The sequence below is a fragment of the Borrelia nietonii YOR genome (assembly GCF_023035795.1).
GTDB lineage: Bacteria > Spirochaetota > Spirochaetia > Borreliales > Borreliaceae > Borrelia > Borrelia hermsii.
The window spans coordinates 57,672-115,342 of sequence record NZ_CP073153.1 but is presented as its reverse complement, the minus strand read 5'-3'; the positions used below and the strand labels follow the sequence as shown (position 1 = coordinate 115,342).

The following is a 57,671-nucleotide window of genomic DNA, read 5'->3' as shown; positions in this document are numbered from 1 at the left end:
TGAACTTAAAGCCAAATTAAATCCTAAGATAACTCCTTTAGAAAGAGAGGTAGTCTTAGACAATCTGCACTTTAATAGAGGAGATCTGACTTCTTATAGAATTAGGTCAAGTCAGCCTAGGAATTACTACAAGGGTCAAAATTTTATGGTACATTCACCTGCGGCGATTAAAAGAGGCGATTTATTAATAGATTCTTCAGAATATTTAGGATATAGTGGAGAATTTCAAATAGCGCTTAAAGATACACCTAATAATGGACGTGTTAATGTGGTTGGAAGAATAGATGAAGATGAATTATATCTTATAGATCAGATAGAAGCTTGGGAAAAATTTAAAATTGTAGAATCTAAATAAAATCTTAAGTAGAATCTTAAATAAAATCTTAAGTAGACTCTTACTTATTTTATGAGTAAGAGTTATTTAAATATTCTTTAGAAGTATTATTAAATAATATTTAGTTTACATTATTAATTATTATTGATATAATAAGTTTATGATATTTAAAAAAGGTATAAATAATTTTGAAAATATATTATTTAAGAAATATGCAATCGACCCATTAAATCTTTACAGATATTCATTATTTTTTAGGAATTACATAGAAAACTCAGCAGAAGATGCATTAAGATCTGGAATTAAATTAGATTTTTTAAATTCCCCCACACTTGATTTAAATGATTTGCAACCTTTAAGTTTAGAACTCAAAGAAGCGCTTCTTGAAGCCATGATAAGTTATAGGTTTAATGGAGCAGGATATATTTTAATTAAGCCTAAGGTACTAGATGAGGATTTAAGCAAGAGTGTTAATGATGAATTACCAGTTGGATTTAAGTATTTAGATTATAAGCGAATAAGAGATGATTACGGTAGTAATTATTTAGAATATCTTCAAGATGATGGTACGTCTATTATCTTGCATAAGAGTCGAGTTATAATTCATGAAAATTTTGATTATGTACTAGGAGAGCATACTCCAGTCTATACTCAAAGCTTGCTTTTAGATATTTGTCTTTTAGAACAGATATACTCAGAGATTGAAAGGCGCATTGGGCAATATAATTTCTTGTTTTATAAAGATGAACAATTAGTTGAGCTTATGGAGACTTTGCATGATGCTAAGAATCAGATTAGTCTTGATACTAAGGGTAAGGGATTATTTTCTACATTTTTTAATAGTAATTTAAACTTAAATAAAGATTTAGGTACGGTTGAAGCTACTCTTAATCGTATGCTTGAGAGAATAAAGGATGGTTTGAGTAATGAGGGAATAGTTTATAGTGCTGATGAGAACGCAAGTTTACAGGTTATAAAGTACGATCTCTCATTTTTAAAGGATGCATTTGAACTTGTAAAAGCAAAAATTGGTGCTGACACAAAAGAACCACTAACAAGAAGTTTTAATGAACAAGTCAAGGGTTTGGGAAGTGATGGCAAGGGAGATAGGGCTAATTATATTGATTTTTTGCATACAGTGCAAGAATCAGTTGCACTCTCAGTTAATCTTAAGCTTAATAAGCATTACAGACTTAATATGCGTTTTAATGATTTGGCTGTATTGAGTGATGAACAAAAATTATCAAGAGACATAAGATTCCTTGATGTTTATTCTAAATATCTAGAGATTATAAAGACTCATTCTTTAAGTAGTGATGAGATTGAGATATTAAAGAGTAAATTACATTTTGATTTAAGATTTTGATTTAAGGAGGTTTAATTAATGGAAAACGCTGATATTAAAGTTTCAGATGAACTTAAAAGAGATATTTCTCCAAATCAGAGTTTAAGTAATAATAATATTAATACTATTGATAGCAATGTTAATGCTACTAATGTTAATACTAATCTTAATACTAATACTATGAATAATGATGAATTACTAGGTAGAGCTGTTTGGATAACCAGACTTGCTGATGATAATTTAAATTTAAGTTATAGTACGCAAGAGCTTTTAAGCTCGGGGCATTCATTAGTTGAGGTTTTAGATATTCAAGTATGCGAGCTTATTAAAAAATATGTTGATGAAAAGCAGATACTGGCAGTTGCAGGAAGTCTTGATATTGTCAATTTAAATGATAAGACTAAGGATATACTCTTAAGGCTTGCAAGTATTGATACATTTAAGAACAGTAATAATTCATATGGTTTAATGACCTTTAATAAGGGTAAAGCAAGAGAGGCATTAAATTTACGAAATACGAATAATACAATAAAGGATTATAAAGATTTAAGACAAGCAATGCTTAATGAGTGGCTGCAAATTAGGCAAGACTTTTATAATGTTAAATTATGATATTAAATCTTAAGTTATTAAAGTAGTTATTTAAACAATAAATTTAAAAATTTAAGGAGAGTATTTATGCCAGATAAATCTGAATTAGAGGCAAGTTTAGCTAAACTTACTGGAGAGAAAAATAGACTTGATCGTGAACTTGCGGCTTTAAAGGCAAATAAGCAAGCATCAGTCTTAGAGCAGCTTAAAAATTCTAGCACATATCCATCTGTTTTTGATAAGTCCAGTCAGTTTGGAGCATCTGATGTTTATTTTTCCCATAGGGGAGTGTTGCTATATTCTTTAGCAGATAAATTTGAAAATTATCAGGCTGATGATTTCTGCTATAAACGTGGAGTTAAATTGGTTATTGATAATGGAAGCTCACCTCGCGTGGCACGTGGTGGTGGTAATGATCTTTATGGGATTTGCATAGATTATGATGATTTTACAAAAACAGCAACAGTTATATCAATTGCTAGTAGTTTTGAGTGTATTTTACTCTCAAATGCTAATGTTAAAGCTGGTGATAAATTGGTTTTTGGTAGTATGGGAGTACTTGCAAAGATTGGTGCAGATGCTACTTACATGCATGCAATGGCTTTAAGTGATGCTTCTGAGTTTAAAGATAGGCCTGGACTTTGTGGTGCAAAGGTTATGGTTATATCTAAGATTTTACATAAGTTTTTTGGTAGTTAGTAATTTAATTTTAGTAATTTAATTAAATATAAATTTAGAAAATAAATTTAAAAAAATTAGTTAAAAATTTAAGGAGAAACTAGACATTGAGTGAAAGTTTATTTAATAATGAAGAATTTATAAATACTATTAGGGATTCTCTGTCTCTAGATAAACCAGTTCCTGAATATTATCATTTTTTTGATAATGAGCAAATAGAGAGTAGCGATATATCACTTGCAAGTGAAAGGGTTATAAAGTGGAATTCAAGCATAGTAGATCTACCAACACTTAAGGTTAATGATTTTAGTACCGTAGCTACTATCAAGTTTAAAAGACAAGTGGTTCTTGTTAATTATTTACCATTTCAGTATGCCTTTACGTATTATGCTCCTGATGGAAAATTAGATATTCAGGCAATTAATAATATTAATATGAGAGAAGGACTTAGGTATTCATTATCCGAGATACATAAGCTTTTAAGTTCGCATTACTTAAGAGGTGGTTTAAGCTTTTCAAGTAAGCAGACTCAAAGAACTCTTCTTGTTGATGATGCAGACCGCGAGACCATGTATGGACTTCTAAATATTCCAGGGCAGATAGATAAAACTGTCAAGGTCACACAAACTTCAGATTTGATAAAGGTTTGCAATGCTGAGGTGGGCAAGATCAATTTGGAAGATGAGCGGAGAGTTCCTTTTAAGGTATTAACAACACCTAAAGTTAAAGCTAGCTTGCTTGAGAGATTGCGTAATAATCATTATTCATATAAGGACATGTTATTTGACTCTTTAAGGGCAATAAATAATGATGCTGATATTGAGCTTGAGACTACGAATTTACTTGATGATGAGATGTTAATTTATCCAAGAAGTTCTAAGCTTTTGGTATTAAAAGATGGTCATCCTCCGATTTTAAATGCATATACACAGATGTCAAGTAGTAATTTTAGGACTAGTTTTCTAGATTTTTCTATTGGCAGCATTATTGCAAGTCAAGAATCAATACTTAGACTTAAGATAGATTGGGCTTGAGATGGATAATGATTTAGATAAGATTTATGCTAAAGTACTCAGTCTACTGATGCTTAATTCTGATGAGCTTAATTTTAAAGAATTTAATGTATATGTGGAATTACTTGAGGATGTTTTGCTTAGCAAGGGTTTAGGTCTTGGGGATTTAAGTATGAGCAAGGTATTTTTACTTATTTATTATTTTCTTGGGTGTGAACTTAAGAAAAGAGGCAAGCTTTTGCGTTTTGATTTTAATAAAGTTAAGTCTGAGCGATTAAATGAGATATCGGTGGAATATTCAGATTACGTATTACGTGATGAGGCTTTAAGTAAAGATTTTTGCGTTGCTTTTAATAATCTTGTAGAAGAGATTAAGGCTTGCAAGAGGGCATTAATAGGAGTTGTATGATGATTGGTCTTAATTTAGCTATAACTGATAATATTACAAGGTATTCAAGGCCAATGTTTTTATTTAAGAAAAGCTTAATTAGGAATAAAAGCAATGCTTCTTATGAGCGGAAGGTCGATAAAGAGACTTCTATTAAGTTTGATGGTGTATTTTTATTTAAGGGTGAAGATAATATTGAACTTTTCGGTTCAAATATATTTACAAAAGAAATTTATGCCAAGGTTTATACCTTGGATAAGATTGATTTTGATTTGGGGGATCAGGTACAAGTGGATGATGATTTGATGGAGATTGTAAGTATCAGTAAGTATTGTAATGTGTACTTGCAAGAAAGGATCATCTATACCGTTTTAATGCTAAGGAAGCTTTAATATTTTGGCAGTTTAGTATTGCCTTTAAGGAGAATATTTGTGTTGCTTAATTTACATGAATCACAAACTTTTTTAATAAAAATATTCCTTTCTTTTAAGGATTACTTAAAACGTCATTCTTTAAAGTTAGAGATTATAAATTCTTATAATCGTCTGTATTTAAGTGACTTAAAAGCTAATTATTCTTACATTGTGGTCATAAACTTTAAAGGTTTTGATTGCTTAGATCCTAGGGTTTTAAGAAGTGGGAGTTTTTATTCTAATGTTAATGAGTTTGGCTTAAAGTTTACTCTTTGTTTTCTAGGATTTGTAAGGGATGTTGGTGAATTTAGAATTTATGTTAATTTGCATAAAGTTTATGAATATTTCTTGGATTTTTTGCATGAGAATTCTTTTAAATTTGAGTTTCAAAAGTCACTAGAGGGTGAGTATGATTTATCTTTAAATTATTACTTAAAATCCACAGGTGATTTGATAGATGGAGGTTTTGTTAATGTTTCTTGTAATGAAAGAATAGCCGTTTTGGGGTTAACTCAGTCTTACAGAGCAGATATACAGGTGATTGAAATTAAAGATTAAAATGAAAAATTAAATTTAAAAATAGGAGATAACATGCCACAAGATACAATTAATGTTAATTTAATTGAAGATACAGTTAAATTAGATAGCATTGGTTATTATAATCCTTTGCTTATTTATAAGAGCGACGTTTTAAGTGAGGGACATTTTGTTTTAAGTGTTGCGTCTTTTAAAGAGACTTTAGAATCTATTGAAGTTAAGGGAGAGTTTAAGAGTGATGAAGATAAGATTAAACTGGCTACTACTCAGCGTGAGTTTTTATCAAAAAGTTTTAGTGATTTTTTTAGTGAAGATGGGCTTAAGTCTTTTAATTTTTCTATTTATAAAGATAAAAAGTTCATAGTTCAATTTTTAAAGAAAAATATACATCCATTTGTGGTATTTGTAGAGCCAGTAAGAGAAATGTTTAAAGCTGATTATGATGCTGTGAAGGGTTTTTCGAAATTTGTATTATTCTCAACTAAATTTCATAGGCTGCCTGAGTTTTTAGAGGCTATTCCTGTAAGTCAGAGGGATGGGGCCATTTTTATGTATGATAGTGGTAATGATAATTTGCATCTTAAGTTTGCAGCTAAATACTTGCATGAAGCTAGTATTTTTCATGCAACTAATCCTTATGGAATTACATTAAGATCGAAACCAATTTATGATGGGACTTTAATTAATGATTTAAGACGGGATAATATTAATTTTTATTCTCTTCTTAATGAGACGGGCCATGATGGGGTTTTAGCTTTCAAAGAAGGGGTAGACTGTTCAGGCAGTCCAATTGACGAGGCATTTACGTATTATCTTTTAAAAAATGAATCAACGCGTGAACTTATTCGTATTTGGAACAGAAATAATAGACAAAATAGTAAGCTTAGCCAATTAAAATTTGCTGATGGGAGACCTAATGCTTATACTGCAGGTCTTGAATGTTTATTTAAAGAATTTAAAGAAAGGGGACTTATTGTATCTTTTGGTGACATTAAATTTGGACTAAAGGCAGATAATGTTTTGGGGTTAAGTTTATCCATTCGTATTAAATACAATGATAGCTTTAAGAGTGTGGTTTTAAACATAAGTAGTGATGATATTAATGATTATTTAAGAAGGGAGGTTGATTAATGAAGGATTATTATTCATTAGATTTAGTATTTTTTAGTTTTGCAGGTATGCTCATAGATAGGGGGAAGTTACAATATTCAACCTCTCCAAATGTGATGGCAACTGCTAGTACTGAGGAGAGGAATATTCCAATTCCAAGTTTCAGGGATCCTAGGACTATTACGCATATATTCAATCTAGAGATTACCAAAGGTTCATTTGATTATAAGGTTTTAACTAAACTTAGTAATGAGCAGTTTTATTCTTCGACGTCTAAAAAGGATAAACTTAAACCATTAGTATTTAATGATCAGATGGGGCTTAAGATTGTATCTAATAGTGCATTTTTTTCTGAGGTGCCAAGTCGTAGTTATACAAGTAATAGTGATGCTGTCAATTTTGTAATTCATGCAATCAATTGTGAGATTGAAAGGGGTTAGGCTTGTGAGATATAAATTAAAGATTTTAACTAAATTTCAGACTTATGGATATATTTTAAGGGATATTTCTATGTATGATTGGGATTCTATTTTAGGATTTGATGCTAGTCAAGAAACTTTAAGACGAGAACTTAATAGTTTACCTGTGCTTAAGAGAATAAGCTCTTTAATGATATCGCAGTCTTTTTTTGATGAATTTTATGAGATTATTAGCACTAACAGGGAGCATTCATTTTTATATAAATATCAGCTTCCCACTATTTTCTTTGCTGTTCAGTATTCTTTAGTAGAAAAGATAGCAGGATTTAAAGAGCCCAGTTTAGTTTATGTTGAGAGTGCTCAAGATGCTAATGGAACTTTTATTAAATATCCGCATATTGATGATAGGTGGAATTACAAAGACTTGGTATCTGGGTAGTGTTGGGTTTGAATTAATTTAAATTCATAGATTAGATATAGATTAAATTTTTAAGGACAGTTTATGAATCGTAGTGCAATTTTAAATGAATATTTTGATTATTTGAAGTATTTAAGAAGTGAGACTTGCAAATATTATTTCCCCGTTTTAATGGGAGTTTGCACTTTGGATGAGGTTAAGCGATTTAAATACGCTGAACTTTTAGAAATTAATAAGATTGCTAATTTCAAGCTTAAAAAGGAAATGTATGAAAATTTTTTGATTTCAAGTTTATAGGAGATTTTGTATATGAATTTAGGTAAATTTAATTTAGGTAAATTTGCTCGTGCAAAGCAGGATATATTCTTTAAGCCCAACTTAGGTAGTGATGCTGGTGAGTTAGCTGTTAGTGATTTGGGTAGTGATGCTGGTAGTAATTTAAATAGTACTCTAGATGAACTTTTAGATGAACTTAAATTAAAGGTTGCAGGTAGTAGTGAGTTTCTAGAGAAACAGCTAGCTTCTCTTGAAGTTGAGCCTGAGGTAGTTAGTGGTTTGCAGGGTATTTTAAATAATAATGGTATTTTAAATAATAATTTTATGAGTGATAAATTTAGAGTTGAGTTACCAGGTATTGATGTTGATTTGCAAGAAGTTGATGTTCCTAAAGATTTTATGCAAGCTTTAAACTTTAAAGGAAGTGAAGATTTGAAATTAGATGGCAATTCAATTAAACTGATGTTTTCAGATTTAATGTCTTTTAAGCTTCAAAAGCCTGCAAGTATGTCAGGCTTTTCTTTATCTGATGATGGTTCAAATTTAAGTTCACAGTTAAGTTCAAATTTAAATTTAAATACAAGTATTCTAGGTTCAAATATTTTTAAATCTAAGAGTAATTTAGATTCTCTAGTAGCTCCTAATAATTTGGGGTACTTGGGAGGTAATGTTGCTTGTGGAATTAATGATGTAACTTATAGTGATTTTGAGAGCAGAGGAATTGAAAGTACGCTTGCAAGAACAGGTAAATTTGATACTCAAGTAGATATGAATGATTTTATTCGTAAGACTTGTGGTTTTAAATCATTATTACCAGAGAGTACTCCTGAGGCACTCTTTGATGCAGTTAAACTTGCAAGTGATTTAAAGGGAAGCAGCAGGCAGTTTGATTCTAATGATGATGCTGTATCTGTTGTTTATGATTTATTAAAAAAAGACTCTAAGAATTTATCTTCGACTGATTTAACTTATATAAAAGATATAAAAGAAAACCTTTCTGGGGTTTTAGGTACGGGAATTAGTGGGGGCTTAAAGCAGCGTCTTTGGGATGTGCTTTTAAATTCAGGATTAGGTTCAGGTTCAAACTTAAGTGCAGGTGGTTCAGGTCTAGGTTCAAATTTAAATTCAAACTTAAATTCAAACTTAAATTCAGGATTAGGTTCAGGATTAAGTTCAAACTTAAATTCAAACTTAAGTGATGCTCGTTCAGGGTCAATTACAAGCGATTTCAAACCAAACAGTTTTGGACCGATTAATGATGTGGGTGGTGATGATATACATATGCTATTAGAGGAGGTTAGAGAATTTTTAAGTTGGGCTTGTCGCATAGATTTAGATAAGAGTATTGTAGAACCTTTAGGTTTTTATTTTACTAATATGGAGAGTGCTATTAATGCTTTAGCAGACGCTATAAACATGCAAGGTGTTTCTTTGCAAAATAATATGAGTGATTATAAGATGGGCAGTGAAATTTCACGAATGCCTTAAAGAGTTTTAAAGGATATTTAATATGTTTGAAGATGTAACATTACTTATTCGGGAGGTTGTAAATAACGTTTTAAGTCTCTCAAGTTCATCTAATTTTGTTGCGATTTTTCCTAGACCTGATTTTAAGGGACTTGTATATTTGCCGCAAGTGTTTTTCATATTTCCAAAATTGGGGGCTATTGAGGAGAATTTAAGTAGTATCAGTACTCAGCGAGCCATTATTAATCTTAATACCAGGCGTAGTGAATTTGTAAGTTATAATGTTACGGCAAATCCTGAGATAATTAACATTTCTAATGCGATTTTATCTGCTATTTATGATAAAATTTTAATTGAGAACCTAAAGACGACGCCTTTTGCAAATAGTGCTTTAGAGTTTGATTCTAATTTTATAAAGATGCAATTTAGGGAAAAATTTAAAGCTGGTATTTATTATACCATTTATGGCCCTTCAATAGGATTTCATGAAACGGCTATTATTAATTCTTTAAAAATCAGGAGTACGTCATTTATTGATGAGCTTGATATTAGTTTGCAAATTAAAATAGTAAAAACTTTTAATTTTTCTACCTATAAAGGTTAGAATATAAATATATAGTAATTTATATTTAGGAGAATGTTTATGGTTAAATTTAGGTATATTGTATTATTATTTTCATTATTTTTATTTTTTAATCTTAATGCGGCACCTTCAAGGCCTTTTGATTTTGCCAATTGGAATTTTGAGCAAGATATTGAGGAAGCTTATGAAGCAAGTTATGAGATTGTGGATGATGTTTTAGTTAATGTTGATGATCCGACTAAGAATGGGAAGTCAAAGAAAATTTTACAAAGAATAGCAGAGCTTGAAGGTTATTATAAGTGTCTTGTAAATATGGTACGGGATGATTTGTTTTTGCAAGTAGAAGATGAATTTTTAAGAGAATATGGTCAGTATTTTGATGATGATGTTTTTACCGAGACTGATAATAGGTTTAAAGAAACAATAGAAATTCCTATGGAAAATGCGTTTGGCAAGTATAGACATAGGGTTTTAGGTTTTAGTAATAAGACTTGGATTAAAAATCCGGATTATACCAAGTTATTCATTAAATTGCAGCTTAGAGAGATTGAATTTGTGGAGGGTTATGTTAGACAAAAACTTGGTGTAAAATTAGGTGTTGCAAATGGCAGTTCAAGTGGTCAAAGGCAGTCAAGTCAAAGCCAGCAAAGTCAAAGACAGTCAAGTCAAAGCAGTAAGGGGAGATATGACTTTCAAAGAGATATTACAAGGAATGGTTATGAGAGATCGGGGGGTCAAAGACAAGTAAGCGAGAGATCAAGTGACATGGTTAGGGGTAGTGGCGAACAGGCAGAGAGACAACCTATGGTTAAGGGTAATGATGAGAGCTTGGGACGTCAAAGACCGGCAAGTCAAAGACCAGCAGCAAGTCAAAAGTTGCGAGTAAGACCAAGTGGGGTTAGGCAAGAAAATAGTAGACCAAGAAGTACGACTAAACCAAGTGGCGTTAAGCAAGGTAATATTAGGCCAAGCAGTACAAGGCCAAGTCGTAGAAGACCAGGCAGTGATATAAGACCAAATTTTGTAAGACCTATTGTTAGGCCACTTGGTGAGAAGCCTGTTAGTTTTAGGGCAGAGCAAGCAGATGATGATAATTAATATTATTTATGCTAATTGGTATTTAGTTTAGGTTTTAGATATGAGTATTAACTTATTAGTTTTGCTCTTTATTTGGAGTAGATATAGGAAGTTATGATATTATTTCAATATGATTTTAGAATAGAGTTTTATGATGCTAGTAATGATATTAGGCATCAGAAACCCAAGCTTATAATAGAGACAAAGCAAGGAGCACCTATTATTAATATTGTAATTAGTAATGAGTATTCCCTTGCAAGCTCGCTGCAATGTAAAAAAGCACGATTACAGTTATTTAATATGCCTTTGAATTTTAATAAGTCTTTAATGCAGGGAGATATTGCTAGAATATACTATAAGAAGTTTGCTCATGAGGATGATTTGGATTATAGGTTTATTATGATTGGATACCTGGGCGCGCCTGTGGATTTTGATTTTGAGAATGGTGATTTCATTTGTCAGTATGAGGTTTATCTGCTATCAAGCGATACTTTTTTTGATAAAAAACTTGATACTAAGAATTACATTGGAAGATCCCTAGAGGAAGCAATAAATTTGGCGTTCCCAGGCCAAGCCATTATTGGCATGAGCAATCAAGATCGGAAGCAGATGATAAGTGAGAGTTTTTATGTCACGACTTTAAAAGAGTTTATACAAAAGATTATTGGGAAATATGTGCATTTAATTTTTGTTGATATTGGTGACTTGGATTTTAAAGTTGATGCTAAATTTGTTTTCATTAATTTCGATAGATCAGTCGGGCAGAGAGTCTATAAGAGACTTGAGGATTTTGCACTTTTATTTATTCCACAAAGAGAGGTAAGATTTGTAGGAAAATCAACCATTAGTTTTTGGAATGTCACACTTTTCTTTACAGATAAGATTAAAGTTGGGGATGGGGTAGAGTTTTCAGATAGGTATGGGGGAGTTATTAGGGCTATTGTGCAAGAGACTGGTGCTAGTTTAAGCAATGTAGGTGACTGTACATTAAAATTAAGACTTTATGATGAATCTAATATTTTATGGATGGGGTAAGTTTATGAAGGAAGCTTATGAAATTGCTAGAAAGTTGGGGAATTTAGGTGATGATTTAGTATTAGAGATGGTTAAGAAATATTTGCATGATAGTGTATTTATTTGCCGAATTGGAATTATTAAGGAATTTGATTTTGAAACTCAAGAAGGAATTGTTTTAATTGAAGAATATGAGGACTTAAATATTAAAAGTCGTAATATTTCATGCTTACGATTTGAACTTCAGGAAGGTGATAGGGTAATCTTGCTTCAAAGTAGCATTAATATTTTTAATGAGAGAGATAATAATTATTTTGATAAACATTATTTTTATATTTTAAATGCAGTAAATCGTAAGTATGCAGGTATTAATGTAGATAAGTTTAATCTCAGTTTGAAAGAATTTGATGTTTTAAGTGAGAATGCTTCTTTTAGTTCTAAGAATGTGACATGTGAGAGTGATCATACCAAGATTTCTGTTAAATCACTAGTTATTGAAGCTGATAGCATTCAGCTTAAGGGTAATTTATACATTAATGGCAAATTATTCGAAAGTCATACACATGGTGTTGGTAGCATAACTTATGTGAATGCCAGTGGAGCTCCTACTATTGCAACGGGAAATACCGCGGGTGTGACTTAAATCTACTATTGTATTTATATTATTATCTCTGATTTAAGACATTTGGTCTGGTATTAGTTTTATAAATTAAGTTATATATTAAGTTATAACTTAAGAGATATTTATTTGGATTTATAAATTGGTCTTTATCATTGTTTTTAATAAATAAAGTTATTATTTATGTTTTTAATTAATGATTAATGAGGTATCTTTATAGCAAGAGGAGGCATAAAATATGGGGGCTATGAAAGCTTACAAACTTTTAATCTTGCTAATGATTTTATTTTGTTGTTGTGAGGATGAAGATTATGTCAGTAATTTGGGGTTAGGTTATGATTATGATGATATTGCCAGTAGTGACCTTGACATTGGTCTTACCTTTGACCATCCTTCATTAGAAAATTTAATTGTGAATTTTAATTTATCAGGAGAAGAGAGAATAGCAGTTAGATTTTTAAGAAGTGCATTAACAGATCCTACAATTGCAGAAGGTGCGGGTATACGTACTTACAGTGATGATGAATTTTATGAGTTTTTAGTTATTCTTGGTGCTTCTAAGACTAAAGAGGCAATTGCTGATATAATTGTGACATTAAGAGTACGAGATGAAATATTAAATGCTATATATGAGTTTGCAGATGGGCATTCTCAAAGAGATACTTTTGAAATAGAACTTGATGCTAAGGAGAGAGAATATTTAAAAACTTTAAAAATTGCTTGTGGTAGTGATAATGGTTACAAGGGAGCATATATGGCACTTAAGTTATCTGATTGTTCAGAAATATTTATACCACTTAAAAGACAAGTATATGATGTTTTGCATAAATATTAGATTGCATTTTGTATTGACGTTTTTGTAAGATAATCCTTAAATTTGTTATTCCTGAATGTAAGATTTTTAAATTAAAATTAAAAGTTAAATAAAAATTAAATTTAATTTAACTTTTAATAAGACTTTAAGTAGTATTAGGTTAAGTTATTATCAATGTTATTCATCCTTAACAGGGGCTTTAAATGTGGGATGCACATTAGTTATGCCTTTGTGTCTTAATAAGGTTGTTTTTGTAAATTCATTAAATACTTTACTACTTAGAAGTATTTGATAAGTTTTTTCTTGATTGTTTGTTTTGTCTTTGATTGTGATTTCTGCTTGCAGGCTTTCCCATTGTTTATTTTTAAAAAGATCAGCAAAAATTGATATTAACTGCACATTTCCAGTTACTCTAGGTTGGCTTATTGTGGGCATGTTGAGTATGCCATAAAGGTGCACGTCTTCACCTCCATAAGATTTAATTTTGTATTTTGCTGCTCTTAAGATTGAATTCCTAACTTCATCATAAAATGTTTGAATTATTGAAATGGCATTGGGATCGTATGTTTTCTTGCTAAGATCTAATTCTAGGTTAGGATGATTTGTTAATTTAAATGAGACTACTTCAATGTTGCTATCAAAGATTTCAATTAATATGAGTGGCGTAATATTTGCATTGTATCCATCATTATATTTAATAGGTGCTATTGCATATGAATATTTAAGCTTGTTCTTTAATTCTGGTATTGGGGTTTTATCTTTGCCCACAATGGTTTTGCTTTTAATTTTAATCCAAGTAATTCCACAAACTTGAACTTTACATTTTTGTGGGAAGTGTGGTGGTTGCAGACAAATATTATTTAAATAATCTTCAAATAATTCAAATAAGCGGTGTTTGCTATGTATTCGTTCTCTCTTGATAGGCTTTGGATTTTGGGTGTGGGTGTGAGTTAAATCGGTCTCATATTCCGTCTCATCAATATCTTCTTCATTCTCTTTAATGGGTGTTTTATTGCCTTGAAATAAGTGACAGGTTATAAATAGTGGCAATAAAATAAGTATCTTGCGCATTATACATCCTTTCAAATAAAATTTTTATAGTTATAGTTATAGTTAATTATAGTTAATGTCTGTCACTCTTCCTTAAGTAATTTAGATTATGAATATATGCCAATTGCTTAAATAGTTAAATTAAATAATAATATTAATTATATTGAATGTCTATAAGTAATACGATTTAAATGATTTTTTGCAATATGAGTACTCTTAATTAACAGGTACTCTAAATTGATTATTTGCAGTGAGTGTTCCTGGATGCCTTGCTATTATTGATTTTAAAAATTCATTAAATAATTCGCTGTCTAGAAGTATTGTGTAAGTGTTTGTTTGATTAATTCTGTCATCGTGAATGGTTATTTCCCCTTCCATGAAGCTCCATTGACCATCCTTGTAAAGATTAGCAAAAGCATTAATTAGATCTTTCCCTCCATTTGGAGCTGATGCTACTAGTTGGCCACAAATAAATACAGAGTGATATCCTAATGCTTTAATTGATTTTTCTAGCTGGTTAGCTACATTGTTTCTTATGCTTTGCATGCTTCCTTCTCTAAAATCCAGATTTAGGTTTTTGTAATCTGTTAATTTAAATGAAAGCACTTTAATATTACTAACCACGCTTTCAAATAATATTAAAGGCATGACGTATTTGGTATATTCTTGATGGCTCTGAATAGGTGCTACGGCGTATGAGTATTTAAGTTTACCTTGTAGTCTTGATGATGGTCTTGTATCTGGCCCAATAATATTTTGTGGGTTAGTTTTTGCCCAGGTAATTTGGCATATAGGCCTTTCCCAATACCAGTGAATCACGCTTAAGCATACATCCAAAATACCCTCAGATATGCTCATTGGAGCTGGTTGATATTGATATTCTTTTGTAATTCCATTTGCGTTGAGCTTAGGTTTATTAATTAATCTATAAATTTGTCTAGGGTTTTTACCCTGACTTTGAAGTTTTAAATTATCATCATGCTGTATGTGACATGTTATGAAGATTGGTAATAAAATAATTATATTTTTCATCTTTTACCCCTTTGATTTTTTAGGATACATTATTAATTTTTTTTGCCGACTTATATAATATAAATTATTTTGAGCTATAAAACAAATTTATTTAAATTATTTTAAATAAATTTTTAATAACAAATTAATTTTTAAAAATGTTTAAGATTAATCAATTTTGTTAAAAATTATTGCAGGTTCATTACTTAAGGTAAAACTTTAAGTAAGTGTGTTTAAACTTGCCTTTAGCCTTAAGTAATGAGTAAGTAATGAATGTAAACTTAACCGTTATTTATCAATTTAATTTTTTAATTGTGTTTTAATCGTTAATTGGAACTCTAAATTTGGTATTTGCAGTTGTGGCGCCTTGATGCTTTGATATAACTGTTTTCATAAATTCGTTAAATAATTTACCACTTAAGAGTATGTTATGAGTTGTCTCTGTGTTTGTTTGGTCTTTAACTTTTATTTCTGCTTGCATAAAGTGCCATTTGCCATTTGCGTAAAGAGCTGAAAAAGCAGATATTAATTCATCCCCACCAGTTGGGCTTAGTGCATTTAGTATTCCATAAGGGTATACGTTTTTATATCCCGCTTCAGATGACTTTTCTACCTTAGGTATGCCTTGTGTAATTCCACCTAAAACGTTCTTATTATTGAAGTCTAGGCTTGTATGATTTGTTAGCTTAAATGAGGTTACTTCAATATTCTCATCCATGCTTTCAAATAATATTAAAGGCATAACGTAATTGCTGTATTTGTCATTGTACTTGATAGGCGATACTGAATATGAGTATCTAAGCTTATTTTTTAATGCATCTAGTGGTTTTTCATCTTGCCCAATAATGTCTTTGGCTTTAATTTTAGTCCAAGTGATATGACATTTTTGTGAACAGCCACAAAACCAAGTGCAGAATAGACACATACATTTTTTAGTAGTGCCTTCAAGTATTTCAAATTTTGAATATTCTTTTATTAATGCTGCATGCTCTGGGTCTTGATCACTTAAAAGCTTTTTTGCTCTCTCTTCATCACTTAAGAGATCCCCCAGTCTATCTTTGTGCATAAGTGCTTGTTGAGCTTTAGTTTTGATATTTGCAATATCATCACTACTTAAGAAGCAACAAGTTATAAATAACGGTAATAGAATAATTGTCTTTCTCAAGTTTTAACCTCCAAGTGTAGAAGTGTATAGCTAAAAATCATATTTGCCATTTATTATTTAGTTTATTGTTTAGTTTATTATTGAGTTTTTATGCTAATTTATTTGTGCTTAAGTACATAGAGATTGCTAAAAATGCTTATTTAATAATCGGTAGTTTTATGTTAACATTTATTTTATTAACTTTTATTTTGGTTTTAGTTTTAATTTTTATTAAGGAGAAGTTAAGTTATGTATAATAAGATGAGTTGTTTAATGGTTAGGATATTTATAGAATAATGTAAAATATTGTGGAATAATTGTGATATTATTCTAAAATCGTATGCAAATTTTACTTTTTGTTTACGATATCTGTAGGCTACCAGAAAGCTCTGGTGGGGATTTACAATAATTTTAGATAGAAATTTTAATTAATTAGGACGGGTATATGCACGATCATGTAAAGGCAGCAGAAGAAATATTGGACAAGGAATATAAGGTTTTAGATAAGGGATTCTTAAGGCTTATTGATTATATGGGCAGCGATGAGCGAATTGTAAATGCTGCTAGGGTTTCTTATAGAGATTCTAAAGCAAAAAGAGATAGTGCCGGTCTTATTGACTATTTGATTCGAAATGAACATACAAGTCCACTTGAGCAAGTAGTTTTGACTTTTCATGTTAAAGCTCCAATATTTGTTGCAAGGCAATGGATGAGACATAGAACATCAAGAATTAATGAAGTCTCAGGGCGTTATAGCCTTATGAGGGAAGAATTTTATGTTCCTTTAAGGGAAGATATTAAAAGGCAAAGCACTCTAAATAAACAGGGTCGTTCAGATGAGGATGTTGAAGCTGATATTGCTTTGTCCTTTTTAAGCGGTCTAGATGAGAGTTATAAGCATTCTTATAAGATTTATGATGATATGATCAAGGGAGATGTCTCAAGAGAGCTTGCAAGAATAACTTTGCCTTTAAGTTTATATACAGAATGGTACTGGCAGATTGATTTAAATAATTTGTTTCGTTTTATTAAACTTAGATCATCAGGGCATGCACAAAAAGAAATAAGAGAATACGCTAAGATCATATTAGACATTGTGGAGTTAGTTGCACCATTAGCAACAGCTAGTTTTAAAAGGCATATTTTAGGGGGCGTTATGCTTTCAAGTGAAGAGGTATGTGAGATTCGCAAGGTATTAGATTTAACTAAAATTAATTTACCTGAAAAACTTTTAAATAGGTTAAAAGAAAAACTTAATTTATAATTTACAATTTTAATTTTATTAGGAAATTTATTGTTAGGAGATAGATATATTTTAGTAGTTTATGCTTCAAAGACAGGAAATATAGAGCGGTTTATTGCAAAAACGGGACTTAAGGATACTTTTCGCATAGTTACAGGCTCTGAGATCGTAAATAGGCCTTATGTCTTACTTACATATACGATTTCCTTTGGCAAGGTTCCATCTGAGGTAGAAAATTTTTTAAAGCATAATTTTAAACTTATGGTTGGAGTTGCTGGCTCTGGGAATAGAAATTGGGGTGATTCATTTTGCAATGCTGTTAATTTAATAAGAAATGAATATAATGTTGAAGAAATACTAAAGTTTGAACTTTCAGGAACATCACATGATGTTGAGAATTTTGTAGAAAGGATTAAAAATGAGGCACTTAGAGTTAAATAATGAGATAATGGTTTTAAAGGATGGATTTTACAGATTAGAAAAAGATCTTGAGGCTTTGAGTGTTTTTTTAGAAGAAGTCAAAGCTAAGTCTTTAAGATTCAGTAATCCAAATGAAAGGATGCATTATTTAATTGATAATAATTTATATGAAGATTTTTATAAAAACTATTCTGAAGCGCAAATACTTGAAATATATAAGGTTGTAAAGCTTGAAAATTTTAAGTTTAAGTCTTATATGAGTGCTTCGAAATTTTATAAAGATTATTCACTTAAGCTTAATGGTGATATTTATCTTGAATCTTATGAGGATAGAATAATTGCAGTTAGTCTTTTTCTTGCTGATGGTTGTTTTGAATTTGCTTTAAAACTTGCTTCAGAGATGATAAAGCAGCGATATCAACCTGCAACCCCTACATTTTTAAATGCTGGTAAAAGGGTAAGAGGTGAGCTTGTATCATGTTTCTTATTGGAAGTTGGTGACTCTCTTAATAGTATTACTTTTAATATTTCTTCTGCCATGCAGCTTTCAAAAATTGGTGGAGGAGTGGCTTTAAATCTTTCCAATATTAGGGCTAGAGGCGAGGAGATACGGGGAATTTGTAATATTGCAAAAGGTATTATTCCCGTTATGAAGCTTTTAGAGGATGGATTTAATTATGCAGATCAGATGGGACAGCGAAAGGGAGCTGGTGCTGTATATTTAAATATTTTTCATTATGATATAGAAGATTTTTTAGATACAAAAAAGATTAATGCTGATGAGAAGAGTCGTGTTCAAACATTATCATTAGGAGTAATAATTCCAGATAAATTTTTTGAGATTGCAAAACAAGGTCAAAGTTATTATGCTTTTGCGCCATATTCACTTTATAAGGCAACTGGCAGGTTTATGAATGAAATTGATTTTGACTTGGAATATGACTTACTTGCAAGTAATCCTAATATTTTAAAAAAAGAGTTTAAAGCTAGAGACATGCTTGTTCGTATTGCTAGGTTGCAGTTTGAATCTGGATATCCTTATATAATGTACCAAACAGCATGTAATTTAAATAATCCACTAAAAGGTATTGGAAAAATTAAGATGTCTAATCTTTGTACAGAGATTTTTCAAATTCAAACACCATCAATTATTGGTGATTATGGAGAGGGGGATTTGATTGGATATGATGTTAGTTGTATCTTAGGCTCGTTAAATATTGTAAATGTAGTTAATAGCGATTTTGAGCATACAGTTGATATTGCCATGCAGGCATTGACATCTGTTTGTGATAAAACTGACATTAAAAATGCCCCAAGCATAAGCAAGGCAAATAATGATTATCATGCTGTTGGTCTTGGTGTTATGAATTTACATGGGTTTTTAATTAAAAATAAGATCCCTTATGAGAGTTCTGAGGCTATAGATTTTGTTCGTACCTTTTTTATGTTATTAAATTTTTATTCCATTAAGAGCAGTATGAATATTGCAAAAACTAGAGGCAAGACTTTTAAGGATTTTAATAAAAGTGAATATTATAATGGCAATTACTTTAATATGTATTTAACTGAAGATTTTTCTCCCAAAACAGAAGTTGTAAAAGGGATATTTAGCGGTATAAAGATTCCTTTAAAGAGTGATTGGGAGAATCTTAAGCGTGATGTTCAAATGCATGGACTTTATCATGCATATAGGTTAGCAGTAGCACCAACACAGAGTATATCTTATATTCAAAATGCAACAACATCCCTTATGCCTATTGTTGAACCTGTTGAGGCTAGAGTTTATGGTAATTCTACAACTTATTATCCAATGCCATATCTTAGCAAGGAAAATGCTTTGTTTTTTAAGTCGGCATATTATATGGATATGAGAAAATTAATTGATTTAATAAGTGAAGCTCAACGGCATGTTGATCAAGGAATTAGTACTCTTCTTTATGTTACAAATGAAACTAGTACTAGGGAGCTTGTAAAACTTTACATTTATGCTAAAAATAAGGGACTTAAGAGTTTGTATTATACGCGTAATAAAAATTTATCAGTAGATGAATGTATTCTTTGTGCAATATAATTATGATTTAGGGGAGTATTAATGAAGCAAAATAGAGAAGCTATCAATTGGAATAGATTAAATAATAGTTATACTAAGATGTTTTGGGATCAAAATATAAGACAATTTTGGGTAGATGAAGAGATTCCAATCTCTGATGATAAATTGATTTGGAATACCTTAGATGGTGAGGAGAGGGATGTTTACGAGAAGATTTTGGGTGGACTTACCTTATTAGATACAGAGCAAGGTTCTGTTGGTATGCCGCGTCTAGCTTTGGCAATAGATAATCTGGATTATAAACCGGTTCTTGGGTTTATGGGCGCTATGGAGCATATGCATGCTAAGAGTTATAGTAGCATATTCTCAAGTTTATCAAACATAGATCGAATAGATCATATATTTGGCTGGGTCAAGACTTATAGAAATTTCCAAGATAAATTGGATTTGATCTTGGGCAAGTATAACAGCATACACGATAGGATGAGTTTGTATAAAGCTTTGTGTACTTCTGTATTTCTTGAGACGTTTTTGTTTTATTCAGGGTTTTTTTATCCCCTTTATCTTGCAGGTCAAGGTAAGATGGTTAATAGTGGTGAGATTATTAATTTAATATTACGTGATGAATCTGTGCATGGAGTATTTGTTGGTCTTTTGGCACAAGAAGAGTTTAATAAAATGACTTTTAAGGAGCAAGCATTTGCTCAAAGAGAGGCAACATTGATTTTAGAGAGACTTTATTATTTAGAGAGTGCATATACTAAAGACTTATATTCATCTATTGGGCTTGAGGGTGCTGTTGATGTTTTTGTTAGGTATAATGCTGATAAGGCCTTGATGAATTTAGGATTTGATTCTGCATTTAATATTCGAGATATTGATGTTAATCCTTTAGTTTTAAATGGGCTTAGAACTAATACTAAAACTCATGATTTTTTCTCTACTAAAGGTAATGGTTACATTAAGCCCATGAAGGTCGAACCTTTGCAGGATGATGATTTTGCGTAAATTTTTATTTTTGATAATTTTATCAAGTTTGTTAATTTTATTGGGCTTAGCACTTTTATTGAGTTTATTAGTTCCCCCAGATTCTACTTCTCATTATTTTTGGTATGTGTTTAATTACTTATACCTATTTTTAGATTTTATATTTAATCTTATTTGGTTTATTGCAAACTCTATTTTTGATTTTATTTGGTTTGTTGTAAGTTCTACATTTAATTACTTATACCTATTTTTAGGTTTTATATTTGATCTTATTTGGTTTATTGCAAACTCTATTTTTGATTTTATTTGGTTTGTTGTAAGCTCTATTTTTGATTTTATTTTGTATTTGTTTAAGGATTATTTTAAATTTATTTAATGTTTTTAATTTTTTTTATCTTTTTTCTATATTTTTTTCACTTTTTTTATCTTTTTTCTATATTTTTTTAGTTTTTCTTAATTTATTTTTGAACAGGTAAATCTTGCTGCAAGGTCTTATTTAGTGCATTGCGCTTGTTTGTTTGTTGGGAGTGGTTGAAATATGTGTAAATTTATGTTATTTGTAGTAATTTTTTTAAATTAAACTGCTTCACATATTGTAATTTTATTATATAATAATAAATATCAAGATATATTGTATGCTGTAACATTGTTAATGTAATTGTATTGTGGTCTTTGAAAGGAAGTGTTTGGGGAAAAGAATGTGTGTGATGTTTTGTGAGTTTATTATTCCACTTATTGTAGTCATGTTGTTTGATATTTATAGTTCGCGCCATAAGCTTCAATTAGGGATTAATGCAAGAAAAAAAAATCATAGTGTATTTAAGGAAACAGCAGGGACTTATAGGGATAAATTTACCAAGGCATTTGGTTTTCAAAAAGACAATCATAAGTTTAATATTAAGTTTAATATTCCTTTCATTAAATTTATGCCAGTCTTTGAATTGCTAGATGTCAGAACTAATGTTTATGCTGCATTGGGGCATGGTGCTCCAGTCATAGGCAGATTAGTAAAAATCCCGGGGGTTTTAACCTTTGATCACACGACTAGGGATACAAAGCTTGCTTATGATTTTTTATACCTTTTAAAGGAAATTACAGAACCAATTGATGAAATCCTTAATGGCCATCTAAGTGATGCAAATTTAAATAGAATGAGCATAAACAAAGATGTAGGCACTATTTCGATAATCATTTTTAATCTAAAAAAAGCTGCGGCTAGAGAAAAAGATTTAGTCGCACAAGTTATGGGGCGGATGTTAGCAATAGATCTGACTGATGGAAGGCAAATTTTTTTGCAAAAGTTAAAGAGTGTTATTTATGGTGGGATTTAATGCAAATGTTTGTTTGGTAAAAAAATGTTTAGGAGGATTTCAAAGTTAATTAATAATGTTTAAGTAGCAAGAGGGTTTGACTCTTTAGTGTTTTATTAAGTTCTTTTAAGCACGTGAGATGTGGTTTGAAGTACTTTGTCCTTTACTTTGTTATTCTCCTTTAGTTTATATATGCCTGAAAGTATGCTATAATTTGCGTCTTTTGGGCACTTTTTTAGGCAATTTTCTAGTTAATTTTAAGATTTTCTAAGATTTTTTTCATAAAAGCATTGCATAAATGCGGTCTTATTGTATAGTATTTAATATCAAAATGTACTTATTATTATTTGATACTCAAGTAGTTTTTGATTTTAAAAGGGAGAATGAATTTTTAAAAGGGAGAATAGATTTATGAAAATGAGATTTATGCTTTGTATGTTACTAAGCTTGATATCTTGTGGACCAGGGAAAATCATGCAAGCTATGGCTGTAACAAAGACCGAAGTGATATTAAGAGATGCGGCTTACAGTAAGTTGTCAGATAAAGTAACTGAATATAGAATGGCATTATCTGATGCAGAGCTTAAGTTTAAAAAAGCTGCTTATCAATTTAATATTCCTTTCTTTAAAGTATCATCAGTCTTTGATAATGAGGATGGTGATGCTCAGGACGGCATTTATGCAAGTCTTGGATATGATTTTAATATTATTAAGAAATTGGAGATGTTATTTAGTAAATTAGATTTACAAGATCCCCCTACTGATAATGAGGATACTGCTGTTGCCATTAAGTTGTTAGATCTTTTAAAGGATGCTACAGATTCAGTTAAAGTAATTTTAAATGAGCATTTAAGTGAATCACGTTTAACTAAAATTATAGCGAGCAAGGGCGAGGGAGTTATTACTAAGATTAATTTTCTTCTAGATGAGGTGATGAGAATAAGATACGATGTGACTTTGAAGATTATAAAAGAGATAGAAAGAGTGCAGGCAAAAATGAATAATGATCCAGATGTATTGGATAAATTAAGTAATATTTTTGCTGAGAGTGGAGAGATTAAACATTCAGTTAACTTTATAAACAACGTAGCAAGCCAAATTGAGTCGTTAACTAGGCCGTTTGCTTAAGTGTTCTTGAGATTAAAATTGTGAGCCAACGTAGTTTGTGCATTATTAGTTATTTGCTTTAAAAACGAATCAAACTGGTTTAACACTTTAATTTCCCTATTGGTAATATTTTATTAAAGTTATTAAAAATTATTGTAATTTATGTCGATTTTAAATTAATTTTAAATTAATATAGATATATAAATCATAATGATATTAGAATATATTATGTGTTACGTATTAGCTAATGATATGTAAATGATATGTAGTTTATAATTCTTTGCTTAAGGAGGAGGCATGAAAAAGTTTAATATAGTGTTTTTGTATTTGGTGTGTTACTGGGTTTTATTTATTGTAACTTGTAAACCATCATCAACAGGTCGCCAAAAAAGGAATATAGGAAGCCCAGGATCAATTTCAATTAATAAGCGCAAGCAAATAGGGCAGGGCAATGGTTTGACATCAGGTATTGTAAAAACACAAGTTTTGCCATGTGCAGAAGGAACGTTGATAGCAGCTCCAGCAGAACTATCAAAGGATGAGCAAATAGAAAGAGATAGGGTTTATGATCAACTTAAACAAAGCGTAATTAGATATAGGGCACAAATTGTAAATGAAATAGGGAAATTTCAGGCTAACATTGATGAGATTAACAAAAAAATTAAAAAAAATGGCGGGAAAACAGTTATTGATGATAAGGGAACTGAACTAGAGGCATTATCAATGCCTCGTTTTGAAGAAGTGTCTGTGAAATTTCTTAGTCCAGCTTTAGTCCAAAATATTTATTCTTCTCTAGGACATGATGTTAAAGTTATTAATCATTTAGGAAGAATAATTAGTTCATTAAACTTAAGTGAAACACCGCAAGCAAAAGACACAAAATCAAAAGGGCCGCAGGCTCAGTTGTTAGATATAAGTTATAATATATTATTTGCTTTAAGTAGTATTACAAATTTAGCTATTCAGGTTACAAATGAGTATTTAGATGGACCGCGCTTAACTGATCTTGCAAGAAGCAAGTCTATACAAAATCTTGTTGAGCTTAATAATCATGTAGATGAATTTATGCAAACCAGGGCTCAATTTATAGAGAAGATTAAAAATGAAATATTAAGAGTAAAAATAAGAGCAGGACATGCAGAAGGCATGTTGGAAGTCTTGCAAAAAATTATGGGGCCTGAAACAGATATTGTCTTGGCATTTGAATTTACGAAGCAAAAGGCAGCTATAATTCAATGTTCAGTTAATAACTTACTTAGTGTGCTTTAATATAAATTTTATTTATTTGAGTTTAATTGTTAGTACTTAAGGTAAATTTTATATTTTTTGCTTACTTGATTTGCGGTTGATTTTTTAACACAAGCAAAATATAGCTGCAGCTTGATATATTTATTTAACTTGCATATTAATTAGTATTAAATTAATCTTAAAAAGATATTAAGCTTTCCATAAGTTAATATTAGTTTAGTTAAAGAATTTAATGACATAATATTTATATTTTAATTTTAATTATTGGCAAATATCAAAGCATTATAATAGTTGATGATAGTGGTGGTATTGTTATGTAATTTTTAATTTTTAACCAAAGGAGTTTATTTTGAAAAAAGTTCATTTTATTTATATTATTTTATTTGGTTTATGCGTGGTAGCTTGTGAGCAGTCATCAGGATTGAAACCCCAAGAAGGTAGCAATAACGATGGATACAGTTCTGATGGTGTTACAAGTTTGTTTGATGATGATCGTTTGGAAATTTTTGCAAGCCGCCCGTCACGTTCAGCGCCAAGGCGCATTGATGTTTTAGGTTCTCAAAGAAGGGGTAACTTAGTATATGATATTGCTGATATAGTATCTATGTTAGATCACCACAAAAGATTTATTGATCCTAAAAAGTATTACTCTAAGTTCACTAGTGGGATGACTAGAGAGCCTGTTACCTATCCTTTAGATAAAATGAGTTTGGTAGTAAATGATCTAGTTACGCACCGTAACATTCTTGCGGCATTACACTATAAAATTGAACCTCCATATATATTGATGAAAGTATTAAGTATGTTAAATTTAGATGATCCTGCTTCCCGCGATTTAAGAGCTGCAAATAAATTTATATCGGTTTTAGATCAAATATCAGATCTTGCTACAAAAGTTGTGCATGAGTATTTACATGAATCACGCTTAAATCCGTTTGTTTACGATGTTGCAACTCTTTCTGTCATTGCTTGGAACCTAGAGACATTTTTAAATGAATGGAAGGTTGCTGGAGAATTAGCTATAAACATGTTGTATGATTTGAGACGCAAGATGGATCGACATAGCTTAAGCCCACAGTTTACAGATAAAGAAAGTGTGTTAAACATATTAGAGAGGAGTGCGGATCGAGAGCAATGGGGATCTATTGCTTCAAATTTTAGGGTTATGGAATACCATGCAAGTCTCATTGCCGATTTAGTGGAAGACAAATACTTTGTGGATTAATGTAAATTAAGGGATTAAGGGATTAAGTAATTTATTTGAAAGATAAAGATAAAGGTTGTTATTTATTCTTTATCTTTATGAGATTGCGACTGTTCTTACAAGGACAATCGTATAAGAGTTAAGTGTATGGGTATGAATTGGGCAATTGAAGTGTTTGTACCTTTTTGATGCAAATACAAAACTATTTTGTTAGGTTTATTTAAGTCAGTCAAAATAGATATTAGATATTTATGTCTATTTTGAGTATTAAGAAATTTAGTTTCTTAAATTAAGCGTATTGCAGTATTTAATGATAAATGTTGGTGTGTACTATCTATCTACATAGTGATGGCTATGTAATTTTTGTTTTGTAGAAAGGAGAATATATGAAAAATTTTGATATGCTGTTATTGTTAGTATTGTTAGTATTATTTATTGTGTTCATAATGTTCTATTGGAATCAAGATATAAAGCATAATTCAAGACTTTTGGAAGATTTAGCACTCTCAGAAGTACAAGTAGTTACAAAAGAAGATCTATCTTCTTTAGAGGGTGAGCAACTTGAAGATGTTCAATCAGTTTCACCAAACAAAGAGAATGGAGCTGATGATACAGACTTATTATTGAACTTGCCAGTTTTGACAAAAACCAAAGAAGAAGCTTATGATGGACTTGAAGGCAGAGTTAGAGAGTCTAAGAATAAATTTTTAGATATGAGTTTTCAATTTGCTAAGGGTAAACATCAGTTTAGTATTCCTTTTTTTGAACGATTTGCAAAATTTGATGGCGATGCAAAAAAGGACATAGTCTACGCATCATTGGGGTATGATATTAAAGTTATTAGAAAATTAGAAACACTGGTAAATAAGATAGATCCAAATGTCCCTTCTTATTTAAGTGGACTAGATAAGAGAATCGCTTCTGATTTATTGGATATTTTATATAATGTTACATATTATGTTAAAGAAATCGTGCTGAATAATCATTTAAATTTTTTCAATCTAGATAAGATTAAGATTAATAATGCGGTATTATCAGAGGATATTGTTGCTATTGATACTTATCTAGAAACATTGATTCAACTAAGAGAGAATTTGATCCCTAAGTTGTGTCTGTATATTTCACAAGCAGCAGCAAAACCTGGTAAAGCGGCTATGGAAGCTGAACTTAAAAAGATTACTGATCAAAATGGGGAGATTAGGCAGGCAGTTGGAAAGATGATGGCCATATCGAAAACAATTGAAGATTTAGTTAATGTGCAAGTACAACCATAGCAAATGAAAATTTTTTGCGTGGGTAAGGTCTTGAAATGAGAGAGGGTTGTGTTTGGGGGTTTTAGTGTTTTTCAAACACGGGTATATTAAATTAACCAAAGAGTTAATTAGATGTTTAATTAATACCATTTAATTAAACCATTATATAAATTATTAGTTATTTTATGTTACTGTATAAATAGCGGGATTAATTTGCAGTATTAATTGTATTAATACTATATGGTGCTTAATATATTGCTTAATACGTATTGCAAGTGTTCTACAGGAGAGATATAAAAAGGGGAATTTAGATGAAAAGGATGTGTGTGATGTTGTGTGCCTTGGAATTAATGATGGGGTGTTCATTGGGGGATGAGGCAAAGATCGGTTCATTTGTAAGTGATGTTGTAAAAAGAGCCCGTGTTAATAGGTCAACATCGGGTTTAACCCATGTAGATAGTGTATTTGATCATGTATCTGGTGGTACATCTGATACAAAGACTCCCGTAGAGCAAATTTATGAAAAATTAAAAAACAGAGTAGAGGAGTACAGAAGAACATTTAGGACTGTGCGGTTTAAATTTAAACAAGACCAGCATCAATTTAGTATTCCTATTTTTGAAAAATTTATAAAATTAAACGAAGCGAAATGGGATATGATTTATGCTGCCTTGGGTTATGATGTTAATATTATTAGAAAGTTAGAAACAATGATGAGTAAAATAACCCTGCAGGAATTAGATGACAAACTGAAATCGGCATCAGGTGTTGTTTTTTGTTTATCAAACCGTTTGTATGCGGTTACATATTACTTCAAATCAGTTTTAGTTGATCATTTAAATGATGTTAGTTTGGAACAATTAAGTCTCATCAAATCAGAAGAAGATCTAACTAAGCTTTATGATACTCTTAAGATATTATCTGATTTAATGAGCAAATTCATTGCCCAATCTAAGATAGTTATAAAGAAAGCAGCTAAGTTTGAGAATGATAATGAGGCTATGTTAAATGAGTTTGTTGAGATGCTTAGTTTTGAAAGACCGGTTGGTAAGTTAATTTTAGGGATCATTCAAATAGGACGTGGAATTCAAGAGTTTGTTGATGGAAAAGATGAAGAGGTAGATGAGAAAGATTTATATTAGTTTATATTAGTATTTTGTTTTTTGTAGCTGTGTGTGCCTTGAGAATAGAAGCTTTTTTACGGTTCAGATATAGGAGAATTTAGATGAAAATGATATGTATTATTTCGTGTGCATTGGGATTAGTTTTGGGATGTTCATTGCAGGATAAGGCAAAGGCTGGCTCATTTGTAGGTGATATCATTGAAAAAGTCCGTGCTAGGAGAATATCAAGATCCTCAACTGATATAGAAGGTACATTTGATAATGCTTCTCAAAATACATCTACTACAAAGACTCCTAAAGAGCAAATTTACGATAAACTAAAAAATGAACTAGAACAGTACAGTAAAGCATTTAGAACTGCTCAATTTAGGTTTAGACGAGGCCGTTATTACTTTCAGATGCCTTTTTTTGAAAAATTTCCGAAATTTAGTAACTGGGAGGAAAAGGACATAGTTTATGATACTTTGGGTTATGATGTTGATCTTATTGCAAAACTGGAAATTATTGTAAGAGCAATAACTCCTGCAACAGCTCCTACTTATTTTTCCACAAGACCAGCAACTATTGTTGCTAAGTTATTAGACATTTTATATAACACTACATATTACATGAGAGAAGTTGTGGTTGATCATTTAAATGATGTTAGTTTAGAGCAATTGGGCAGCATCAAGTCTGCAGAAGAGCTTACTAAAATTTATAATGCTTTCAAGGAATTGTCTGATTTAAGGACTAATGCGATGTCTCAGATTAAGATAGCTATAGAGGAATCAGAACCACTATGGCGTGATAGGGTGGCTATGACAAATAAGCTTAAAAAAATTACTGATGGTGAGAGCCTAGTTCAGGATTTAAAGTTGAAGATTATTATGAAGGGATTAGAAATTAAATATTACGTTCAAGTAAGCAAGGGAGCATAGTAAATTCAGTAATAAATGCAGGTAGTGCATACTTTGCCATTTTTGTTACGGAATACCAATCTTTTGCTTGCTTTAAGAGCAAAGTAATCCTGTAAATACCCTGCAAGTTGCAAGAGACTGGTGGGTTTAATAATACACGTGATCTTACGAGTATGTTTTGTGCATCTTTAGTAGTATTGGTTATTTGTGTATTTATTGTTTCTGTTAAAAAGTTATTAAAAAATTGTGATCAAAATAGAAAAGTTGTGGTTGATGTTAAATTTAGTTTATAATTTAGTATGAAAATACATTTGCTACAATCGGTAATTTCATAGAAAGGTATACAGGTGTTGTGGAGTTAAAAGGGAATATATATGAAGAGAATGTGTGTGGTATTGTGCATAATGAGTATTTTAAGTTTATTTCTAATAATGTGTGTGGCGTGTAGACCAGAATATGAGTCGTCATTATTGGGCCCAAAAGCACAGAAGGCTTACAATGAACTCAAATTCAAGGTCGATAGTTATAGGAGCAAGCTTGTAAATGAGATTGACTCAGCTACTCTAAAGGGCCCTTTATTATTTAAAGATCAATCTTATCCCTTGGTATTATTACAGGCTGAAGAAGACGCTACCAAGCGTAGTATTGCTATTACGTTAGGGAATGATTCTAAAGTTATTGAGCGACTTAGAGAAATACTAAATACATTAGATTTGAGAAAAGGTAAGAGCAGTACTAGTGATATTGATATTGCTAGTCGTATTTTAAAGCAGTTAACGGATATTACAAACTTGGCAGTCATATTGTTTCATAAGCATTTAAGTAAGAAAAACCTGCTTAGAATTAGGGATAGTTTGATGATTGAGTTAGGTTTTGTTAGTGTGCTTAATGATATTATTTCTGATTTAGAACAGTTTATTCAAGCAAGAGTTGAGGTGATGTCTAAAATTAGAAGCTTCATCAAAGTAACAGCAGCAAAGAGGGGAGATAAAGCTGTAATGATAAATTGTTTAAAGTCGCTTGTTGATGATACAGGCGAGTTGTCAAAGGAAATTTTAGCTAGGCTTGTAGGTAATGTGTTTAATATTGAAAACAAGTTGAGGGATTTATTTAAATGGGATAGTTAATTATTATTGTTTAGATTTGTTTGTGGTTCTTTAAAGTAGAAAATGTCTTAGGCTTTAGATCTTTTTTTATTTCAGGAATTGCCTTTTGTAAACGAATTTTATTTATTTGGCTTTAAGCTGGTCTTTAAGAAGATGATGGTTTTTAAAGATTAAAGTAAATACATTAATGGTATTGTGTAATATGTATATTCTAGTAGGAGGTGGTATGTGTAAAAAAAGGAGAAATTATGGCCAAGAGAGATCAAGTTTTTAATGAGCTTCAAAAAATATTAGTCGAGTTCAGAGAAGAACTTGAAAATGAACGTGCTGCATTTATTCTCAAAGAGGCTCAATTAAATATTAATTTCAAGGGAACATTAGAGGATATCGTTTATTATCAATCAGATCGGGATAAAGTTTATACGATGTTAGGATATGATGCTGAAGTTATTGGTAAATTAGGAGGGATATTTGATAGGTTAAACCTCAAGCATGTAGGTGATAGGGATACAAGGATTGTTATTAATTTACTAAACGGTTTAATGCGAGTTGCATATTCAATTCAGATTATCTTTAGGGATATTTTAAATCAAACAAAATTGGATATGCTTAAATTTAGAGATACAAGTGATCTTGAGAAAATTATTCAGTATCTAGTGTATTTTATAGAGATGGTAAAAGATTTGATGTTGCAGGTTAGGGTTGTTATAGTATCTGCTGCATCAAAGACTAATGAAAATGATATATTAAAAGAGTTAAATAGAGTTATCTCTAGTCCGGACGCAAAGCTTAATAGGGGGATGCGCAATATTTGTTATCTTTTATTTGATATCATAGAGTTAGTTGACCTTCTATAGTTAGTTACTTAAAGTATTATTCTTCAAGTTGTTTTGTAAGTGAGAGTCTCTGTGTTTAAAGGTTGATATTTTTATTTTAATGTTAATTAAATAATATAATTTATGTTGTATAATTAATGTTAAGTGTAAGTACATTACAAAGTAGTAGGTGCTGTGTGTAAAAAGGAGAAATATATGAATGAAGTAAATCCAGCCTTTAATGATCTAAGCAAGGTATTAATGAATTTCAAACAAGAACTTGAAAATGACCGAGCTGCATTTTCTCCCAAAGAGATGCAATTAAATATTAATTTTAAGGGAGCATTAAATGAAATTTATTATCCATCGGATTTGGAAGAAGTTCATGAGGCATTAGGGTATGATATTGAAGTTATTCGTAGCTTGGGTAAAGTGTTTTCGGAGTTGAACTTCAGAAATATAGGTGATAGAGATACAAGAATTGTTACTAATTTATTAAATGGCTTAATGCATATTGCACATTCAATTCATACTCTCTTTGAAGAAGTTTTAAATAAGGCAAAATTAGAGATGCTTAAATCCAGAGATGCAGGTGATCTTAAAAAGATTACTCAATATCTAGTTCAGTTTATAGATGCTATAAAAGATTTAATGCCCCAGCTTAAGTCTGTTATAGTATCTGCTGCATCAAAGACTAATGAAGATAACATATTAAAGGAACTAAATAGAGTTATCTCTAGTGCAGATGCAAGGCTTAATAGGGGGATGCGAAATATTCATTATCTTCTATTTGATATCATAGAATTAGTTGACCTTCTATAGTAAGTTGCTTAGAGTATTATTCGTATTATTCCTTTAGTTTTTGGAAGTTAAAGAAAAATCTGCGTTAAGAGGTTACATTCTGCAGATTAAATATAGATAATAATTATTTTGATTATTACATATGATCTGCTGTAGGTGGTATGTGTAAAAAAGGAGAAATATATGAATGCAATAAATCCAGCTTTTGATGAACTTGGTAAAGTATTAATGGGATTTAAACAAGAACTTGCAAATAAACATACTGCATTTGTTCCTGAAGAGACTCAATTAAATATTAATTTCAAGGGAGCATTAAATGAAATTTATTATCCATCAGATTTGGAAGGGATTTATGAGGCATTAGGGTATGATGTTGAAGTTGTTCGCAGCTTAGGTCAAATATTTGAGAAATTGGATTTTAGTAGTATACATGATAGAGATACAAGAACTGTGGCTAATTTATTAAACAGTTTTATACATATTGCACATTCAATTCATACTCTCTTTGAAGAGGTCTTAAATAGCGCAAAATTAGAGATGCTTAAGTCCAGAGATGCAGATGATCTTAAAAAAATTACTCAGTATCTAGTTCAGTTTATAGATGGTATAAAAGATTTGATACCTCGGGTTAAGGATGGTATGATCTTGGCTGCATCAAGGACTACTGTAGAGGATGTGGTAAAGGCGTTAAATGGAGGTATTCTTGCTAACCATAACGTTATGCTTAATAGTATGCTCCGCAATCTGCATGGTCTTGTATTTGATATTATGGAATTGATTGATCTTGATATGATTGTTGCTTGATCAGAGGCAAATAGTTTTCCTTTAGTTTTTATAAATTCAAGTAAATTTGCGTTAGGGGTCGATATTTTTGCAGAAAGAATAGTGATAGTTAAGAGGAGAGATTTTATGGAAAGGTTTGGTATGGTATTGTGTATGCTGGTTTTAGTGCTAGGGTGTACTGCTGATGGTAAGGTACGTGACGCAGTATCAATGCGTGATGGTAGAGCAAAAGGTTTCTCTAGAATGTCTATGCTAGTGCCATTTTTACAGAAGACGAGAAGTAAAGCTTGTGATGACTTAAAATCACTAGTAGAGCATTTTAAAGAGCAACTTTTGGAGGAACATTTAAGTGATATAAACGGTATTCCTTATTTGATTGATGATAATAGTGATTTTATTGTCCGTGAATTAGCAGATTATGGTATGGTACCTAAAAATACGAAGAGTCACGATGTTTATATAGCTTTAGGACATGATCGTGGCATTGTGAAGGCATTAAAGTCCATACTTTCTCAATTTACTTGGAAAGTATGGGCTAATGAGGGAGATAGAGATGCAAGGATTGTTTCTCTATTGTTATTCAATTTGGAGCAGGTTGTGTATTATACTAATTCTCTTTGTAATAGCTTGAGTGATGAAAAATTAAATGAAATTAGAACTAGTGGTGCTGCAACAGTAGAGAATATTACTCAGATTACTTATTATCTGTTTGCGTTTATGCAGGCAAGGGATGAGTTAATTGGAGACTTTAAAAAGGTTATAAGTGGAGCAGCATTAGTAAGAGGTAATAGACTTGAAATGGAGAGTGAACTTAAGAAGATTGTTAATGATGGAAAAATTAAGGAAAAAATTGGGAGCATGTATAGTTTGTTAAGAGATATTGACAATTTAGTTGATTTAATTACAAAAGTTGTATTTTAAGTTTTAGGTGTTGGAGCAAAGATTAGAGCGCGACTTGAGACATTGTGCCAATACAAGAGTTTGATTGAAATGTTGTTATGTATATATTTATATCTTAATTATCATTATTACTATCTATATATGAATTTGTATAAGAAGAGGAGAAATTCATGAAAAATGTGAGTATGGTATTATGTGTATTGGTCATGCTGGCTTGTGAGCAAAATGATCCAAACGGCTCGGGTTTTGGTACAACAGATTCAAAAGATTTAGAAAAAAATATAGGTCCATGTGATCAAAGAGTGGTGTTAAAACCAACCAAGATTGATTCTAGACATGTAGCTTTTTATAAACTTTATAAAATGGTAAAAAAATATAAAGGGTTATTTAATGGTAGAACGTTTAAAAAATTAGGCAGTGGAGGTAAGCCTATATTTGATTTTCCTATAGCACAAATATTCCCAGTCTATAATAATGCAGATTTCATTTATGAAGGTTTAGATTATAATATTAGAGCTATTAAGAGTTTAGAGTTTATATTTCATACATTAAACTTAAACATTCATTCCATTAATCTAGATTTAATGTATGCTTCGCAATTATTAGAGTATTTGTTAGATAGTGCAAGGTTACTTAAAACACTTCTAAATGAGAATTTTAGTGATGCAACCTTAGAGCGACTTAAGGCCACCAAGACTGCTGAAGAGCTTACTAAAATTTATTTTTATTTAGAAGAGGTGGTTGAGGATAGAAATAGGTTTGTAAGTAAACTTTCAGATGCACTAGTAAGAATAGCAGTCAATAATTTTGGTAGAGCGTCTGTTTTAGAGATACTTGCTAATAATATTATTGTACAAAATGATAGTCTAAGGCACGGCAATTCTATTGGATCAAGCATTTCGAATCGAAGCGATATTATTGTGTTTTATGCCAGTATGAGATTGATGGTAGATGTAGTTTTATGTTTTATTAAGAGCTAAATACTGGAGTATGGTACTTTTTGGGCCTTAAATCTGCTGTGTGATACTTTAATTTTTTAAGTAGTTTAAGTAGATATTTAGATATTGAATGTATTTTAGCATCCTATTTTATGCATATAATTATATTACATAATATTGTATACTAAAATGTATTCAGTATAAATAAATATTGAATTGTTGGGCATTTAAGCTTGAAAGAGGAGAAGTTTATGAAAATAGTAGGTTTAGTATTTTATTTATTATGTGCATTAGGTATGAGTTCTTGTAGGTATTGGGCTTTAGAAGACGAATACAAAATGGGAGCAGGGGGGTCTCGGCAGGATGAAGCTGATGGTTTACATTATATGGGAACAAATCAAGCAAAAATCAAGAATTTGACACTTGCAAATGCAGATTTACAGGATGAAGACTTGCAGGAACTAAGGGGCAGTGCGGGAGAGCAGGCAGTAATTTCACCAGGTATTCAATTAAAGCCGGGGGATAGATTAGATGAGGATAGGGATAGAGGTGAGAGAGGGGGTAAAATTGAAGTTAAAAGCAAAGGTGAGGGTGAAGGTGGGCATAAAAACATCGGATTAGGTAACAGTCAAAATGGTGCTAATGGTGTGGATGGTAGTAAGGCAGAAAATACGTCTTATCCTGAACTTTTAGAGAGAATACAAACTTTAAAAGAAAAACTTGAAAATGAACTTATTCAATTTAATTTAACTAACCTATCATTTGATATTCCTTTCAATAAAATTGCATCAGACTTTAATTCCAAAGATAAACAGGATGAAGTTTATGCAGGCTTGGGGCATGATGTTGAGCTTATTGAGAAATTAGGCGGGATATTTGATAGATTAAACTTAATTAGCCCACCTTGCTCTAATAGGAGCACAAAGGTGTCTCATGGCGTGTTATCAGTTTTAAGTAATTTGTCACATCGATTAAAAGAATCTTTAAATCATTTTAGTGATGAAGTCTTGGAAAAAACAAAGAATCACAAGAAAAAACATGATATTGATCTTATTGTTGATTCTTTGGATAGCATTATGAAGATTAGAGACCACTTGATAAATAAGATTAGGGATAGTGTAGAATCCGCAGAATCAGTGACTGAGGAAGAGGCAATAATAGATGTGTTAGATAAAAATTTTGTTAATGCTAAAGATATTAATTTTAGAGTTAGTGCTTTAAGAGAATTTAGCATGGCAATTACAAATACAGTTAAAAATTTAGAGTAAGTAAAAGGTAAATAGGCTTATGGCCTATTTACTTCGCTCTTCTGTAGTGCAATTATATGCAAAAAAGGTTTTTAAAAGATTTTATTCAATTTTTATTAAATTTTATTGAAATTATGGATAAATTTAATTGTTGGTATATTATATTTAGTATAAATATGTATTATTTATCATATGGTATTAATTACCATATGATAAATAAACCGCAATAGGGAGAAGTATATGGAAAGAGCTAATTTAATTGTGGATGTTGTGGATTGTAATTTAGAAGGGAATGCAAAGAACGGACCAATTAGAAAGGCATTTAATGCAAAATGCAATGTAGGCGGTGTACAGCAATTCTTTAATATAAGTGCTAAAGATCGAGCTTACTATGCATTAAAGACAAGAGTCATTGCTTACAGAGAGGAGCTTGAAGATGCCTACAATCACTTTAATCTAGGCGAGCTTTTCTTTAGTATTCCTTTCAAGCAAATCTCACCAGACTTGACTGTTTCAGATAAACAAGACAAGATTTATGCTGGCTTGGGGTATGATGTTGAGGCTATTAAACAATTGGGAAGATTGTTTAATAAATTGGATTTAAATATCCCTCATTTTATCAATACTGATGTAGATATTGCTTATAGTTTATTGGCAATTTTAAATAATATTGTTGATTATGCCAAAACAGTTATAAATTATTATTTGAGTGATGAAAACTTAATTCAAATTAAATCTAACAAGGATGAAGCAAGGATTACTGAGATTTATACCCATCTAGAAGAATTTATTGATATAAGAGAAAATTGTATATCTAAAATTAAATCGCAGATAGCATCCTTAGAATCAAGAATTACTAGAGAATCCGTGTTATCAGGAATAAAGCAAATTGTTGACAATGAGGGAGAAATTGGCAAGGCAGTTAGCTTAATGGGTATAATTGCAGTTACAATTTGGAGTCTTAGTTAGTGGAAAAGGAATTTTTAACTTGTTCTTAAGTGCAAGAAAGCCAGAGTGGGGGAGATATGAATAGTGTATTTTGAAATAGAGAGGTATAAGTAGGGGGCATGTATTAGCTTAAAGTAAGGAAGAGAATGCTTTTGAGGAACTTACTAAAACTATTGGTATTAAGAGTAACTCCTGCAAAGAAATATAACAATTTATATGTTGATTTTAAACAAGTAATCCAAGATTTTATTGTAATTTGGAACGAGATAAGTTAGTGGATGTTTGTTTTGTGTAATATTAAGATTGTTATGTTATTATATGTCATACAATATTAAGTATTGTATGATGTGTAATTTTAAAAAGGAGAGATATATGAAAAGATTTAGTATGGCATTTTATATGTTGTGTTTCTTAAGTGTTATGTCTTGTAAACAAGATGACTTAGGCTTGGCAGATTTCAGTCAGAGTGAAGCTGCAGAACAGTTGAGGAGTATTATAAGAACCTATTTGGTGCCAAGTGAAGTAAAAGGAGAGGCTGAAGTCCGGAATAGTGAGTTAAAGCGTAGCGTAAAAGATATCCCAAGAGTTCTAGAAAAAGGTCCAAAAAACGATGACCTAAAAAGCCCTCTAAAAAAAGACCTAGAAAAACCAGTAGAAGAGTCAGTAGTGGAAGAAGATGTAGAAGAGAATTACATTAAACTTTCAGGGAGCGTGGCTAGACATAGATCAGGTTTTGTAAGTGAACGTATTCAATTTGATCCAAACCATCATTCATTACATGTGCCTTTCAAGGATGTAGACTTGAGATTTACTTCTCTAGATCAACAGTCAGATATTTATGATGCCTTAGGCCATGACGTTGAAGTTATTAGAAATTTGGAAGTACTACTAAAGAAGTTAGACTTACAAAGAGATTCCGATTCTTCACGTAATGTTGATGTAAAACTTGCTAATAACTTATTAATGCTAGTATGGCAGGTTGGCTATTATAGCAGAAGATTTATGGATATTTATTTAAGTACTTCAAACCTCGAGCGAATTAAGACTAGCAAGAGTGTAGAGGATATTATTGCAATTAATACTTCTTTAGAAAGATTTATGCAAGAGAGAGACAGGGCAGTAAAGACAATTCAAGACCAAATAACGTTATTAGCATCAAAAGATAAGGAAGCTATGTTAGAGGGGCTGAGGGGAACTGTTGGCTTAGGAGATAATGCTAGTAAAGAAATTCAGAGCGTATCTTACTTGATCGTAGACCTGGGGGATCAAATGAAAAAATTAGTTCAGTAAATTAAATTAGTTTATTAGTTAAATGTGTGAGAGTTAATTTTTAACTCTCATTTTTATGCATGCTAATTGATATTTTATTTATCTTATATTTTGCTTTTATTGTGTATTATGTTTTCCCACATTTTTTGTCCTAAATGAAAAATTTAATTTTTTTGTATTTTTACATAAATCATTTGATAAATATCATGTAAATATCATTATATTGCGTTACATTGGATACTAAATATTAAGATATGTAAATGTTTTAAAAAAGGGAGAGATATTTATGCGAAAGTTGGGTATAACATTTTTATGTGCCTTTGGTATGATGTTCTGTAAGCAGGGTGAGTTAACAGATGGAATTGTTACGGAGCTTCCAATTGCGCATCAATCAGAAGGTAACTTAGGCTTAAGCCAAGCAGATATAGAGAATAAAAAACCTTCAGTTGTAGATAAGTCAAAAGGTTACTTAAGGAGTGGGGAGGCGGTGAAACCTTCGGGTATGGACAAAAAGGTTGAAGATGGGAAGCTTAAAGATAAAAAGGTTACGGGTAAAAAGCTTAAAGATGAGAAGGTTACGGGTAAAAAGCTTAAGGATGAGAGAGTTCAAGGCAAAAAGGATGAGCCGCACTTAGAGGTTGATGTAGAGGAGAGATTACAAGTTCCAAGAAAAACAGCACGAGAAGCTTGTGCTGAGTTTGAGGCTAGAGTAAGAAAGTGTAAGTCGCAACTTGTAAATGAGCGTAATCAATTTGATCCAAGGTACTATTCATTAAGTATTCCCTTCAAAAAGATATCCCCAATCTTTACTGCTGCAGAGCAACAGGCAGACATTTATGCTGCGTTGGGAAGTGATGTAACAGTTATTATAAGTTTGGAAAGGATACTTAATAACTTAGATTTAAAAGAGCCTGTTTTGTATACTTATGGCGATACAAAAGTTGCCGTCCATCTATTTAATCTCTTATTAAATATTTCGGATTACACCAGAAAACTTGTCAATACTCATTTAAGTAGTACTAACCTTGAGCGAATTAAGACTAGCAAGAGTGTAGAGGATATTATTGCAATTAATGCTTCTTTAGAAAGATTTATGCAAGAGAGAGACAGGGTAGTAAAGATAATTCAAGACCAAATAACATCATTATCATTAAAAGATAAGGGAGATATGTTAGATGGGCTTAAGAAAACTATTGGGTTAAAGAGCGGTTCTGATAGAGAGATTCAGCGTGCATCTTACTCTATTATAGGAATGGTAGCTCGCATAGCATATTTAGTTAAGTAGTCTATTTGAATGGGGCTTAGTTCCTTTGCTTTTATTTTTAATGTCCCTTTATCTAATTAAGCAGAATAGGTGCATTGGGATCTGGGTAATTAAATTTAATTAATATATTGATACTTTGTTTTAATTACAAAGATATGCAAAATTTTTTTCCTTTTATTTATTTTGAAATATCAATTAATGATATTAAATATATCTTAAAAAGGATTTATTGTTTATTTTTAGGCTAATATTGTTAGTTAGATTAATTTTAGAATCTATAAATATTTAAATTGTTAAACGTTAAATTTATTGTACAACTGTGATTATGCTCTATATTGATTAATATAAAACGTATTAACTATATGGCATTGCTGTATGGTAAAAAAGGAGAATTACATGAAAAGAATCGGTGTTTTGTTATTTACATTATGCGTATTGTATATGTTATGTGTATTAAGTATTTTGTCTTGTAAGCAAGAAGTGGATAATCAGCCGGGTAAAAAAAGAGATGCGGCTCAATTAGAAGTGGTCCAGCCACGTTCAAGGGACAGAGTGGTTACACCACCTCGAAGGAATGTTCATCTGCCACCACCAGTACCATTCCTTTCAAAGGAGAATAAAGATGATAATGTTCAAGCGATAGGGAATAGGGAACTTCCTCCCCTGGAAGATGACATAAAAATTGTTAAGATAGAGACAGCAGAGCAAGCTTACAAGCTATTGTCAGATAGAGTAGTTAAGTACGAGGCTAAGCTTAGTGGGGAACATGATGCATTTGCCGAAGAGAAGTATTTATATGGTATTCTTTATGATATAGTCTCACCAGTCTTTGAGGATCCTTATAAAAAGGATGAAGTTTTTGCTGCCTTAGGACACGATTTTAAGGCTCTTGAGGCATTAGATAATATATTAGATTTGTTAGTTGATCCTGATAAGAATACATATAATTTTGTTCTTTATAAGTTGTTTAGGGATTGCCGTGAAATTACGGAATTTACCGAACAAGTCTTAAGTGAGATCTTGGATGAGGACGGTTTAGCCAAAATTAAAAGTAAGGGTATGAATGCTATGCTTAACGTTTATGCTAATTTGGAGCAATTCATTTCAACAAGAGAAAGCGTGATAAGTAAACTTCAAGAGCAAATAATATTAGCAGCAACAAGTGCCGATGCTAAATTTGTGACAGACAAGCTTAATGGGATTGTTGAGCATAAAACAGAGATCCAGATTGGAATTTTAGCTATGATGTCATTAAAGATAGCAATACGGAAAGCCGTTAATGCTCATTAAAGATAGAGTTCAGTTAGGGCCAGTTGTAGGCCCTATTTTTTGCAATCTGAATAATATTACTTGCGGGTAAATATTTTATTCATCTAGTGCCTAATATGTAAAGTTTGAAATTTATGCTATATTAGCCATGGCAAGTGAAGTGCTACTTTTATGATCTTTTTATAGAAGTGGTTTCTTGTAATCCCATATAAATTTTAGGTTTAAAACACTAAATCCACTAGAGCATGAGTTGCAAGCTTAACCCCAGGTCGTTTTCACCTTGGTTTTTATTTCTATTATTTTATTAATAATCCTTAATTAAGTATTACATATCTCTACCATGCATAACAGGCAGTTATCACAAGTTCATTTCACATTACTTATTTTAGATTTATATTTTTATTGCCACAAACATTGTACAATTTGCTAGACAGATAATACCTTTTCATTATTGTATTTATCTAAGTGTTGTAGCATAGCACTAGAGCAAGCCCGTCCACCTATAATTTAGAAGCTTTGAAACTAAATTATAGACGGAGTATTTATATTTGATTAGTTAGCAAAGAAATATATCATATTGTTTTTACCCTATAGCCTATTTGGGTATTTTGTATTTATTGATTGTATTGTTAGATTGATAAAAAGGCATGCAAAGGTATTAGATCAAGTTAGCAAATATATAAATATAATAATTAATACAATATTAATTAATATTAATAATAATATTATGTTATAATAATCAATATAAATAAATATTGTTTCTTATATAGTATAGATGTTCTATCTAATGTGGCTAGTAGTATGCAAATGCTTTCTGTGGAGTGTATTTTATGTTATGTAAGAGAAAATAAAGACAAAAGGGAGATTAATGAAAAGAATATGTATGGTAATCTTAAGTACCTTATGATTTGTAATATGTTCTGTTCAAACGGGGCCAGCGGGGATATACCCGGGTCAGCAGGAACTGAAGGGAATGTAGAAGATCCAGGAAAGAAAGCTGGACGAGGTGATATTGCAATATTAAGAATGAATTTATCGAAGCTTAAGCATTCATATAATGCTAACGTTGAGGAATTTGATTTACGAAAAGGTAATATCGATACTAAGGTTTTATTTGAGCATAATATGTTTGGGAATAGATTTAAGCTAGACAATCCAGATAATGAGAGAAATGACTTTTATGCTAGCTTAAAGCATGACATTGCAGATATTAAAGTAATAGAACAGCTTATAAAAGAATTAGCAAATAGTCCTGATAATATGGTTCAATCTGATGCTTTGTTATTATTGGTAACTTTAAGTATGAGTGGGCGGTGTGTTAATCAGGTTATATCTTTGTTAGAGGCTGAGTTAGCTACATTGGAGCAGAGTAATGATGTAGCAGGTATTAGTGAGATTAATGTCATATTGCTGATGATGTTAAGACAAAGAGAAAGTGTAATAAATGATGTTAAAGAGATACTGATAAAGTCAAAACTGCATTTAAGTTCAAATCCTATTAATATTACGGGCATTCGAGTTGCATTAAGTCCAATTACTAGGTTAGGGGGAAAAGTTCGTGAAAAAGTTTCTGGAAAAATTTTGGGGACTAATAGGGACTTGCAAAGTTTAAGAGGGATAATTGAAGAAAAAATTAATGGATTAAAGCGAGCACTAGTGCCATAGTAGTTTATTAAGAGAAATAAAGAAGGGGGATTAATGAAAAGAATATATATGTTAATGTGCATCTTAAATACCTTGTTTGTAGGGTGTTTAGGTCCCCGAGGGCCAGTCGGGGTGTCTGGGCCGGCAGGGATTGACGGGCACACAGGAGATCTGGGAAAGAAAGCCGTACGAGGTGATATTGCAATACTAAGGATGAATTTATTGGGGCTTAAACGTTCATATAATGCTAACGTTGAGGGATTTGATTTACAAAAAGCGAATATCGATACTAAGGTTTTATTTGAGCATAATATGTTTGGGAATAGATTTAAGCTAGACAATCCAGATAATGAGAGAAATGACTTTTATGCTAGCTTAAAGTATGATATTGCAGATATTAAAATAGTAGAACAAATTATAAAGGACTTTGAAGTTGGTTCTCTTCGTGGTCAAGTTGATGGTACGTTGCAATCTGATGCTCTGGCTTTGTTGCCAATTTTAAGTGACAGCTCTTGGTTTGTCAGGCAGGTTATATCTTTGTTAGAGGCTGAGTTAGCTACATTGGAGCAGAGTAATGATGTAGCAGGTATTAGTGAGATTAATGTTATGTTAATGATGATGTTAAGACTAAGAGAAAGTGTGATAGATGATGTTAAAGAGAGGCTAAAAAGTTCAGAACCATTCTTAAGTCCAAATATTATAGATTTTGTAGGAGCTCGAACTATGTTAAATTCAATTATTTTGGCAGGAGGAAAAGTTCGTGCAAAAATTTATGGGACTAATATGACTTTGAGAGGCTTGAAAAATGCAATTGAAGAAAAAATTAATGAATTAAAGCAGCATTAGTGCCATGAGAATGTATGAGGGAAAATAAAGAAAAGGGGAAGATTAATGAAAATAATATGTATGGTAATATGCATTTTAATTGCCTTAGGGCTTGTAGGGTGTATTGGTCCAATAGGACCACATGGAGCTAGAGGTCCTGATGGAAAAGATGGGAAAGATGGCCAAGGTATTCGAGGTGATATTGAATTATTAGAGGCAAATATATTACTTCTAAAAGCTTCTTATACTTGTAACAATGGGATATTCAAGTCAAAAAGAGAAGGTTTTGATAAAAGTATTCCGTTTAGACATGCTGCCTTTCAGAATAAATTTAATACAAGAGATGAAAAGGACTACGTTTATGCTGGCTTAAAGCATGACGAGTTAAGTATTGGTATAGTAGAACGAATCTTAGAGAAATTAATAAATGCTTCTTCTGCTAATAATCTTGATAGGGATGTTGCTAAGGCGTTGCTAGTGGCTTTAAAGGATAGTGCACAATATGTCAATGAGGTTATAAATTTATTTTTATCCGGTACTGGTTTATCTAAGTTTCATGAACATAATGAATCTATTATTACTGAACTTAATATTATGGTTATGGATATCTTTAGACAAAGGGAAAGTGTTTTAGACGATCTTAAAAAGGCATTAATAAACGCAGAATCGTCTTTAATGCCTCTTAATGTTGCAGATATCCGAGATAAATTAAATGTAATTATTCAAAACCAGGGAAGAATTTATAAAAAGATTTATACGGGGGATGATAGTTTGCAAGGTTTAAGAGATGCAATCACAATAAAAGTTAATGCATTAAAGCAAGTATTAGTGCCATGAGAATGTATGGGGGAAAATAAAGAAAAGGGGAAGATTAATGAAAATAATATGTATGTTAATATGCATCTTAATTGCCTTAGGGTTTGTAGGGTGTGTTTTTCGAATTGGACGACCTGGAGCAGACGGAGATAAAGGACATAATGGCCGCAATGGGCTTCCAGGACATGATGGGCGAAGTGATGTTGATTTGCTAAAGGCAAATTATTTAAATCTTGTAAAAGTATATGGTGCTAATTATAGTGCATTCAAGTTAAGAGAAGCTGATTTTGATAAAGAAATTCCATTTAACAGTATTGAATTTGGGGATGAATTTAAGACAGGAAAGCAGAGAAGCAACGTTTATGCTGGTCTAGGGTATAGCATTGTAGATATTGAAATAGTAAAAAAACTTGTTACTGCATTAATTGGTGATGTTGATGATGTTAGTAAAGAAGCCGCTAAGAATTTGTTATTGGCTTTAAGAAGTAGTGCGCAGTACGTTCGTGAAGTTATAAATGAAAAAGATACGATTTGCAATGATGTCAATTTGGATAAACTGAAGAGGGGCGATAATGTAATAGATGTTAGTGAAATTAATGCTATGTTAACGATGATGTTAAGACAAAGAGAAAACGTGATAGAGGGTATTAAAGAGTCATTAAGAAATGCAGAATTGTCTTTAATGCCTCTTAATATTGCAGATATTCGAGCTAAATTAGATGTAATTGTTCAAACTCGAGGCAAAATTTATAAAAAGATTTATACAGGGGATGATAGCTTGCAAGGTTTAAGAGATGCAACCACAAGAAAAATTGATGAATTAAAGCAAGCATTATTGCCTTAGTGGTGCATAGCTTAAGATCTAGATATGTTTAAACATAATAAATGTTATTCAAATACTACTTTTAATGTGCATTATTAAATTTATGTAGGCCTTTAAAGTAAATATTGCTAATTAAGGTTAAAGGGATAAGAACAATAAAACAGTTAAGTAAAGATACTGATTATTATAATATTAATTGTTATTGTTATTGATATTATATACTGATTAATATCAATAATTATTATTTCTTATATAGCCTGAGAATATTTTTTGTTATATAAAAGAGATATATAAAATTCATAAAAAGGAGATATTTAATGAAAAAAACCTACATGGTAATGTGTATTATAATTGCTTTGGAGTTTATGATAATGGGATGTAGTGGTCCAATGGGACCGCAAGGACCAGCAGGAGCACGAGGCCCAGCAGGGCCACAAGGACCAATAGGAGCATCAGGTCCGCAAGGACCAGCAGGAGCACGAGGCCCGGCAGGGTCACAAGGACCAATAGGAGTAGCAGGGCCACGAGGAGCAGCAGGTCCGCAAGGGCCAATAGGACCAGCAGGGCCACAAGGACCAATAGGAGCAGCAGGTCCGCAAGGGCCAATGGGAGCAGTAGGACCACAAGGACCAGAAGGGCCCCCAGGATTAGATGGGTTTCCAGGAACACCAGGACTGTCAGGACCAGCAGGGGTCCCAGGACTACCAGGACTAGTTTATTCTGCACAGCTAAAGACAGGGTACAATCGTATTCGCCTTGCATATTCTGCTCGCCGAAATGCATTTGACTTAAAACAAGTGGGTATTGCATTTGACAAGTTAGATGCTAATGGTAGTGTTATATTTGGACAAGAATTTGATAGTGATGATAAAAAGGATTATCTTTATGCTGGTATAAATTATGAGCAGGTTTCTGCTACTAATTTAGAATCTATAATAAATAAATTATTAACCGATCCCCTTTCTGATGATAATATTAGTGTTGCTAAGAACTTGTTGTCAACTTTAAAGAATCTTGGGAAGTACGTTGATGATGTTATAAATAATGCAACCTCAGATAAGATTTTAGGTGGGGGCAATTTAGAACAAATTTTGACTAGATGTGAGGACTCTAAACTTGAGAATCTTAGTTATCTTTTGGATACCATGTTTTTTCAGAGACAGGATTTGATTAACAGAGTTCGACAAGTAATAGATTTAGCAAATCGTAAGAGTGAGTTAGCAAAGATTCGATCCCATTTGTATCCGATTGCTAATTTGAGAGGAGATATTAATGGGGATATTGAGAATATGCAAATTGAAGTAAGTTTAAAAAAATTAAAAGATGATATTAGGATTGAAGTTAATCGATTATTACAACAATGAAAAATACATAATATGGGCGGGCACACCTATGGTGCCATCCATAGTGTGTATGTTGGGTGAAGCTAGATGATCTATATAGATATCACGTTGGGTTTCTAGATAGTTTCTACATAAATGTGTAGGGGAAAGGAGAAGGCTAATGATTTATTTTATGACAAGAATGTGTATGGTAATGTGTATTTCAAGTTTTTTGGGTTTTTTAAATTGTACTGGGCCATCAGGAGCACCAGGACCAGCAGGTCCATCAGGAGTATCTGGACCACCCGGGTCTAGAGGGCCTAGCGGTGAGCGAGGGCTATGCGGGGGACAGTTGTCAGATAAACAATTTTATAAGATTGAATTGCTACTAAATGGAAGTCACTTCAATCTTATAAGTGCATATTGGGCAAACAAGCGGGAATTCGAGTTGAAAGAAGCTAAATTCAATAGAGATATTCCATTTGAATATAATGAGAACTTTAAAAAAGAATTTGATGGTAATTTAAAAAAGGCCGATGTTTACGCTAGTTTAGATCATAATGAGATGTATGTTATGAGATTAAAATACATAATAGATAATTTATTAAAAGCAGGTGGTGATGATAATGATGATAATATAGAAACTGCTTTGAATTTACTTAAAGTTTTAAGGCTTAGTGGGGAGTTAGTCCGGTCAGTTATAATAGCTGTGGATAATAATGCATGTGGGCTGCTTTTGTTGGCCGAAGAGGATGTTAATAAACTTGGTTTGCTTATAAGTAATGTGTTATTTGTAAGGGGATATTTGATAAAGCATATTCAAGAAGTGCTAGATGAAACAATGAGTATTGATGTTAATGATATAAGAAAAATTAAAGGTAAGCTTAAGCTTATTACTGCTAAAGGCGGGCGGATTCATAATAAAATAGCTAAAAAAAGTGGTAACAAAAGCTTACAAAGCTTGTGTGATTCAATAAATAGTATAATTGAAAAAACTTTAATATGGTCTAGATTTTTGTAGCCTAGTATAATGGATCCACAAGAAAAAATTGATGAATTAAAGCAAGCATTATTGTCTTGGTGATGCACAGTTTAAGATCTAGATATATTTAAAGATAGTAAATATTAAAAAACATTACTTAATGTGCATTACTAAGTTTGTGTAGCTCTTTAAAGCAAATATTGCTAATTAAGGTTAAAGGGATAAGAACAATAAAACAGTTAAGTAAAAATGTTGATTAATATAGTATTAATTATTATGATTAATATAAATAAATATTATGTTTTTTATAGTTTGAGAATATTTTCGTGTTATGTCAAAAGGGATATTTAGTAGAAAACCTGCATGGTAATGTGCATTATAATTGTTTTGGAGCTTATGATAGTGGGATGTAGTGGTCCATGAGTGCGGACCAGTAGGTCCACGAAGATTGCAAGGACTGGCGAAAATACGGGAAGAACGGAGATAGGGACAAGAGAGGAGAAGATGGAAGAGTTTATCCTGTAATACTATAGTTAACACAGAGGGGCAGATTTACTCATAGTTCCTAGTGTATGTGCTGGGTGAAGTTTGGATGTATTTATGTGGAATATTATGTTGGGTTTTCTACATAAGGTGTGTAGGGGAAAAGGAGAAGAGCCATGATTCATTTCATGATAAGAACATGTGCGGTAATGTATATTTTAAGCTTTTTGGTCTTTTTGAATTGTACTGGGCCAGCAGGAGCACCCGGATCAGCAGGACCTGCAGGAGCACCTGGTTCGCGGGGGTTACAAGGGCCAGCAGGATTGCGTGAGAGATATTGGGGATCTAAAATAGTCAAAGGCAATAAGGGACCATGTGGGGGATATTGGCGAGATGAACGAATTGATAAGGTTGAAAAATTAATATTACATGGGAGCTATTTGGATTTTAAGAGTGAATTTTGGGTTAAAAATCAGGCATTTGCATTAAAAGAAGCTAGGTTTAATAAAGAGATTCCATTTGAACATAATGAGCAATTGAAGAAGGAATTTGGAAAAGAGTGGGAGAAGACCTCCATTTATGTTGGTTTAGATTATAATGAAATATATGTTATTAAATTGAGAGATATAGTAAAGAACTTATTAGAAGCAGATGGTAAGGATAATGAAAGGGCTGTTTTTAATTTGCTTAAAGTTTTAAAGATTAGTGGGGAGTCGGTTCAGTCATTTATAAGTTCTATAGATAATAATAAATGTTTAATGCTTTTGTTATCTGAAGATCAGCTTAATAATCTTAGTTTGCTGGTAGAGAAGGTATTGTTTTTAAGGAGTAATTTAATAATTAGTATTCAAGCGATATTAGATGAAGCAGCGGGTTTTGATAAGAAAGATATAGTAAAAATTAAAGATAAGCTTAAGCCTATTATTGATAAAGATGGACTGATTAATAGAAAAGTTTTTATGAGAAATAAAGACGAAAGCATAAAAGTCATACTTAACAAGATAGAGAATATGATGTTCAAGCCTCGACTACAGTTGCAATTTGGTTATAACGGAAAATTCTAGAAGCGTTTATGAGTTAAATTTGTTTTCACATAATGATATTAATAAATTTAATTTTCTAGTAGAGAAGATGTTGTTTTGAGGGACTTATATTAATAAGTCATATTAAGTAGTACTAGATGAAGCAGCAGGTTTTGATAAGAGAGATATAGTAAAAATAAAGATAAGCTTAAGCTTATTAATTCCATGTCATAGTGGTATGTTTAGTTGCTGAATTTTAGATGTATTTAGTATAAAATAGTTATGTTAAGGATTATCTAAGCTTTCTTACATAAGTGTGTAGGGAGACTGAGAAAGGAGAATATTGATGAAAAAAATATCTATGCTAATTTGCTTATTTGGTACCTTGGGATTAATGTTGGGGTGTTTTGTGGGTGGAAAAGTTCCAGGTGGTAATGCATCTGGTTCTCATAGATTTACAGGAGATATCGGAGCACCATCTACACCGCCTCCACCTAGAGCAAGATACCCACAGGTAGTGGCATCTTACAATGCATTAAACACAAGCTTATCAGCTCTTAAGGCTTCTTATAATTATAATCGTGATGTTTTTTTGCCAATCAAAGATCAGTTTAAGAATAGTATATTTAATGAGTTTAAGATGGATTTTAATGATGATAGGGCAAGGGGTGATGTTTATGTTAGCCTAAAGCATGAAGTTGCGGATATTACAAACTTAAAAACCGTGATAGAGGCTTTAATATCATCAAATACCAGTCAGTTCGATAAAGTTTTTGCTTTGTGTTTATTGTATCGTTTAAGGGCTAGTGCGATGTACATCAGAGAAATTGTGGATGAGAATGAGGGGATTTTAAGTCAAGCCAATTTAGATGTTTTGCGGCATAGCAATGATTTAAGGGGTATGAATTTGCTTAAGGCTGATTTAGATGAGATGCTGAGTTTGAGAAATATTGTAGCAGATATGGCTAAAGGTATGCTAGAAGAGGCTGTAAGAGTGGTAGGTGATAATGCAAAGGTTTTGCTTGAGCTTAATTTGATTACCAGTGACCAAGGGGATCTGAAAGAGAACATTAATTCTGCTACAAAACGAAGCTTGAGAGATTTACGAACTAAGATTGAAAGTACATTTAATAATTTAAGATTGCAGGTTTTAAGGTCAGAATGATAGTGTATTTATTTTGCTTAAGGTGGATGCACCCTGTTTAAATGAGATCATATTGATTTGTAATATATGTGTTAAGTTATATGTTAAGTTTCCTACAATAGCCTAGGTAGCAAGTTGCATGAGCTGCTAGCATGCCGGGTTAAATTCATTGCATTATTAATTAATAAAGATAAATTAAGAAAGGTAGAAGTAAACCAAAGAGCACAATACAAAATAATAAATTCTGTTAATAAATAACATATTAATAATGTTAATTAATAATAATGCAATATAATGATTGAAATATATTATATGCTGTTTAGGCATAACATTGCCGTGTGGTATGTATATGTAAAAAAGGAGTTTTTTAATGAAAAAAACATGTATTATAGTCTGCGTTTTGTGTTCTTTCGTACTATTGTTAGGGTGTCCATCTGGTGCTGAATTTTTTAAAGAAAATTCTTCAAGTGGTAATGGTTTATTAGCAAAGTTGCGTGGCTTAGGGGTTAAGATTAAGAAAGGCGGCTCAGAAATGTTGCAAAAAAGATCAACAATATTATCAGGAGAGCCAAGAATATTACCAGTAGAACCAATGATATTATCAGAGGAAGCTTATGCTGCATTACTTGAAAGCTTGGAGAGACTTAAAGAGTCATTAAGTTATAAGCCTGAATGTTTTGATGAATTTCAGTTTTATAGTATGTTTAACAAATTTTGGCATTCCCCCCCTCAAGTTAGTCCTAGAACAGAGCATGTTTATGCTAGTGTAAAGCGAGATATTAAAACTTTAGGCCATTTAAGGGCAGTAATAGAGATGTTGGCAGATTCTGGTAGACCTGTGGATTTGAATACTGCTTCTGAGGGTGTAAATTTGATAGCTGCTTCTGATGCGTTTAAACAGGGTGAGAATTGGAATCTTGCTTCTGATGCGTTTAAACAGGGTGTGAATTGGGGTGCTGCTTCTGATTTGTTAAGTAATTTAAATAATAGTATACAATATGTAATTCAAGTTTTTAATGATGAGAATGAAATTTTAAGTAAAGACAATTTAACTTTACTTAAAAGTGTCGATAATGAAGCGGGCATTACAGAGCTTAAAGACATGCTAGATCGTATGTTATTGGTACGTAATGAGATAATAGAGAAAGTTAAGATAGTGCTACAAGGAGCAGCAGGATTAGCTACTATGCAAGGAGCAGCTCTAGGAGTGAGTTTGCATATTAATAAGTTTATTAATAAACCTGGATTTATTTATGATAGAATTTATTCTACTAGTGAGCCAATTTTAGGTTTACAAGGCCTGAGAAATGCAATTAGGAAGCAAGTTAATAAATTATTACATAAGCCAGCACCATGGTAATTGCATGTACATGCAAGTTGCAGCTGCTTAACTGCAATGTGGCATGCAATTTAATTTAAAATTTAAATTTGATTGCAGATTTAATATTATTTAAGTATAATAAATATTACAGGTTAAGCCACCACCTGATCCAGCTTACGTACTTTAAAACGTAAATTAAAGACGTAAGCTGGTCTTTTTGTTATTATTAATAAAAATAATAACAAAACTATTAATTAGTAATATTATTAATTAATCTTACAGGTAAGTATTGTGTCTTACATAGATTTTGCATAGATTTATAGTTTCTATGTATTGTTAATCATGAAAGATACACATAACTTAATATAAGGAGAATATATGATAAGAGTAGGTATGATAATATGTGCGGTTAGTATTTTGGGGTTATTGATGCTAAGCTGTGCCGCAGGTGCAAAAGTTCCATCAAATAGTCCGATCAATTTACATGCAGTAAAAATTGTTCATACGATGAATCAATTAAATACACCTGATCCAATAAAACCAAGTCCATACAAGGTCCCACTACCACAGACACCTTATGCTGCATTACTTGAAAGCTTGGGAAAGCTTAAAGATTCATTGAATTCTAAGCCTGAAGGATTTGATAAGTCCGCATTTGATGACATGTTTAATGACTTTAATCGGTCCTTTAGAAGTGATGATTATTATTCAAAGAATTATTTTTACATTGGCCTAAAGCATGACATTGTACATATTGAGAGAGTAAGACAAATTGTAAGGGCATTAAAAGCTACTGGTATTGCTGCTGATAAGGAAGCAGCTGAAAAGTTATTGATAGGGTTAAGAGATAGTGGGATTTATGTTAGTGATGTTGTGGAAGAGGATGGTCAGATTTTGAGTAATGCCAACCTAAGTATATTGCAGAAGAGTAATAATATGGAGGTAATTAATGTTGTTAGGCTTGTTTTGGGTAACTTGCTTTTAAAAAGGGAGCATGTGATGGAACTATTAAAGGAGAAAATAAGGGATATATCAGGTTTAAAAAAGGTTGCATTAATTAGGGATGCCGTAAATTTAACTTTTGGTAAGAACGGAGAGATTTTGGAGAAAATTGAGAATGGTCATGATAGTTTGCTAGGCTTAAGAGATTTAATTAAAAATAAGATTGATGATTTAGTAGAGCAGCAGGAACGACAGGCTCGTCTTAGTGCAAGAATTAAAGAGGAAGAGTTAAAGAAGAAAGGGCCCAAGAAGAAAGGGGCTAAGAAGGAATAGTTAAAGAAGTAGATCTAGTAATTATCATAACCTGTGTATTTGTTAAGTAGCCTGGGTTGCTTGTGAGCAAGACATTAAGAGTAATTTATTATGTTAAATATTAAGCCTACATAAGTTTGTAGGCTATATTTTTTGTTTTTGTTGCTTAGGGAAGAAAAATTTAAGAGAAGCAAAGTCAAGATGTAGAGTGCCAATTAAATTTAAGCAAAAATATTAATTAATGAAATATAATTTAGGATATTAAATTAATAGTATTATTATTGTATTATAATAAGTATAAAGATGTATTGCATACTGCATAGTATAAGGGTAGTGTGTAATGCGAAAATAAAGTCGAAAGGAAAATGTTAATGAAAAAGATATGTATGGTAATGTTTATACTCAATGTGTTGGTGTTGGTGTTGGGATGTGGACCTAAGGATAGGAAAGCTAAAGAAAAAATGCCATTAGGGGAAGATAAATTAAGAACCCTAGCAGGAGAAGATAAACCCGGAACTCCAGCAGGAGAAGATAAACCCGGAACCCCAGCAGAGGAAGATAAACCCGGAACTCCAGCAGAGGAAGATAAACCCGGAACCCCAGCAGGGGAAGATAAACCCGGAACCCCAGAGGAAGCTTATATGGCATTAGTTGAAAGCTTTAATAAGTTTAAAGAGTCATTAAGTTATAAGCCTGAAGGATTTGATGAATCTAAATTTGATAATATTTTTTCTATAGTTTGGGCTGATATTCCCAGAGCTCAATATAGGCAAGTTCATATTAGCTTAAAGCGAGATGTTGAATCTTTGGATAATTTGAAAGCAATAGTAATGAATTTAACAACTAAGACTGATAATAGCGAGGTGAATTTGAGGACTCCTGCTGAGTTATTGGCGGTTTTAGGGATAATTGGAATAGATTTAGGTTTTATTGAAAGTAATGTCAATTTAATCAAATCTAAAGACGTACAAGATGTAGAAGGTCTAGGTGAGCTTGAGGATATGCTAGATGATGTGCTTATACAAAGGGAGACGATGGTAGGGCTACTTCAAAATACAATCAGGCAAGCAGCGGCTTTAAGTGACAAAGAACAGATTAAAGAGGCATTAAAATCGATCACTGATTCCCGTAAAGATTATACTATGCAAATGAAAAAATGTGTTGATAATCCAATTTGTGTTGTAGGTAGGAATTTGACAAACTTGCGCTACAAAATTCAAGATAAAGTTAATGCATTGATAAAATAGGTAAGCTCAGCGGCATAACCTGTGTATTTGTAGCAGCTTGCGGGTGCTTTGTGAGCAAGACATTAATAGTAATTTATTATGTTAAGTATTAAGCCTACATAAGTGTGTAGGCTATATTTTTGTGTTTGTTCTTTAAGGAAGAAAAATTTAAGAGCAGTAGATTTAAGATTTTAAATTTCAATATAATTAAACAAAGTTATTAACTAATACTATATTAATGTTATAATATTATTGTATTATTTTGAGTATAAAGATGTATTATATGTTGCATAGTACAAGAGTAGTGTGTAATGTGAAGCTAACAATGTAAGGAGAATGTTAATGAAAAGAGTATGTATGGTAATCTTTGCATTTAATATTTTAATGTTAGGCTGTAGATTTGGCAAGGGGAGTGATGATCAGTATTCAAGTGACCTTGTTCCAACAGAAGAGTTTACAGTTGACAGTATAGTAAAAGAGGAAGACGAACCAAAAACACCCAAGGACGCTTATGATGCATTACTTAAGAGTTTAAGCTTGCTTAGAGAGTCATTAGAGTATAAACCTGAAGGGTTTGATGTATCTCAGTTTGATGGTATATTCAGTAAGGTTTGGAATGCATCTAGTCAAGAGGACAAATGTGGAGTTCTAGTTGGCTTAAAGCGTAACATTGAAGCTCTAGGGAACCTGGAAACAATAATAGGAAATTTAATGGTAGGTATTGATCTTCAAAAGAACGGTGTAAACGATGTGAACTATATAGCTGCTGTTGATTTATTGTCGGTTATATGTCATGATGGGTTGATTGTAAATCACATTGTAAACGGTATTGCTTTCAGTAAAATTAATTTATCTAAACTTAAAGACTCGCAAGATGTATCAGGTCTTAATGAGGTTAGGAAAAATTTAGATAGTATGCGTGTACAAAGAGAAGCGTTGGCAATGCTATATAAAGATATAATAGGGAAAGCAGCGATTTTAAGTGATAAAGGAAGTATTAAAGAGGCATTAATTCCGATTATTGATAATACTGTTGGGAACTTTAGTATGATAACAAAATGTGATACTAAGCAAATTTGTGCTGCTAGATCTGAGTTAAAAAAAATGAGCAACCACATTCAATATAAAGTTCATCAATTAATACAATAGAAAGCTCAACTTTATAATACCTGTGTATTTGTTAAGTAGCCACAGGCTACTTGAACTTATGTTGATTTTATAGTTTTTATAATAGTAGAATCTGTTTTACATCAGTATGTAGGATAGATAATTTTTTGTCTTTGTTGCTTAAGGTAGAAAAATTTTAAGAGGGTTAAGTCATGATGTGGAGTGATAACTAATTAAGTATAGATATGAGGCTAATTAGAAGACTCTCCGTGAATTTATTTGCGGTTTGAGAAAAGAGTATGGAATATTTCACAATAGTGTTATTAATGAAGCTAATGGTCATTTAGGTAGGGACAATTTAACCAAACTTAAAGAAGTACAAGATGTAGAAGGTTTAATTGCTTAAGATTATGCTAGATAATATGCTTGCACAAAGGGAGGGGAAGTGCGATTTAAAGATACAATCAAGCTTTTGTATTTGTTAGGCAGTCTGCTGTTTAAATTTAGTTGCAAGTTTTAATTTATATTAATTGCGATAGGTTGCAAATTTTGCATTATTTAATGTATAATAAATATTACAGGTTAAGCCACCACCTGGTTCAGTTTGCGTATTTTAAAAATTTAATTTAAAGACGTAAACTGGTTTTTATTGTGTTAAATTATTATGATATTGTTTTAATTATTCCTATAATTTATTAGTAATATAGATATAAATATAAAGATAAATTATTTAACAATAAATAAAGATTTTAATTATTGTTAAATTTATGTGATGTAGAGTGTAAGCAGTGAACTAATCAGCAAATTTCAAAAACGGCAGCGTGGCTATTGACGTTTTTAAAGAAAACTTTATCAAAGTTCACTATTGTATAGTTTAATTGGTCTTATAATTTACAGATAAAATATGAAAATTAAGTATAGAAATAAATTAAAATAGTAAGAAAAAATCTTAAAAAAATGATACTAGTTGCGGTAATTAATAATAATTCGTATATAATAATAGATATAAAGATATATTATGTATTATTTATAATAAATGTAGAATAGTAAATGTTATGATTTATTTTACTGTCTTTAAGTAGTTAAAAAGGTTGATAATAGAAATACCGGTCTACATTTAGATAAGTAGTCTGGATCAGGTGGTGACTCAATTTTATAAATTCAAATTTATAATTTTTCTTGTAAAAATATTTTGCCATTTATTTTGATTTGGGTTTTTTTGATACAAGGATAAGAGCTTAAAAAATTAAAGAAAGGTTAGGCATTGATGTTTTAAGTTAATTAAGATAGTATTATCTTATTAATTAGTTTAATAATATACATACACAATTAGTAGTAAAATATTGCTTTATATAAATTATACATTGCTTATTGTACAGTGTTATGGTGTACATGCTTTGTTGTAAGGTATAAAGTGAGAAAGGAGAATGTTTAGTAATGCAAATATTTATAGTATTTCTTATTACAAGTGTTTTAAGTATATTTGTTGGATGTTCCACAGGTACATTACCAGCAAATAGTCAGTCAGATTCATCAGGGGATCAATCATCAGATTTAGTAACATATGAAGTTTATACCCAAGACAATAATGAGTATCAGCTGCTAGAAGAAAATTTAGAAAATCTAAAAATAGTAAGGTCAGCAGGGGAAGTTTATGCCGACTTGAAGGCGATGATAGATGATTTTAGTGCAACATGGGACTCTAAGCGTGATAAGCTTATGAAAGAGTTTGACGGATCTGATTTTGCTGATGGCATATTGCATAATGAAAAATTTGGGTCATTTTTTGATGGCCCCCAATGGTATTCCCACTTTGAGGTTTATAAGATGGTGGGTCCTAATAATAGGACTTCCCTTAGGTCAAAAGATATAAAAAATCAGTATGTTAAAGATGATCTTTATATGTCGCTAGACTATGATAGGGAAGCTATTCTTGACTTAAAAAGTATAGTAGAGAGATTAACAGCTAAAAATATGTGGTGGAGTCGTATTGATGCTGCTCGGGATTTAGTTAGAGATTTATTATATGGTGCGTCGAATGTCCGCAAAGTCATGCAACTTGGTTTTAGGCAAGTTAATTTAGATCTGCTTCAAAAAAGTAATGATTTAGAAAAGCTTGATGTTGTTAAGTCTATGGTAGAAATGTTGATTAATTATCATGCTTTGATTGCAAAAATATTGAAAGATAGGCTAAGGGAAGTAGCAAGTTTGAATGATCCAGATAAAATGAGCGAGAGATTGATGTCAATAATTGGTACAGGCGGAGAGCTTTGTAGTTCGGAAGTTTTAGCGTTGCCAGTGTATGGTGCTCCTAACTATTATTTTTCACGTAACTTACTAAGCTTAAAAGGGGACATTTGCTTTTATGTTGGTAGATTAAAGCAGATGGTGCAGTTTGGGGAGATAAGAATGTTTGACCACATTTAATTGTAACCACAATTGCCTTAGTTGTAGGGCAAGAGTTTTTGATTTAAATGTAGAAAAAATGTAAAATACAGGGTAAATTATTTTAGCCAGTTTATGTTTCTAAGTGTGCGTAGACTGGCATTTTATAATTTATTATTAATTATTATTAATTGATTTGAGTTATGGTTGTATTAATTTAGTAGAGCTAAAATTGTAATTTTAAATTACAATTACAATTTTACTTATGAAGTAATATGCCTTGATGCCAAAAATCTAACTATTCCCGCAAGATCTCTATAACGTACTTACTATCTCTTAAATGCTAAAGTTTCATATAATTAGAAATCTATATAATTAGAAACCTTGGCAAACTCTGTTTTAGCGCTTTCAATTATATGCACAATTCTGCTATAGGAATTTGGGAACTTAGATATAATCCGGAGTTTAATCCTTGGTAGCAGGCGTATTTCTACTGCATTGTTTTTTAAGTTGTATCTTATTGTTAAATAAATTTATTTAAATAAACATTAATGAAAAATACTGCTAAAGTTATGAATGTTAATTATTCATCACCAGACTTAGGGTCCGTTAATTTTAAATGTTTTACCAATTTGTATATTAATTTGTATATTTTTCCAAAATAGCAGAGATTTAAGTAAGAGGGAATGTTTTAAAAAAAATATTTGTAAAGATAGCTTGGAAAAATAAACTTTTAAATGAGCTTGTATTATTGTTGCAGATTAAATTATAAATATTAAGTAAATTATTTTAATAATAAATCAATTTATAAATTGATTTAATTGTAAGTTGATT

At 31.4% G+C, this 57,671-nt stretch carries 56 protein-coding genes (1 of these 56 only partly in view); 53 read left to right on the top strand and 3 right to left on the bottom strand.

The features are described from left to right. The 18 genes from bhYOR_RS05840 to bhYOR_RS05755 form a co-directional block, all read left to right on the top strand. Window positions 1-355, top strand: partial view of a DUF871 domain-containing protein gene (locus bhYOR_RS05840; protein ID WP_025434220.1) — the end only. It extends 743 nt beyond the left edge of the window; the window shows 355 of its 1,098 coding nt (coding positions 744-1,098); the start codon falls outside the window, past its left edge; the stop codon is at window positions 353-355. A 139-nt stretch (window positions 356-494) separates the two neighbouring features. Then, window positions 495-1,700, top strand: coding sequence for an anti-CBASS protein Acb1 family protein (locus bhYOR_RS05835; RefSeq protein WP_040126266.1), 1,206 nt, complete (start codon window positions 495-497; stop codon window positions 1,698-1,700). A gap of 18 nt (window positions 1,701-1,718) precedes the next feature. Continuing rightward, complete coding sequence (locus tag bhYOR_RS05830; protein ID WP_025434219.1) at window positions 1,719-2,291, top strand: DUF1357 family protein; 573 nt, start codon at window positions 1,719-1,721, stop codon at window positions 2,289-2,291. 66 nt (window positions 2,292-2,357) lie between these two features. Beyond that, the gene (locus bhYOR_RS05825; protein WP_025400317.1) at window positions 2,358-2,969 is read left to right on the top strand and encodes a DUF228 domain-containing protein; all 612 of its coding nucleotides are present in this window, start codon (window positions 2,358-2,360) and stop codon (window positions 2,967-2,969) included. A gap of 86 nt (window positions 2,970-3,055) precedes the next feature. Continuing rightward, entirely contained in the window at window positions 3,056-3,982 is a 927-nt protein-coding gene (locus bhYOR_RS05820) for a hypothetical protein (RefSeq protein WP_025434218.1), read from the top strand. Between the two features lies 1 nt (window position 3,983). Continuing rightward, on the top strand, window positions 3,984-4,370 hold the full coding sequence (locus bhYOR_RS05815) for a DUF3890 domain-containing protein (protein ID WP_025400315.1): 387 nt from the start codon (window positions 3,984-3,986) through the stop codon (window positions 4,368-4,370). Beyond that, window positions 4,370-4,741, top strand: coding sequence for a DUF1506 family protein (locus bhYOR_RS05810; protein ID WP_241763742.1), 372 nt, complete (start codon window positions 4,370-4,372; stop codon window positions 4,739-4,741). The genes bhYOR_RS05815 and bhYOR_RS05810 overlap by 1 nt, the downstream gene beginning before the upstream one ends. Before the next feature lie 39 nt (window positions 4,742-4,780). Continuing rightward, the gene (locus bhYOR_RS05805; RefSeq protein ID WP_025400313.1) at window positions 4,781-5,320 is read left to right on the top strand and encodes a DUF764 family protein; all 540 of its coding nucleotides are present in this window, start codon (window positions 4,781-4,783) and stop codon (window positions 5,318-5,320) included. A gap of 33 nt (window positions 5,321-5,353) precedes the next feature. Then, on the top strand, window positions 5,354-6,430 hold the full coding sequence (locus bhYOR_RS05800) for a DUF787 family protein (RefSeq protein WP_025434217.1): 1,077 nt from the start codon (window positions 5,354-5,356) through the stop codon (window positions 6,428-6,430). Further along, window positions 6,430-6,849, top strand: coding sequence for a DUF1463 family protein (locus bhYOR_RS05795; protein ID WP_020732425.1), 420 nt, complete (start codon window positions 6,430-6,432; stop codon window positions 6,847-6,849). Before bhYOR_RS05800 ends, bhYOR_RS05795 begins: the two co-directional genes overlap by 1 nt. Before the next feature lie 4 nt (window positions 6,850-6,853). After that, the gene (locus bhYOR_RS05790; protein WP_025400311.1) at window positions 6,854-7,267 is read left to right on the top strand and encodes a DUF1473 family protein; all 414 of its coding nucleotides are present in this window, start codon (window positions 6,854-6,856) and stop codon (window positions 7,265-7,267) included. A 63-nt stretch (window positions 7,268-7,330) separates the two neighbouring features. Further along, complete coding sequence (locus tag bhYOR_RS05785) at window positions 7,331-7,543, top strand: DUF1322 family protein (RefSeq protein WP_020732423.1); 213 nt, start codon at window positions 7,331-7,333, stop codon at window positions 7,541-7,543. Between the two features lie 12 nt (window positions 7,544-7,555). Next, entirely contained in the window at window positions 7,556-9,010 is a 1,455-nt protein-coding gene (locus tag bhYOR_RS05780; protein WP_025434216.1) for a hypothetical protein, read from the top strand. A 22-nt stretch (window positions 9,011-9,032) separates the two neighbouring features. Further along, window positions 9,033-9,593 carry a DUF792 family protein gene (locus bhYOR_RS05775; protein ID WP_025400309.1) on the top strand — a complete coding sequence of 187 codons (561 nt, stop codon included), beginning with the start codon at window positions 9,033-9,035 and terminating at the stop codon, window positions 9,591-9,593. Window positions 9,594-9,632: 39 nt separating this feature from the next. Continuing rightward, window positions 9,633-10,670, top strand: coding sequence for a hypothetical protein (locus bhYOR_RS05770; RefSeq protein WP_241763741.1), 1,038 nt, complete (start codon window positions 9,633-9,635; stop codon window positions 10,668-10,670). 93 nt (window positions 10,671-10,763) lie between these two features. Then, window positions 10,764-11,684, top strand: a complete 921-nt coding sequence (locus bhYOR_RS05765) for a DUF693 family protein (RefSeq protein ID WP_025434215.1) — start codon at window positions 10,764-10,766, stop codon at window positions 11,682-11,684. A gap of 4 nt (window positions 11,685-11,688) precedes the next feature. Further along, a complete protein-coding gene (locus tag bhYOR_RS05760; RefSeq protein ID WP_025434214.1) occupies window positions 11,689-12,306 on the top strand; it encodes a DUF777 family protein in 618 nt (205 codons plus the stop codon). A 214-nt stretch (window positions 12,307-12,520) separates the two neighbouring features. Then, window positions 12,521-13,117, top strand: a complete 597-nt coding sequence (locus tag bhYOR_RS05755; protein WP_241763740.1) for a BTA121 domain-containing protein surface lipoprotein — start codon at window positions 12,521-12,523, stop codon at window positions 13,115-13,117. A gap of 156 nt (window positions 13,118-13,273) precedes the next feature. Here bhYOR_RS05755 and bhYOR_RS05750 read toward each other — a convergent pair whose 3' ends face one another. From bhYOR_RS05750 to bhYOR_RS05740, 3 genes are all read right to left on the bottom strand, one after another. Further along, complete coding sequence (locus bhYOR_RS05750) at window positions 13,274-14,167, bottom strand: BB0158 famile outer surface lipoprotein (protein WP_025400305.1); 894 nt, start codon at window positions 14,165-14,167, stop codon at window positions 13,274-13,276. A 195-nt stretch (window positions 14,168-14,362) separates the two neighbouring features. Continuing rightward, on the bottom strand, window positions 14,363-15,178 hold the full coding sequence (locus bhYOR_RS05745; protein WP_025434213.1) for a BB0158 famile outer surface lipoprotein: 816 nt from the start codon (window positions 15,176-15,178) through the stop codon (window positions 14,363-14,365). Window positions 15,179-15,476: 298 nt separating this feature from the next. Continuing rightward, window positions 15,477-16,322, bottom strand: a complete 846-nt coding sequence (locus bhYOR_RS05740; protein WP_025400303.1) for a S2/P23 family protein — start codon at window positions 16,320-16,322, stop codon at window positions 15,477-15,479. Window positions 16,323-16,746: 424 nt separating this feature from the next. Between bhYOR_RS05740 and thyX the strand changes: the two genes are divergently transcribed. The 35 genes from thyX (at window position 16,747) to bhYOR_RS05565 (ending at window position 56,879) form a co-directional block, all read left to right on the top strand. Beyond that, window positions 16,747-17,565, top strand: coding sequence for an FAD-dependent thymidylate synthase (thyX, locus tag bhYOR_RS05735; RefSeq protein WP_025400302.1), 819 nt, complete (start codon window positions 16,747-16,749; stop codon window positions 17,563-17,565). Between the two features lie 30 nt (window positions 17,566-17,595). After that, window positions 17,596-17,985 carry a class Ib ribonucleoside-diphosphate reductase assembly flavoprotein NrdI gene (gene nrdI, locus bhYOR_RS05730; protein ID WP_241763523.1) on the top strand — a complete coding sequence of 130 codons (390 nt, stop codon included), beginning with the start codon at window positions 17,596-17,598 and terminating at the stop codon, window positions 17,983-17,985. After that, entirely contained in the window at window positions 17,963-20,035 is a 2,073-nt protein-coding gene (gene nrdE, locus bhYOR_RS05725) for a class 1b ribonucleoside-diphosphate reductase subunit alpha (protein WP_025400300.1), read from the top strand. Before nrdI ends, nrdE begins: the two co-directional genes overlap by 23 nt. Before the next feature lie 21 nt (window positions 20,036-20,056). Continuing rightward, window positions 20,057-21,022: a class 1b ribonucleoside-diphosphate reductase subunit beta gene (gene nrdF / locus bhYOR_RS05720; protein WP_025400299.1), complete on the top strand. Its 966-nt coding sequence runs from the start codon at window positions 20,057-20,059 to the stop codon at window positions 21,020-21,022. A gap of 677 nt (window positions 21,023-21,699) precedes the next feature. After that, window positions 21,700-22,332 (top strand): hypothetical protein, encoded by a 633-nt coding sequence (locus tag bhYOR_RS05715; protein ID WP_247088471.1) that lies wholly within the window; start codon window positions 21,700-21,702, stop codon window positions 22,330-22,332. Window positions 22,333-22,722: 390 nt separating this feature from the next. Further along, complete coding sequence (locus tag bhYOR_RS05710; RefSeq protein ID WP_025400296.1) at window positions 22,723-23,439, top strand: hypothetical protein; 717 nt, start codon at window positions 22,723-22,725, stop codon at window positions 23,437-23,439. Window positions 23,440-23,715: 276 nt separating this feature from the next. Then, on the top strand, window positions 23,716-24,687 hold the full coding sequence (locus tag bhYOR_RS05705; RefSeq protein ID WP_025400295.1) for a hypothetical protein: 972 nt from the start codon (window positions 23,716-23,718) through the stop codon (window positions 24,685-24,687). A 328-nt stretch (window positions 24,688-25,015) separates the two neighbouring features. Next, on the top strand, window positions 25,016-25,891 hold the full coding sequence (locus bhYOR_RS05700) for a hypothetical protein (RefSeq protein ID WP_025400294.1): 876 nt from the start codon (window positions 25,016-25,018) through the stop codon (window positions 25,889-25,891). Window positions 25,892-26,256: 365 nt separating this feature from the next. Then, window positions 26,257-27,144, top strand: coding sequence for a hypothetical protein (locus bhYOR_RS05695; RefSeq protein WP_025400293.1), 888 nt, complete (start codon window positions 26,257-26,259; stop codon window positions 27,142-27,144). A gap of 290 nt (window positions 27,145-27,434) precedes the next feature. Next, the gene (locus bhYOR_RS05690) at window positions 27,435-28,265 is read left to right on the top strand and encodes a hypothetical protein (RefSeq protein ID WP_025434208.1); all 831 of its coding nucleotides are present in this window, start codon (window positions 27,435-27,437) and stop codon (window positions 28,263-28,265) included. A gap of 83 nt (window positions 28,266-28,348) precedes the next feature. Continuing rightward, window positions 28,349-29,164 carry a hypothetical protein gene (locus bhYOR_RS05685; RefSeq protein ID WP_025400291.1) on the top strand — a complete coding sequence of 272 codons (816 nt, stop codon included), beginning with the start codon at window positions 28,349-28,351 and terminating at the stop codon, window positions 29,162-29,164. A gap of 353 nt (window positions 29,165-29,517) precedes the next feature. Further along, window positions 29,518-30,270 carry a hypothetical protein gene (locus bhYOR_RS05680; protein WP_155265600.1) on the top strand — a complete coding sequence of 251 codons (753 nt, stop codon included), beginning with the start codon at window positions 29,518-29,520 and terminating at the stop codon, window positions 30,268-30,270. 227 nt (window positions 30,271-30,497) lie between these two features. After that, window positions 30,498-31,106 (top strand): hypothetical protein, encoded by a 609-nt coding sequence (locus tag bhYOR_RS05675; RefSeq protein ID WP_025400289.1) that lies wholly within the window; start codon window positions 30,498-30,500, stop codon window positions 31,104-31,106. 174 nt (window positions 31,107-31,280) lie between these two features. Beyond that, complete coding sequence (locus bhYOR_RS05670; protein ID WP_025434206.1) at window positions 31,281-31,886, top strand: hypothetical protein; 606 nt, start codon at window positions 31,281-31,283, stop codon at window positions 31,884-31,886. A 162-nt stretch (window positions 31,887-32,048) separates the two neighbouring features. Beyond that, window positions 32,049-32,669 (top strand): hypothetical protein, encoded by a 621-nt coding sequence (locus bhYOR_RS05665; protein ID WP_025400287.1) that lies wholly within the window; start codon window positions 32,049-32,051, stop codon window positions 32,667-32,669. A 105-nt stretch (window positions 32,670-32,774) separates the two neighbouring features. After that, the gene (locus tag bhYOR_RS05660) at window positions 32,775-33,569 is read left to right on the top strand and encodes a hypothetical protein (RefSeq protein WP_025434205.1); all 795 of its coding nucleotides are present in this window, start codon (window positions 32,775-32,777) and stop codon (window positions 33,567-33,569) included. Between the two features lie 149 nt (window positions 33,570-33,718). Continuing rightward, entirely contained in the window at window positions 33,719-34,528 is an 810-nt protein-coding gene (locus tag bhYOR_RS05655) for a hypothetical protein (protein WP_025434204.1), read from the top strand. A 209-nt stretch (window positions 34,529-34,737) separates the two neighbouring features. After that, the gene (locus bhYOR_RS05650; protein ID WP_025400284.1) at window positions 34,738-35,754 is read left to right on the top strand and encodes a hypothetical protein; all 1,017 of its coding nucleotides are present in this window, start codon (window positions 34,738-34,740) and stop codon (window positions 35,752-35,754) included. A 219-nt stretch (window positions 35,755-35,973) separates the two neighbouring features. Next, window positions 35,974-36,702 (top strand): hypothetical protein, encoded by a 729-nt coding sequence (locus bhYOR_RS05645; RefSeq protein WP_025400283.1) that lies wholly within the window; start codon window positions 35,974-35,976, stop codon window positions 36,700-36,702. A gap of 351 nt (window positions 36,703-37,053) precedes the next feature. Then, the gene (locus tag bhYOR_RS05640; RefSeq protein WP_025434203.1) at window positions 37,054-37,971 is read left to right on the top strand and encodes a hypothetical protein; all 918 of its coding nucleotides are present in this window, start codon (window positions 37,054-37,056) and stop codon (window positions 37,969-37,971) included. 265 nt (window positions 37,972-38,236) lie between these two features. Then, window positions 38,237-39,235 (top strand): hypothetical protein, encoded by a 999-nt coding sequence (locus bhYOR_RS05635; protein WP_025434202.1) that lies wholly within the window; start codon window positions 38,237-38,239, stop codon window positions 39,233-39,235. A gap of 375 nt (window positions 39,236-39,610) precedes the next feature. Further along, complete coding sequence (locus tag bhYOR_RS05630; RefSeq protein WP_025400280.1) at window positions 39,611-40,504, top strand: hypothetical protein; 894 nt, start codon at window positions 39,611-39,613, stop codon at window positions 40,502-40,504. A gap of 768 nt (window positions 40,505-41,272) precedes the next feature. Next, on the top strand, window positions 41,273-42,148 hold the full coding sequence (locus bhYOR_RS05625) for a hypothetical protein (protein ID WP_155265599.1): 876 nt from the start codon (window positions 41,273-41,275) through the stop codon (window positions 42,146-42,148). A 33-nt stretch (window positions 42,149-42,181) separates the two neighbouring features. Continuing rightward, complete coding sequence (locus tag bhYOR_RS05620; RefSeq protein WP_247088469.1) at window positions 42,182-42,973, top strand: hypothetical protein; 792 nt, start codon at window positions 42,182-42,184, stop codon at window positions 42,971-42,973. A gap of 45 nt (window positions 42,974-43,018) precedes the next feature. Next, entirely contained in the window at window positions 43,019-43,789 is a 771-nt protein-coding gene (locus bhYOR_RS05615) for a hypothetical protein (protein ID WP_025400278.1), read from the top strand. Window positions 43,790-43,826: 37 nt separating this feature from the next. Then, window positions 43,827-44,612: a hypothetical protein gene (locus bhYOR_RS05610; RefSeq protein ID WP_025434200.1), complete on the top strand. Its 786-nt coding sequence runs from the start codon at window positions 43,827-43,829 to the stop codon at window positions 44,610-44,612. Between the two features lie 296 nt (window positions 44,613-44,908). Beyond that, window positions 44,909-45,955, top strand: a complete 1,047-nt coding sequence (locus bhYOR_RS08150) for a hypothetical protein (protein WP_281506148.1) — start codon at window positions 44,909-44,911, stop codon at window positions 45,953-45,955. A gap of 139 nt (window positions 45,956-46,094) precedes the next feature. Next, window positions 46,095-46,934: a collagen-like triple helix repeat-containing protein gene (locus tag bhYOR_RS05600; protein WP_025400275.1), complete on the top strand. Its 840-nt coding sequence runs from the start codon at window positions 46,095-46,097 to the stop codon at window positions 46,932-46,934. Window positions 46,935-47,554: 620 nt separating this feature from the next. After that, window positions 47,555-48,442 carry a collagen-like triple helix repeat-containing protein gene (locus bhYOR_RS05595; protein ID WP_025434199.1) on the top strand — a complete coding sequence of 296 codons (888 nt, stop codon included), beginning with the start codon at window positions 47,555-47,557 and terminating at the stop codon, window positions 48,440-48,442. Between the two features lie 304 nt (window positions 48,443-48,746). Continuing rightward, the gene (locus tag bhYOR_RS05590; RefSeq protein WP_025400273.1) at window positions 48,747-49,565 is read left to right on the top strand and encodes a hypothetical protein; all 819 of its coding nucleotides are present in this window, start codon (window positions 48,747-48,749) and stop codon (window positions 49,563-49,565) included. 349 nt (window positions 49,566-49,914) lie between these two features. Next, on the top strand, window positions 49,915-50,904 hold the full coding sequence (locus bhYOR_RS05585; RefSeq protein WP_025400272.1) for a hypothetical protein: 990 nt from the start codon (window positions 49,915-49,917) through the stop codon (window positions 50,902-50,904). A gap of 339 nt (window positions 50,905-51,243) precedes the next feature. Next, entirely contained in the window at window positions 51,244-52,140 is an 897-nt protein-coding gene (locus bhYOR_RS05580) for a hypothetical protein (protein ID WP_025400271.1), read from the top strand. 350 nt (window positions 52,141-52,490) lie between these two features. Then, window positions 52,491-53,366, top strand: a complete 876-nt coding sequence (locus tag bhYOR_RS05575; RefSeq protein WP_025434198.1) for a hypothetical protein — start codon at window positions 52,491-52,493, stop codon at window positions 53,364-53,366. Window positions 53,367-53,687: 321 nt separating this feature from the next. Continuing rightward, on the top strand, window positions 53,688-54,494 hold the full coding sequence (locus bhYOR_RS05570; RefSeq protein WP_025434197.1) for a hypothetical protein: 807 nt from the start codon (window positions 53,688-53,690) through the stop codon (window positions 54,492-54,494). A gap of 1,395 nt (window positions 54,495-55,889) precedes the next feature. Then, entirely contained in the window at window positions 55,890-56,879 is a 990-nt protein-coding gene (locus tag bhYOR_RS05565) for a CRASP family complement regulator-acquiring lipoprotein (RefSeq protein WP_025434196.1), read from the top strand. Window positions 56,880-57,671: the final 792 nt, after the last annotated feature.

Coding starts and splice junctions, on each gene's coding strand:
- bhYOR_RS05835 (WP_040126266.1), top strand. CDS start 495: ATGATATTTAAAAAAGGTATAAATAATTTTGAAAATATATTATTTAAG.
- bhYOR_RS05830 (WP_025434219.1), top strand. CDS start 1,719: ATGGAAAACGCTGATATTAAAGTTTCAGATGAACTTAAAAGAGATATT.
- bhYOR_RS05825 (WP_025400317.1), top strand. CDS start 2,358: ATGCCAGATAAATCTGAATTAGAGGCAAGTTTAGCTAAACTTACTGGA.
- bhYOR_RS05815 (WP_025400315.1), top strand. CDS start 3,984: ATGGATAATGATTTAGATAAGATTTATGCTAAAGTACTCAGTCTACTG.
- bhYOR_RS05810 (WP_241763742.1), top strand. CDS start 4,370: ATGATTGGTCTTAATTTAGCTATAACTGATAATATTACAAGGTATTCA.
- bhYOR_RS05800 (WP_025434217.1), top strand. CDS start 5,354: ATGCCACAAGATACAATTAATGTTAATTTAATTGAAGATACAGTTAAA.
- bhYOR_RS05795 (WP_020732425.1), top strand. CDS start 6,430: ATGAAGGATTATTATTCATTAGATTTAGTATTTTTTAGTTTTGCAGGT.
- bhYOR_RS05785 (WP_020732423.1), top strand. CDS start 7,331: ATGAATCGTAGTGCAATTTTAAATGAATATTTTGATTATTTGAAGTAT.
- bhYOR_RS05780 (WP_025434216.1), top strand. CDS start 7,556: ATGAATTTAGGTAAATTTAATTTAGGTAAATTTGCTCGTGCAAAGCAG.
- bhYOR_RS05775 (WP_025400309.1), top strand. CDS start 9,033: ATGTTTGAAGATGTAACATTACTTATTCGGGAGGTTGTAAATAACGTT.
- bhYOR_RS05770 (WP_241763741.1), top strand. CDS start 9,633: ATGGTTAAATTTAGGTATATTGTATTATTATTTTCATTATTTTTATTT.
- bhYOR_RS05765 (WP_025434215.1), top strand. CDS start 10,764: ATGATATTATTTCAATATGATTTTAGAATAGAGTTTTATGATGCTAGT.
- bhYOR_RS05760 (WP_025434214.1), top strand. CDS start 11,689: ATGAAGGAAGCTTATGAAATTGCTAGAAAGTTGGGGAATTTAGGTGAT.
- bhYOR_RS05755 (WP_241763740.1), top strand. CDS start 12,521: ATGGGGGCTATGAAAGCTTACAAACTTTTAATCTTGCTAATGATTTTA.
- bhYOR_RS05750 (WP_025400305.1), bottom strand. CDS start 14,167: ATGCGCAAGATACTTATTTTATTGCCACTATTTATAACCTGTCACTTA.
- bhYOR_RS05745 (WP_025434213.1), bottom strand. CDS start 15,178: ATGAAAAATATAATTATTTTATTACCAATCTTCATAACATGTCACATA.
- thyX (WP_025400302.1), top strand. CDS start 16,747: ATGCACGATCATGTAAAGGCAGCAGAAGAAATATTGGACAAGGAATAT.
- nrdE (WP_025400300.1), top strand. CDS start 17,963: ATGAGGCACTTAGAGTTAAATAATGAGATAATGGTTTTAAAGGATGGA.
- nrdF (WP_025400299.1), top strand. CDS start 20,057: ATGAAGCAAAATAGAGAAGCTATCAATTGGAATAGATTAAATAATAGT.
- bhYOR_RS05715 (WP_247088471.1), top strand. CDS start 21,700: ATGTGTGTGATGTTTTGTGAGTTTATTATTCCACTTATTGTAGTCATG.
- bhYOR_RS05710 (WP_025400296.1), top strand. CDS start 22,723: ATGAAAATGAGATTTATGCTTTGTATGTTACTAAGCTTGATATCTTGT.
- bhYOR_RS05705 (WP_025400295.1), top strand. CDS start 23,716: ATGAAAAAGTTTAATATAGTGTTTTTGTATTTGGTGTGTTACTGGGTT.
- bhYOR_RS05695 (WP_025400293.1), top strand. CDS start 26,257: ATGAAAAATTTTGATATGCTGTTATTGTTAGTATTGTTAGTATTATTT.
- bhYOR_RS05690 (WP_025434208.1), top strand. CDS start 27,435: ATGAAAAGGATGTGTGTGATGTTGTGTGCCTTGGAATTAATGATGGGG.
- bhYOR_RS05685 (WP_025400291.1), top strand. CDS start 28,349: ATGAAAATGATATGTATTATTTCGTGTGCATTGGGATTAGTTTTGGGA.
- bhYOR_RS05680 (WP_155265600.1), top strand. CDS start 29,518: ATGAAGAGAATGTGTGTGGTATTGTGCATAATGAGTATTTTAAGTTTA.
- bhYOR_RS05675 (WP_025400289.1), top strand. CDS start 30,498: ATGGCCAAGAGAGATCAAGTTTTTAATGAGCTTCAAAAAATATTAGTC.
- bhYOR_RS05670 (WP_025434206.1), top strand. CDS start 31,281: ATGAATGAAGTAAATCCAGCCTTTAATGATCTAAGCAAGGTATTAATG.
- bhYOR_RS05665 (WP_025400287.1), top strand. CDS start 32,049: ATGAATGCAATAAATCCAGCTTTTGATGAACTTGGTAAAGTATTAATG.
- bhYOR_RS05660 (WP_025434205.1), top strand. CDS start 32,775: ATGGAAAGGTTTGGTATGGTATTGTGTATGCTGGTTTTAGTGCTAGGG.
- bhYOR_RS05655 (WP_025434204.1), top strand. CDS start 33,719: ATGAAAAATGTGAGTATGGTATTATGTGTATTGGTCATGCTGGCTTGT.
- bhYOR_RS05650 (WP_025400284.1), top strand. CDS start 34,738: ATGAAAATAGTAGGTTTAGTATTTTATTTATTATGTGCATTAGGTATG.
- bhYOR_RS05645 (WP_025400283.1), top strand. CDS start 35,974: ATGGAAAGAGCTAATTTAATTGTGGATGTTGTGGATTGTAATTTAGAA.
- bhYOR_RS05640 (WP_025434203.1), top strand. CDS start 37,054: ATGAAAAGATTTAGTATGGCATTTTATATGTTGTGTTTCTTAAGTGTT.
- bhYOR_RS05635 (WP_025434202.1), top strand. CDS start 38,237: ATGCGAAAGTTGGGTATAACATTTTTATGTGCCTTTGGTATGATGTTC.
- bhYOR_RS05630 (WP_025400280.1), top strand. CDS start 39,611: ATGAAAAGAATCGGTGTTTTGTTATTTACATTATGCGTATTGTATATG.
- bhYOR_RS05620 (WP_247088469.1), top strand. CDS start 42,182: ATGAAAAGAATATATATGTTAATGTGCATCTTAAATACCTTGTTTGTA.
- bhYOR_RS05615 (WP_025400278.1), top strand. CDS start 43,019: ATGAAAATAATATGTATGGTAATATGCATTTTAATTGCCTTAGGGCTT.
- bhYOR_RS05610 (WP_025434200.1), top strand. CDS start 43,827: ATGAAAATAATATGTATGTTAATATGCATCTTAATTGCCTTAGGGTTT.
- bhYOR_RS08150 (WP_281506148.1), top strand. CDS start 44,909: ATGAAAAAAACCTACATGGTAATGTGTATTATAATTGCTTTGGAGTTT.
- bhYOR_RS05600 (WP_025400275.1), top strand. CDS start 46,095: ATGATTTATTTTATGACAAGAATGTGTATGGTAATGTGTATTTCAAGT.
- bhYOR_RS05595 (WP_025434199.1), top strand. CDS start 47,555: ATGATTCATTTCATGATAAGAACATGTGCGGTAATGTATATTTTAAGC.
- bhYOR_RS05590 (WP_025400273.1), top strand. CDS start 48,747: ATGAAAAAAATATCTATGCTAATTTGCTTATTTGGTACCTTGGGATTA.
- bhYOR_RS05585 (WP_025400272.1), top strand. CDS start 49,915: ATGAAAAAAACATGTATTATAGTCTGCGTTTTGTGTTCTTTCGTACTA.
- bhYOR_RS05580 (WP_025400271.1), top strand. CDS start 51,244: ATGATAAGAGTAGGTATGATAATATGTGCGGTTAGTATTTTGGGGTTA.
- bhYOR_RS05575 (WP_025434198.1), top strand. CDS start 52,491: ATGAAAAAGATATGTATGGTAATGTTTATACTCAATGTGTTGGTGTTG.
- bhYOR_RS05570 (WP_025434197.1), top strand. CDS start 53,688: ATGAAAAGAGTATGTATGGTAATCTTTGCATTTAATATTTTAATGTTA.
- bhYOR_RS05565 (WP_025434196.1), top strand. CDS start 55,890: ATGCAAATATTTATAGTATTTCTTATTACAAGTGTTTTAAGTATATTT.